This window comes from Paenibacillus sp. FSL A5-0031 (genome assembly GCF_001956295.1).
Classification (GTDB): Bacteria; Bacillota; Bacilli; order Paenibacillales; family Paenibacillaceae; genus Pristimantibacillus.
Genome location: NZ_MRTD01000015.1, coordinates 1 through 57,671 on the forward strand (window position 1 = coordinate 1; position 57,671 = coordinate 57,671).

At 45.0% G+C, this 57,671-nt stretch carries 47 protein-coding genes and 1 tRNA gene (1 of these 48 running past the window's edge); 14 read left to right on the forward strand and 34 right to left on the reverse strand.

What is annotated here, in order from left to right:
- Nucleotides 1–803: 803 nt before the first annotated feature.
- From BK120_RS23770 to BK120_RS23790, 5 genes are all read right to left on the reverse strand, one after another.
- Nucleotides 804–2,006 carry a trans-sulfuration enzyme family protein gene (locus BK120_RS23770; protein WP_256711003.1) on the reverse strand — a complete coding sequence of 401 codons (1,203 nt, stop codon included), beginning with the start codon at nucleotides 2,004–2,006 and terminating at the stop codon, nucleotides 804–806.
- Between the two features lie 7 nt (nucleotides 2,007–2,013).
- Nucleotides 2,014–2,841 (reverse strand): carbohydrate ABC transporter permease, encoded by an 828-nt coding sequence (locus BK120_RS23775; protein ID WP_076269999.1) that lies wholly within the window; start codon nucleotides 2,839–2,841, stop codon nucleotides 2,014–2,016.
- 1 nt (nucleotide 2,842) lies between these two features.
- Nucleotides 2,843–3,733 carry a carbohydrate ABC transporter permease gene (locus BK120_RS23780; RefSeq protein ID WP_372239023.1) on the reverse strand — a complete coding sequence of 297 codons (891 nt, stop codon included), beginning with the start codon at nucleotides 3,731–3,733 and terminating at the stop codon, nucleotides 2,843–2,845.
- 60 nt (nucleotides 3,734–3,793) lie between these two features.
- Nucleotides 3,794–5,122, reverse strand: coding sequence for an ABC transporter substrate-binding protein (locus BK120_RS23785; RefSeq protein WP_144376838.1), 1,329 nt, complete (start codon nucleotides 5,120–5,122; stop codon nucleotides 3,794–3,796).
- Nucleotides 5,123–5,217: 95 nt separating this feature from the next.
- Nucleotides 5,218–5,898, reverse strand: coding sequence for a FadR/GntR family transcriptional regulator (locus tag BK120_RS23790; RefSeq protein WP_076270001.1), 681 nt, complete (start codon nucleotides 5,896–5,898; stop codon nucleotides 5,218–5,220).
- 275 nt (nucleotides 5,899–6,173) lie between these two features.
- Here BK120_RS23790 and BK120_RS23795 point away from each other — a divergent pair, with 275 nt between their 5' ends.
- Both BK120_RS23795 and uppS read left to right on the forward strand, forming a co-directional pair.
- Nucleotides 6,174–6,968, forward strand: coding sequence for a lipid II flippase Amj family protein (locus BK120_RS23795; RefSeq protein WP_076270002.1), 795 nt, complete (start codon nucleotides 6,174–6,176; stop codon nucleotides 6,966–6,968).
- A gap of 33 nt (nucleotides 6,969–7,001) precedes the next feature.
- Entirely contained in the window at nucleotides 7,002–7,718 is a 717-nt protein-coding gene (uppS, locus tag BK120_RS23800) for a polyprenyl diphosphate synthase (protein ID WP_144376839.1), read from the forward strand.
- Between the two features lie 65 nt (nucleotides 7,719–7,783).
- On the opposite strand, the gene BK120_RS23805 is transcribed toward uppS, so the two are convergent.
- The gene (locus BK120_RS23805; protein WP_076270004.1) at nucleotides 7,784–8,728 is read right to left on the reverse strand and encodes a ketopantoate reductase family protein; all 945 of its coding nucleotides are present in this window, start codon (nucleotides 8,726–8,728) and stop codon (nucleotides 7,784–7,786) included.
- Nucleotides 8,729–8,931: 203 nt separating this feature from the next.
- On the opposite strand from BK120_RS23805, the gene BK120_RS23810 reads away from it, so the two are divergent.
- Entirely contained in the window at nucleotides 8,932–9,492 is a 561-nt protein-coding gene (locus BK120_RS23810) for a TetR/AcrR family transcriptional regulator (protein WP_076270005.1), read from the forward strand.
- Nucleotides 9,493–9,566: 74 nt separating this feature from the next.
- On the opposite strand, the gene BK120_RS23815 is transcribed toward BK120_RS23810, so the two are convergent.
- Complete coding sequence (locus BK120_RS23815; RefSeq protein WP_076270006.1) at nucleotides 9,567–12,113, reverse strand: adenosylcobalamin-dependent ribonucleoside-diphosphate reductase; 2,547 nt, start codon at nucleotides 12,111–12,113, stop codon at nucleotides 9,567–9,569.
- A 277-nt stretch (nucleotides 12,114–12,390) separates the two neighbouring features.
- On the opposite strand from BK120_RS23815, the gene BK120_RS23820 reads away from it, so the two are divergent.
- The 3 genes from BK120_RS23820 (at nucleotide 12,391) to BK120_RS23830 (ending at nucleotide 16,188) form a co-directional block, all read left to right on the forward strand.
- Nucleotides 12,391–14,214 carry a DEAD/DEAH box helicase gene (locus BK120_RS23820; RefSeq protein ID WP_076270007.1) on the forward strand — a complete coding sequence of 608 codons (1,824 nt, stop codon included), beginning with the start codon at nucleotides 12,391–12,393 and terminating at the stop codon, nucleotides 14,212–14,214.
- Nucleotides 14,211–15,170, forward strand: a complete 960-nt coding sequence (locus BK120_RS23825; RefSeq protein WP_076270008.1) for a YqhG family protein — start codon at nucleotides 14,211–14,213, stop codon at nucleotides 15,168–15,170. Before BK120_RS23820 ends, BK120_RS23825 begins: the two co-directional genes overlap by 4 nt.
- Nucleotides 15,171–15,294: 124 nt before the next feature.
- Nucleotides 15,295–16,188, forward strand: coding sequence for a hypothetical protein (locus BK120_RS23830; protein WP_076270009.1), 894 nt, complete (start codon nucleotides 15,295–15,297; stop codon nucleotides 16,186–16,188).
- Here the strand turns inward: BK120_RS23830 and BK120_RS23835 are convergent.
- Complete coding sequence (locus tag BK120_RS23835) at nucleotides 16,179–16,373, reverse strand: YqzE family protein (RefSeq protein ID WP_076270010.1); 195 nt, start codon at nucleotides 16,371–16,373, stop codon at nucleotides 16,179–16,181. The genes BK120_RS23830 and BK120_RS23835 overlap by 10 nt on opposite strands.
- A gap of 136 nt (nucleotides 16,374–16,509) precedes the next feature.
- Here BK120_RS23835 and BK120_RS23840 point away from each other — a divergent pair, with 136 nt between their 5' ends.
- On the forward strand, nucleotides 16,510–17,211 hold the full coding sequence (locus tag BK120_RS23840) for an N-acetylmuramoyl-L-alanine amidase family protein (RefSeq protein ID WP_076270011.1): 702 nt from the start codon (nucleotides 16,510–16,512) through the stop codon (nucleotides 17,209–17,211).
- Here the strand turns inward: BK120_RS23840 and BK120_RS23845 are convergent.
- Together BK120_RS23845 and BK120_RS23850 are read right to left on the reverse strand one after the other, a co-directional pair.
- On the reverse strand, nucleotides 17,176–18,084 hold the full coding sequence (locus tag BK120_RS23845) for a divergent polysaccharide deacetylase family protein (protein ID WP_256711004.1): 909 nt from the start codon (nucleotides 18,082–18,084) through the stop codon (nucleotides 17,176–17,178). The two genes, BK120_RS23840 and BK120_RS23845, sit on opposite strands and share 36 nt — an antisense overlap.
- A 208-nt stretch (nucleotides 18,085–18,292) precedes the next feature.
- Nucleotides 18,293–18,883: a xanthine phosphoribosyltransferase gene (locus tag BK120_RS23850; protein WP_076270012.1), complete on the reverse strand. Its 591-nt coding sequence runs from the start codon at nucleotides 18,881–18,883 to the stop codon at nucleotides 18,293–18,295.
- 82 nt (nucleotides 18,884–18,965) lie between these two features.
- Between BK120_RS23850 and BK120_RS23855 the strand changes: the two genes are divergently transcribed.
- Nucleotides 18,966–19,049 (forward strand) — tRNA-Leu (locus BK120_RS23855).
- Between the two features lie 198 nt (nucleotides 19,050–19,247).
- Here the strand turns inward: BK120_RS23855 and BK120_RS23860 are convergent.
- A complete protein-coding gene (locus BK120_RS23860) occupies nucleotides 19,248–19,742 on the reverse strand; it encodes a DUF2199 domain-containing protein (RefSeq protein WP_076270013.1) in 495 nt (164 codons plus the stop codon).
- Between the two features lie 263 nt (nucleotides 19,743–20,005).
- Here BK120_RS23860 and BK120_RS23865 point away from each other — a divergent pair, with 263 nt between their 5' ends.
- Nucleotides 20,006–20,614 (forward strand): transglutaminase-like domain-containing protein, encoded by a 609-nt coding sequence (locus tag BK120_RS23865; RefSeq protein ID WP_076270014.1) that lies wholly within the window; start codon nucleotides 20,006–20,008, stop codon nucleotides 20,612–20,614.
- A 39-nt stretch (nucleotides 20,615–20,653) separates the two neighbouring features.
- Here BK120_RS23865 and BK120_RS23870 read toward each other — a convergent pair whose 3' ends face one another.
- The 7 genes from BK120_RS23870 to BK120_RS23900 all read right to left on the reverse strand — a co-directional run bounded on the left by BK120_RS23870 (nucleotide 20,654) and on the right by BK120_RS23900 (nucleotide 27,557).
- Nucleotides 20,654–21,538 carry a GNAT family N-acetyltransferase gene (locus BK120_RS23870; protein ID WP_076270015.1) on the reverse strand — a complete coding sequence of 295 codons (885 nt, stop codon included), beginning with the start codon at nucleotides 21,536–21,538 and terminating at the stop codon, nucleotides 20,654–20,656.
- A gap of 121 nt (nucleotides 21,539–21,659) precedes the next feature.
- Nucleotides 21,660–21,866 carry a hypothetical protein gene (locus tag BK120_RS23875; protein ID WP_144376840.1) on the reverse strand — a complete coding sequence of 69 codons (207 nt, stop codon included), beginning with the start codon at nucleotides 21,864–21,866 and terminating at the stop codon, nucleotides 21,660–21,662.
- Between the two features lie 133 nt (nucleotides 21,867–21,999).
- The gene (locus tag BK120_RS23880) at nucleotides 22,000–23,379 is read right to left on the reverse strand and encodes an ADP-ribosylglycohydrolase family protein (RefSeq protein WP_076270017.1); all 1,380 of its coding nucleotides are present in this window, start codon (nucleotides 23,377–23,379) and stop codon (nucleotides 22,000–22,002) included.
- 30 nt (nucleotides 23,380–23,409) lie between these two features.
- On the reverse strand, nucleotides 23,410–24,222 hold the full coding sequence (locus BK120_RS23885; RefSeq protein ID WP_076270018.1) for an MBL fold metallo-hydrolase: 813 nt from the start codon (nucleotides 24,220–24,222) through the stop codon (nucleotides 23,410–23,412).
- Between the two features lie 82 nt (nucleotides 24,223–24,304).
- Nucleotides 24,305–25,147 carry a sugar phosphate isomerase/epimerase family protein gene (locus tag BK120_RS23890; protein WP_076270019.1) on the reverse strand — a complete coding sequence of 281 codons (843 nt, stop codon included), beginning with the start codon at nucleotides 25,145–25,147 and terminating at the stop codon, nucleotides 24,305–24,307.
- A gap of 37 nt (nucleotides 25,148–25,184) precedes the next feature.
- Nucleotides 25,185–26,144 carry a Gfo/Idh/MocA family protein gene (locus tag BK120_RS23895; protein WP_076270163.1) on the reverse strand — a complete coding sequence of 320 codons (960 nt, stop codon included), beginning with the start codon at nucleotides 26,142–26,144 and terminating at the stop codon, nucleotides 25,185–25,187.
- A 45-nt stretch (nucleotides 26,145–26,189) separates the two neighbouring features.
- A complete protein-coding gene (locus BK120_RS23900; protein ID WP_256711005.1) occupies nucleotides 26,190–27,557 on the reverse strand; it encodes an N-acyl-D-glucosamine 2-epimerase in 1,368 nt (455 codons plus the stop codon).
- Between the two features lie 312 nt (nucleotides 27,558–27,869).
- Between BK120_RS23900 and BK120_RS23905 the strand changes: the two genes are divergently transcribed.
- Nucleotides 27,870–29,408, forward strand: coding sequence for a DUF4127 family protein (locus tag BK120_RS23905; RefSeq protein WP_076270020.1), 1,539 nt, complete (start codon nucleotides 27,870–27,872; stop codon nucleotides 29,406–29,408).
- A gap of 90 nt (nucleotides 29,409–29,498) precedes the next feature.
- Here the strand turns inward: BK120_RS23905 and BK120_RS23910 are convergent, their stop codons facing one another.
- The 11 genes from BK120_RS23910 to BK120_RS23960 all read right to left on the reverse strand — a co-directional run bounded on the left by BK120_RS23910 (nucleotide 29,499) and on the right by BK120_RS23960 (nucleotide 45,207).
- Nucleotides 29,499–30,560, reverse strand: coding sequence for a Gfo/Idh/MocA family protein (locus tag BK120_RS23910; protein WP_076270021.1), 1,062 nt, complete (start codon nucleotides 30,558–30,560; stop codon nucleotides 29,499–29,501).
- Nucleotides 30,557–31,615: a DUF4855 domain-containing protein gene (locus BK120_RS23915; protein WP_076270022.1), complete on the reverse strand. Its 1,059-nt coding sequence runs from the start codon at nucleotides 31,613–31,615 to the stop codon at nucleotides 30,557–30,559. The genes BK120_RS23910 and BK120_RS23915 overlap by 4 nt, the downstream gene beginning before the upstream one ends.
- An 18-nt stretch (nucleotides 31,616–31,633) precedes the next feature.
- Nucleotides 31,634–32,317, reverse strand: coding sequence for an N-acetylmannosamine-6-phosphate 2-epimerase (locus tag BK120_RS23920; RefSeq protein ID WP_076270023.1), 684 nt, complete (start codon nucleotides 32,315–32,317; stop codon nucleotides 31,634–31,636).
- Nucleotides 32,318–32,415: 98 nt separating this feature from the next.
- Nucleotides 32,416–33,411, reverse strand: coding sequence for a carbohydrate ABC transporter permease (locus tag BK120_RS23925; RefSeq protein WP_083682375.1), 996 nt, complete (start codon nucleotides 33,409–33,411; stop codon nucleotides 32,416–32,418).
- A 15-nt stretch (nucleotides 33,412–33,426) separates the two neighbouring features.
- Nucleotides 33,427–34,329, reverse strand: coding sequence for a carbohydrate ABC transporter permease (locus BK120_RS23930; protein WP_076270024.1), 903 nt, complete (start codon nucleotides 34,327–34,329; stop codon nucleotides 33,427–33,429).
- Between the two features lie 2 nt (nucleotides 34,330–34,331).
- Nucleotides 34,332–36,887 carry a DUF5696 domain-containing protein gene (locus BK120_RS23935; RefSeq protein WP_076270025.1) on the reverse strand — a complete coding sequence of 852 codons (2,556 nt, stop codon included), beginning with the start codon at nucleotides 36,885–36,887 and terminating at the stop codon, nucleotides 34,332–34,334.
- Nucleotides 36,888–36,891: 4 nt separating this feature from the next.
- A complete protein-coding gene (locus BK120_RS23940; protein WP_256711006.1) occupies nucleotides 36,892–38,955 on the reverse strand; it encodes a YIP1 family protein in 2,064 nt (687 codons plus the stop codon).
- 20 nt (nucleotides 38,956–38,975) lie between these two features.
- Nucleotides 38,976–39,848 carry a carbohydrate ABC transporter permease gene (locus BK120_RS23945; RefSeq protein ID WP_076270027.1) on the reverse strand — a complete coding sequence of 291 codons (873 nt, stop codon included), beginning with the start codon at nucleotides 39,846–39,848 and terminating at the stop codon, nucleotides 38,976–38,978.
- A 2-nt stretch (nucleotides 39,849–39,850) separates the two neighbouring features.
- On the reverse strand, nucleotides 39,851–40,804 hold the full coding sequence (locus BK120_RS23950) for a carbohydrate ABC transporter permease (protein WP_144376841.1): 954 nt from the start codon (nucleotides 40,802–40,804) through the stop codon (nucleotides 39,851–39,853).
- 15 nt (nucleotides 40,805–40,819) lie between these two features.
- The gene (locus BK120_RS23955) at nucleotides 40,820–43,714 is read right to left on the reverse strand and encodes an extracellular solute-binding protein (RefSeq protein ID WP_076270028.1); all 2,895 of its coding nucleotides are present in this window, start codon (nucleotides 43,712–43,714) and stop codon (nucleotides 40,820–40,822) included.
- A gap of 101 nt (nucleotides 43,715–43,815) precedes the next feature.
- Nucleotides 43,816–45,207 (reverse strand): ABC transporter substrate-binding protein, encoded by a 1,392-nt coding sequence (locus tag BK120_RS23960; protein ID WP_076270029.1) that lies wholly within the window; start codon nucleotides 45,205–45,207, stop codon nucleotides 43,816–43,818.
- Nucleotides 45,208–45,759: 552 nt separating this feature from the next.
- On the opposite strand from BK120_RS23960, the gene tlp reads away from it, so the two are divergent.
- Nucleotides 45,760–45,975, forward strand: coding sequence for a small acid-soluble spore protein Tlp (tlp, locus tag BK120_RS23965; RefSeq protein ID WP_076270030.1), 216 nt, complete (start codon nucleotides 45,760–45,762; stop codon nucleotides 45,973–45,975).
- 99 nt (nucleotides 45,976–46,074) lie between these two features.
- On the opposite strand, the gene BK120_RS23970 is transcribed toward tlp, so the two are convergent.
- The 3 genes from BK120_RS23970 to BK120_RS23980 form a co-directional block, all read right to left on the reverse strand.
- Nucleotides 46,075–46,941: a MurR/RpiR family transcriptional regulator gene (locus BK120_RS23970; protein WP_076270167.1), complete on the reverse strand. Its 867-nt coding sequence runs from the start codon at nucleotides 46,939–46,941 to the stop codon at nucleotides 46,075–46,077.
- Nucleotides 46,942–47,043: 102 nt separating this feature from the next.
- Entirely contained in the window at nucleotides 47,044–47,784 is a 741-nt protein-coding gene (locus tag BK120_RS23975) for a glycerophosphodiester phosphodiesterase (protein ID WP_076270031.1), read from the reverse strand.
- Nucleotides 47,765–48,799 carry a phosphotransferase gene (locus BK120_RS23980; RefSeq protein ID WP_076270032.1) on the reverse strand — a complete coding sequence of 345 codons (1,035 nt, stop codon included), beginning with the start codon at nucleotides 48,797–48,799 and terminating at the stop codon, nucleotides 47,765–47,767. Before BK120_RS23980 ends, BK120_RS23975 begins: the two co-directional genes overlap by 20 nt.
- Before the next feature lie 187 nt (nucleotides 48,800–48,986).
- Here BK120_RS23980 and BK120_RS23985 point away from each other — a divergent pair, with 187 nt between their 5' ends.
- The 3 genes from BK120_RS23985 (at nucleotide 48,987) to BK120_RS23995 (ending at nucleotide 54,288) form a co-directional block, all read left to right on the forward strand.
- Nucleotides 48,987–50,567 (forward strand): FAD-dependent oxidoreductase, encoded by a 1,581-nt coding sequence (locus BK120_RS23985; protein ID WP_076270033.1) that lies wholly within the window; start codon nucleotides 48,987–48,989, stop codon nucleotides 50,565–50,567.
- Between the two features lie 179 nt (nucleotides 50,568–50,746).
- Nucleotides 50,747–53,449, forward strand: coding sequence for a glycoside hydrolase family 10-like protein (locus BK120_RS23990; RefSeq protein WP_179089884.1), 2,703 nt, complete (start codon nucleotides 50,747–50,749; stop codon nucleotides 53,447–53,449).
- Nucleotides 53,450–53,472: 23 nt separating this feature from the next.
- Nucleotides 53,473–54,288: a creatininase family protein gene (locus BK120_RS23995; RefSeq protein WP_076270035.1), complete on the forward strand. Its 816-nt coding sequence runs from the start codon at nucleotides 53,473–53,475 to the stop codon at nucleotides 54,286–54,288.
- A 63-nt stretch (nucleotides 54,289–54,351) separates the two neighbouring features.
- Here BK120_RS23995 and BK120_RS24000 read toward each other — a convergent pair whose 3' ends face one another.
- Both BK120_RS24000 and BK120_RS24005 read right to left on the reverse strand, forming a co-directional pair.
- Nucleotides 54,352–54,900 (reverse strand): SGNH/GDSL hydrolase family protein, encoded by a 549-nt coding sequence (locus tag BK120_RS24000; protein ID WP_076270168.1) that lies wholly within the window; start codon nucleotides 54,898–54,900, stop codon nucleotides 54,352–54,354.
- Nucleotides 54,901–55,050: 150 nt separating this feature from the next.
- Nucleotides 55,051–57,671, reverse strand: partial view of an alpha-mannosidase gene (locus BK120_RS24005; RefSeq protein WP_256711008.1) — the 3' portion only. 145 nt of this gene lie beyond the right edge of the window; only the last 2,621 of its 2,766 coding nucleotides appear in the window; the start codon falls outside the window, past its right edge; it ends in the stop codon at nucleotides 55,051–55,053.

The window sequence follows — 57,671 nt, forward strand, 5'->3', positions numbered from 1 at the left end:
GTAATAGATCCCGCTCTTTGAACACTTCAGCTCATATTGCTCAACTTTCGGATATGGATTCCGCTCTCTTAACACTTCAACTCATTTTACTCGTCTTTCGGATATAGATCCCGCTCTTTGAACACTTCAGCTCATATTGCTCAACTTTCGGATATAGATTCCGCTCTTTGAACACTTCAACTCATTTTACTCGTCTTTCGGATATAGATCCCGCTCTTTGAACACTTCAGCTCATTTGCTCAACTTTCGGATATAGATTCCGCTCTTTGAACACTTCAACTCATTTTACTCGTCTTTCGGATATAGATCCCACTCTTTGAACACTTCAACTACTTTGCTTGTTTTACAGACACAATTTCTACTCTTTGAACACTTTGCCTCATTTTGCTCGTCTAACAGACATAGGTTCCGCTATTTGTGAATATTAGCCCATTTTGAGAGTTTTACGGACATAGGTTCCGCTATTTGCTATAAATCTGTGTAATATCGGGGGTTTTATCGCAAATAACGGATCTCATGTCCGTTACATACTCACAAACCCCCTTTAACCGTATTTTAGCGGAACTGATGTCCGTTATCACTGCTCAAAACCTCAAAAACTCGAGACTGCTCCCCACTTGCTACGCTCTGCTAATTCAAAAAAGCCACTTCAGAAGAAGTGGCCTTGAAGATGTTCGCAAGATATTCGCATAATTTTCAAAGGATGTCCCCGCCAACCTTCGTTCCAATAAAATAATACTGCTGCTCGCTATAGCTAATACGGTGAAATAGCAGATATCACTCCCGCCGAGTCACTATTTGACCTAGTAAGCTTTTACTAGCTTCCACGCTCTCTCCATATCATCGATTAGCGTATACGGATCTTCCATTCCGATGTACAATCTGGCTACTGAAGGGTTTGTTCCGTCCGGGTTTCTACGCTCAGGCGTTGTATTGACCGTAACGAGACTCTCATAACCGCCCCAGCTGACTGCAATCCGGAAATATTGCAGCGCATCAGCCCACTGCTTCATGACAGTAACGGGAAGCTTGGATTCGAATGAAAACAAGCTGCTGTATCCGTCCAGTTGTTTTTGTGCCAACTCATGCTGAGGGTGTGAACGAAGACCTGGATGGTTTACGCGATTGACCATAGGGTGTTTCTCCAAATACTCCGCGATGATCATGCCGCTCTTCTGATGGCGCTCCATACGAAGCGGAAGCGTACGTAAACCACGAATCATTAACGACGCTGTATGAGCCGTCATGATTCCTCCTAGCAGCATATACCCTTTGTTCTCAATTTTACTAATTAGCGCAGCACTTCCAGTTACAACTCCGCCCAGACAATCACTATGTCCTGAAAAAAACTTAGTCATCGAATGCAGCACGAGATCGATGCCCATAGTCAAAGGCCTTTGGAAGCAAGGGGTTGCCCAGCTGCCATCTATCATTGTAATGATCCCTGTTTTTTTCGCCAGCTCAGCTATTCCTTCAAGATCCTGCAGCTGGAAAAGGCCTGAAGTAGGGCTTTCCACGTATATAATTTTTGTATTTGGCTGTACTGCATCCTCGAAATCGGAGAGCAAACTGCCATCTACATAAGTGACTTCAACCTGATACCTCTCTGACATTTCGTTTAGAAACTCTCTTGTTGGCCCGTAAGCCTGATCAACACAGATGACATGATCGCCTGAACGAAGCAGCGCATGCAGCGTTCCTGCAATTGCAGCCATACCCGATGCGAAGCAGCGCGACTGCTCACCGCCCTCCAATTCGGCGATTTTGCTTTCCAAATATTTTACCGTTGGATTGTTGCCTCGGGAATATACGTTGGCAGCTAATACATCCTGCATCGCATGATCGAAGGTTTCATGATTCTCGAAAGTAAATAAGCTATTTTGATAGATCGGTATGGTTACCGCACCGTAATGTTGTTTATCTACCTGATCGTGAGAGACTTTTGTATGCAGTTGATTATCCATTTCTTTTCTCTCCATCATGTCATTTCCCTCTATCCATTCCATGAATTTATTATCCTTTTTCTGCTCCCTGTGTTAATCCCTCTACGATGAAACGCTGGGCAAAAGCGAACAATACGACGGTAGGAATGACTGATAGTACCGTTCCAGCCGACATTGCACCCCAATCGACATCAAATTTCATAACGAAGGAGTTCATAGCTACCGGCAACGTCTTCAATGCCTCGTCATCGATAAACATGACAGCCATAAACAGCTCATTCCAGTTTTGTACAAATGCAAAGATGAAGGTTGAAGCAATGCCCGGCAACATGACCGGAATGATTACTCTTAACAACGCCGTCAGACGCGAACAACCATCAATCATGGCTGCCTCCTCTAAGCTGCTCGGAACGCGTTGGAAAAAGCCTCGAAGCATAATTGTTGAGAATGGAATGAGCATGACCGTGTAGCAGATAATTAATGACATCCTTGAATTAATCAAATCCAAGTCCGCCATCAATAAGTACAATGGAGCTAGTGCAATAAATCCCGGAAGCATTTGCGTAACGAAAAACGCCATCATAATCTGTTTATGCCCTCTAAACTGAAAGCGGGCCATGACATATGCGCTTAGAGTCGCTATAAAAATAACGATAGCAGCAGCAAGGACGGCCACTAATAAGCTGTTGAAAATGTAAATATGGAATTTCGATATTTTAAAAATCTGGATGTAGTTATCCAGCGTGAATTGCTTTGGCCAATATTGAAGCGGGAAAGAGAATATATCCTTTTGAGGCTTAAGTGAAGTAATGACGATCCAGTATAAAGGAAATACCATGATTACAAAATGCAACGCTAGATACAGCACCTTCAGACCTGTCAGTATGCGTGGCTTCATCTTAAAAATCACCCACCTTTTCCGACTTGGTCACAAACAAATAGAAAATCGTGTACAAGATTAGAATGCCGATCATCGTAACACCAATTGCCGATGCCATCCCGTAGTCCCCGCCGTAAATAATTTTATCCAGCATTAATGAGGATAAAATATGAGTTGTTCCCGCAGGACCGCCGTTAGTCAAACCGTAAATAATCGTTGGGTCATTGAATATCCATATCGCTCTGAGCAACGTCGTTGCGATAATCGTAGGAAGAATAAAAGGAAAGGTGACATTAACAAACTTGCGAATGCTCCCCGCTCCATCCATATCCGCTGCCTCATACAAATCAGCTGGCACCGATTGAAGTGCCGCAAGCAGCATGATTGCAAAAAACGCGATCCCGTACCATACATTAGCGATAATGACCGATGACATCGCCCAATCTGGATCAGAGAGAAAACCGATTCTAGTATCAATAAGACCGAGGCGCATTAAAAGATCATTAATAACGCCCATTTGGGAGTTGAACATCCATTTCCAAATCAAGCCGATTAAGAAACCAGATAAAGCCCAAGAGTAAAAGATAAATCCTTGATATACCCCTCTGCCTTTAAACGGTTTACGCAAAATCAGTGCAAGTGAGAGGCCAATCAAAAATTGAAACGTTAAGGAGAAAAACACCCAGTATGCGCTATTCGTCATTGCTTTCAGAAACTTAGCATCTTGGAATGCGGTTACAAAGTTCTGGAATCCGATGAATCGAACGTTCGTCAGATCGAACAGAACGTAGTTCTGAAACGCCATGACTACCCCTTGCAGGAATGGATAAAACGTAAATATGAGCAGCAACACCAAAGCTGGTAGCAAGCTGAGCAAAATATACGTTCGCTGCTTTCTCAATGCAATCACCGCCCTTGACTTAGAAAATGCGATGGGCGGCTGCTGAGCCACCCATCACTATTTTTCAGATTATTTGTTCATGTCCGCTTTCGCTTTCGCCCAATATTCATTCCACTTCGTTAACGTATCCTCAACTGAAGTTTGACCTAGCAGCATCGCCTGACCACTTTCCATAGCGACGGTACCCCATTGTCCATTAGCAGGATATTCGAACGGCGGTTTGAAATTGATGAACGTATCCGGTTTGTTCGTCATATCAAGCAAAGTTTTGTAAGGTCCTTTTTGGAAAAACTCATCCTCTGTAGCAGAAGAGTGGATCGGTACAGTACCATGGCTTTTGGATAGCTGTGTATTCTCCTCAGGCGAGGAAAGGAACGTAATTAATTTCCAAGCAGCTTCTTTGTTTGTCGAGTGGGAAGTGATACCCCAGCCTGCTCCACCTGCAGAAATCATCGCTTTGCCTGATGGGCCAGTAGGCATTGGAGCTGTTGCCCAAGTGCCTTCTTGCATGTTCTCGCTCAATACTTGAATAACGTCCGGATCTTGCAAAAGGAATGCTGTTACACCAGAAGTAAATGCCTGTACCTGCTCTTGGAAGCCCCAGTTAATGGAATCCGGAGGTGATCCTTCTTTGTACAGCTTCACATATAGATCTAATGCCGTTTTGGCTTCTGGAGAAGAGTAGATTGTTCCGCCATCTTTCAGGAACATCGCATCATCAACATTGATCTTGTCTGCGTCGTACGCTTGAATCAATGTATCTGGAACACCGTTGGCACCAGGACCGCCACGGAATGAGAAGCCATAACGGTTCTTCGCAGCGTCCGTCAGCTTAACCGATGCATTAACTAACTCTTCGTAGGTAACCGGAGCATTGATTCCCGCTTCCTTCAACCAATCTGCACGATAAAACAATTGGCGCTGATACAATCCGTTTGGTATGAAGTAGAGCTTATCCTTGACGGAAGCAACGGATTTAGCAACAGCCGTTACAGTGCCAAAGTCGCTCCATGAGCCTGTATAATCGTTCAATGGCTCTACGTAGTTGTTATTTACGAATTCCGCAACGTTAAGATCGCGTACTTCCAAAACGTCTAGCGGTTGTTTGGCGGCCAACATCGTTCTGATTTTGTTATCAGCCTGATCAAACGGTGGAGAAATCAATTCAACCTTGATGTTCGTGTTCTGTGCCATGAATTTGTCGATGCTTGCTTTAATCAATGCTGTACGACTCGGGCTGGTCAAGCTTTCAATCATGCGAAGCGTAATTACTTTCTCTTTACTTCCGCTGTCAGGCTTTTTCCCATCATTTGAAGAACTGCAAGCTGTAGTGAGAGTAAAAACCATTACAGCCGTCAAAGCGGATAACATCCATGTTTTCATTGGTTTACCAAACATATGAATCCCCCTAGAGACATAGTGTCATACTATCTACCTGTATGATAGGTTAAATATAATGTAAGCACTTTCAACTTGTCAATAACTAATTTTAATTAATAATGGCGTATCGTTTCCTCGATAATATCCATCATTTTATTAAATTCGGCTAATGCATGCTGTACATCATGTTTGGCAATACCATCAAACAACGTACGATGGAACGGATACGTGTTATCAAATAATTCCTTAACGCCGAACGGGCCAGCAAAGAAACGTTTAATTAATTCAGAGATAGATTCATAGACGCTGTGAAGCAGCGGATTAGCGGCAGCATCATAAATATGCTGGTGAAACTTATAGTCAATTGCCGATGTATCCAGACCTCTGTTTTTGCACACATCATACTCTTCTAAACACAGTCTCATCTTCTCGATTTTTTCGTTGCTAATCCGTATAGCAGCAAGCTCTACAGCCTTTCCTTCCAAAGCTCTGCGCACGTCAAGAATATGAAGAAGAAACTTCTTCTCATTCTCAATTTTCACCTTTCCGCTATAGCGATAGGACTCAGAATCATTAACAAATATACCTTTTCCATTCACCACTTTAACAATATCGATAGCTTCAAGATACCTCAGTGCTTCGCGCAAAGAGGAACGTCCTACACCTAATAATTTTGTCAGTTCTTCAGCTGATGGAAGCTTGTCTCCCTCCTGCAAGCCTTTAACCTCGATGTATTTTTGAATCTCTTCTGAGACCAACTCATGAACATTTTGCTTCTTAACCTTCTGAATCATTTCTATCATCCTTTTTACCTTTCAGATAGGTGAATCTTATTCGATTATATGTATTTTGTCAATAAAGCGCTCTCTTTTTTGCAAGCATTGCTTACAAGCCGATAGAGTCTGAGTTTACCATTTTCACAATTAATATTTTGCTAGATGAGAGATGAGAACGCTCCTTCGAACATAAAATAAGAAAAACTTGCTTATTTACTTTCTATTTTTTAATTTCGGTATTTCCTATTTAATGATAGTAGAATCTTACCTCCATAAGGGAAAGAGGTGCTGCCATGCTTGAGCAGATTATTCTAGTTAGCAGCTTTACATTTATTATTCATTTTGCAGAAACGATTACATACTCTCTTCGATTAGCTGGCGTACGTATGGGAAAAATAGCAGTCGCTATATCGTTAACCGGCATTATCCTGCTCGTATCGCGAACAGCCAACATGGTGCAAGCACCGCTTATGGGAAAGCTCATCGATTCTGCCAAAACTTCCATGGAGTATTCACTGATTGAGCAATTTCGAATCATAATTTTAAGCGCATCTCTAGGAACAATTGCTGCGATGCTAGCATTTCCAACCGCGGTGATGCTGGCTAGACGAGTCATTGCCCATTTGGAGGTAGCAGGCTCTATCCCAGGCTTGCTGAGAACAACGGTATCCATTGAGAAACTTAAAAACTCGCGTTCACACATCCGTCTGCCAAAGCTGGGAATGCTGGCGCGATTAAGAATTGGCGGAATTCCGAAACGATTGTTTTTACTCAACATTATCGTAACCGCGGTCTATACGATTGGCGTGCTGGCCGCTTTACTCGCTTCTTCTATGACGACCGAGCATGCGATTTCCGCTTCTCAATCATCAGGGCTAATTAATGGGGTAGCAACGATTTTGCTAGCACTTCTTATTGATCCTGAAATCGGCTTATTGACGGATAAAGTGCTAAAGGGAGAGAAAAAAAGCGCTGCGTTAACTAAAGTATTCGGTCTGCTTATGTTGTCCCGTGTGATGGGCACCGTGCTGGCACAATTACTGCTCGTACCGGCAGCAACTTTGATTTTGTGGGTCGTATCTAGATAAAAAAGAATGTTAACTTGCTTGAGGAGGAAAGTCATGCTGTGGTCACATTTATTTTTCAAGCAGGATCGTTACAAGTATTTTCCAAAACACATCGCGATCATTATGGACGGCAACGGGAGATGGGCAACTCGCAAAGGGCTGCCGCGAAACGTTGGCCACTTTTACGGGATGAAAACGATGCAGAAAATCATAAAAAGATCGATTTCGCTAAAGCTTAGCTGCTTGACCTTATATGCATTTTCAACGGAGAACTGGAGACGGCCCAAAGCCGAGGTTGATTATTTATTGGAGCTGCCTATCAAATATTTTCAGAATCAAACGATCGACGAACTAAACAAAAAAAATGTAAAAGTAACTTATATCGGCGATATTAGCTCGTTTCCTGCTCATACGGTGGATGTCATTCAGCGAACCTGTGAAATAACGAAAAACAACACTGGCATGCTTCTAAATATGGCTCTTAATTACGGGGGGAGAACTGAAATTCTGCAAGCTGCAAAAAAGCTCATCGCAAGCGGAGCAGACCCGCTCACTTTCGATGAACAATTTGAGAAAACGATCGCTACCTCCGATTATCCGCCAGTTGATTTAATCATTCGGACAAGCGGTGAAAAGAGGCTGAGCAACTTCCTACTATGGCAGGCAGCGTATGCTGAATTGTGGTTTACAGATAAAAGCTGGCCGGATTTTAACTATGCCCTATTGAACGATGCGATACAAAATTATTCAAAAAGAAAAGAACGGGAATAATGAACCTGCAAAGACCAACCCTTCACCTATACGAGGAGAATGGTCTTTTTTGCTTGAAAATCATGCTAGTTTTGTTTCGCTATTTCTACAAACTTGGCATTGAATTGCTGAGCAATCTCATCCAAATGTGGAGTTAAAACATTAGATTTTTGTTTTAAAATAGCAAACTTATTCATTAACGCTGCGATTTCATAGGGGGACCCATCGATCAGTTTGGTAATCGGCGACATATGGTATATTTTCAGAAAGCTGTATACCATCCCTCTATAATTGCGAATAAACTTAACTTGGTTTGCTGGTATGATTGTATAACCTAATGATTCCAACACTTTAAAGCCTTCATCTATTGCTGTAATCATTTGCATGAGCAGCTTTTTGTTCTTCGCTATTTTTTTGAATTGGTTATCGCTTGTTATGCTAATTGCGTTCATCGCCAGTATGGTGACGATATGACTTTTAAGCCAAGCATCCATATCTTCTTGATAATCTAATTTGTATTTTACTTTTTCAAAGGCTTTTTCTAGTAATGGTTTAAATGACAGCTCCCCTTCTAAACTGCCAAGCACCATATGTCCGCCTCCACGTATACAGATCATTCGATCAGCTTCTCGACGACCGCCGCTAAGCTGGAATCCGAATACTATATTTTTTTTCACGGCACTATTTTTCTGCAAGTCATTTTGCATTTCATGAGCGTCTGCATTATTGCCTACAAGCACAATATGACTGCTTTGATTTTGCGCCAGAATTGGTAGTACTGATGGAAAATCATTGTATTTCATAACCACAAAAATGAGATCATACATTTCTTCTGATGACAAATGATGAATAACTCTCACTTTGTCCACCGTCGTCTTACGCTGAAAATAATGACGAATAACGATGCCGTCTTTCGTCAGCTCTTCATATCTTTTTCCTCTGGCAAGTACGGTAACGTCATTGCCTCCACGCGCTAACACATGTGCAAGATAGCTGCCTAACACCCCTGCGCCATAAACTAATATTTTCACAAAGCATCTCCGCCCTATTATATATTTCAAGTGAAATGAACATCGCTCTATTTTTTTGAACATTCGTTGATTAAACAACATCTGTTCAATATAATGATCTTATCAGCGCAGATGCTGCTCTTCAATCGGTAAAATCGGCGAAAGTGTTGATTAATCAACAGATCGAGAGCAAATGTCTAAAACTGCTCAAAAGGAGTCACACTTTGGATAGACGAGTACTCAAAACAAAAGAAGCCATCATGAAGGCTTTTGTCGAGCTAATTGCAGAGAAAAATTTTGAGCAAGTAACCATTAACGAAATTGCAGAACGTGCCAACGTAAACCGAGGTACCGTTTATTTGCATTATGTAGACAAGCTTGATCTGCTGGATCAATGTATAGAGGCATATTTAACACAATTGTTTGAGAGCTGCATGCCTGCTGAAGACACAGCCCAGCCTTCTGCCAAAACATTGATTCTTCGAACATTCAAGTATTTGGAACAGCACGCCTTCATCTATACGACACTGTTAACGAGCAAAGGTGTTCCTACATTTCGAAACCGACTGATGGAAGGCATGCAGCAAGGTATTGAGGATCATCTTGATATGAGCGGCATCAATCAGGATATGAACAAGGAGATTATGGTGCAGTTTCTGACTTCAGCGGCAATTGGACTGCTGGAATGGTGGATCATTCGCTCCATGCCCTATCCTGCTGAAGATATCGTCGAACAATTGTGGACGCTGCTGGAGCGTCATCATATCTTTCCAGAGCCAGCCTAACTCTTTTGCATTATTGGAAAGACTACACAAAATAAAAAAGAGAACCATGAGGTTCTCTTTTTTTGCTTGCCCTATCAATTACACTTGCTAAAGCCGCACTGCGTACACTGCTTGCAGCCTTCTATATTAATAAGCGCTGCCGAACCGCAAGAGGGGCACAAATCTACGGAAGTAGTATCTGCAGCAGCTTTGGAAATCGTCGTATAATCCACAGACGCAGCTTCTTCTCTTTGAACTATTTTCGCTGTCGTCTCCTGCTCCGTCCCATTCTCCATATGAATCTCAAGCGATTTTGCAACGGCATCCGCAATGGACTCCACTCGGTTAACTCCGAATCCTATCGCTCCCGATCCGCCGATTCCTTTCAAATGTTTGACGAGCAGCTTCACCTTGTTTCCATGATCGCCATAACGCAGAAATAACGAACACACACGCCCTAATGCTTCAGCCATCGCAAACACATCCGAACCTGCCTTGCCTACGTTCAAGAAAATTTCTGCCGGTGTTCCATTGAGATCATTGATCGTAATATAAGCCATGCCAAATGGTGTGTTCACCTTATAGGTCGCACCCCGCAGTACCTGCGGTCTGCGTTTATACTGCTTATCCAGCTCCTGCTCGGGTTGCACCGCTGCTGGGACAACGGCTTCCACCAAATCCGCGTCAAATGGTGCTTCTGTTTTCTCTTCTTTAGACGACGTTGAGAGAACTTGAACATCACGACTGCCATCTCGGTAAATCGTCACACCCTTGCAGCCGAGCTCAAAAGCAAGCTCATACAATCTGCCCGTTTCTTCCACAGTGAAATCTGCCGGGCAATTCGCTGTTTTGGAAATCGAGCTGTCCACCCAGCGCTGTATAGCCGCCTGTACCCGAATATGATCCTCAGCCGACAAACTCATCGAGGTTACAAAATAATCTGGTAGCTCCTCCCCCGGATGAGACGCTTTCCAAGACGCTGCTATTGGAACATCTTGTTTGTCAAAACCAAGACGACTCTGACGATAGTATTCGAAGGCAAAATAAGGTTCGATTCCGGTAGACGTCCCGACCATTGTTCCCGTGCTTCCTGTTGGCGCTTGTGTAATGACCGTCACATTTCGCATGCCGTTCAAGGCCACACTGTCGCCAATCTCCGGAAATTCGGCTATCAATTGCTTCATAAATCCGCTCTGTACATATTTATCAGCTTCAAACGCTTGGAATGAACCTTTCTCAGCTGCGATTTCCGAAGACGCCAAATAAGACTCCCTAGCCATAAATCCATATAGCTTATCTAGAAAAACCAATGACTCTGCGCTGCCATATCGGATACGCAGCTTAATCATAAGCTCAGCTAGTCCCATCGTTCCGAGCCCGATACGCCGCTCAAGCTTCTGATTGCGCTCATTTTCTTCAAAATGATAAGGTGTTTTGTCGATGACATTATCAAGGAACCTTACAGACCAGCGCGTAACGTTGGCAAGTTCATCCCAAGCAACGTCATGCTTCTCTTCATCATAAAACTTCGATAGGTTTACAGCTGACAAGTTGCAGACGCCCCAGCCCGGCAAGCCTTGTTCACCGCAAGGGTTCGTACTAATAATGGGATTGAAATACCAGCTGTTCGACATTTGATTATAATACTCCATAAAGACAACGCCGGGCTCAGCTGACTTCCAAGCGGATTCAATAATCGCTTGCCATATTTCACGAGCGCGCACCGTTTTGTATGGGATAACCTTTTTGCCAAGCTTGCGCCATGCATCCAGATCGCCGGTCCATAGCTCGTTATACTCTATATCTTTGGTATCTGGAAATACGAGCTCCCATTCCAAATCTTCCTTTACAGCCCGCATAAAAGCGTTGCTAATACATACCGACAGATTGGCATTTGTCACTTGCCCCATCGTTTGTTTGACTGTTATAAACTCTAATACGTCCGGGTGCCAATCATTGATCATAAGCATCAAGGCGCCTCGGCGGCTGCCGCCCTGCTCAATGAGTCCCGTTGCATAGCTGAACAGCCCACCCCATGATACAGCACCGCTCGATGAACCGTTCACGCCTGCAACAATCGCTCTTCGAGGTCGCAGCGAAGATAAATTCATCCCAACGCCGCCGCCGCGCGCCATAATTTCAGTCATCTCCGTGAGCGTTGTCATGATGCCGCCGCGGCTATCCTTCGGTGAGGGGATGACATAACAATTAAATAGCGTCAGCTCTTCACTAGCTCCAGCCCCCGCTGCAATTCTCCCGCCCGGAACCAGCTTCCAATCATCTAATAAATATCTGAATTTGTCCCGCCAATCCTTTTGCTTCTCTGATCCATCTTCAACAGATGCCATCGCATCTGCAAGACGATCCCACATTTCCTCAGGCGTTTTTTCAATCGTAAGCGTAAGTTTCTCTATTGTAGACTCCACATGCTCGCCGTTTCTAAGCTTTACGGTGACCTTGCTGCCATCACGGGCGATAACTTCTCCGACTTCCTTGACAGGAAATTTCGGATCATCCTTCGTTAGAACAAGCACGATATCTCCGATCGCCGTTTTACTCGTATCTGCATTTTTCCAAGCATATCGATCCAAAAAGATTTTCTCACTAAGTCCCTCAAGTCGATTTCCACCAGACATCTCCATCGCAGCTGCTTCCTCCCTCATACTAACGTGCTGAAGGCATAGGTTAGATCAGATATGCTTTTAGCACAATATATTGTGTCATAAAACCATTATACTATACTACATATTGATTTTCATGCTCGTTTGTGGCGAAATTTAGCAAACCTGTCCGCTTACATGCCCACTCTCGTTATATTGCTAGTCCATCCTCTTTTTTAAGCAGCATCTTATTAATATTAGATGAAAAGGCAATACTAATAACAACTTATCCCTTTTACTGCGGAAGGAGCTGTACTAGATGACATTTCAGACGACGCCGCAGGCTGCCTCAGGTGAAGCAGGCACGGCCTTTACTTCTCGCAAGCTTCATCCTTTAGTTGAGCTGCAGCATGACCGCTCTTGGTTTGAAGAACTGCAAAACCGTTTAACAAAAGGCGGCCCATGGGATGATTGGACGTTATATCAGCTCGCTATGGAAGCCGAGCAAGCGAAACGAATTGAAAGCTTCGAAGAATTGTTATGCTTGCGATCGCTTCCAGCCTTCGAACCAATGGCACATCAAATCAGCACAGCGCGCAAAGTGGTGCATGAGATGGGCGGCCGTGCGATTTTGGCCGATGAGGTTGGCCTTGGCAAAACGATCGAAGCAGGACTCGTGCTCAAAGAATATATTGTGCGCGGTTTAGCTAAGCGTATTCTCATTCTTGTCCCCGCTTCCCTTGTGCTTCAATGGGTGCGCGAGCTTAATCAGAAATTCGGCATCTCTGCCGTAGCCCAGAAGAAGGAGCATACATGGGGATATGATGTAGTTGTCGCTTCTATCGATACCGCAAAGCGTGATCCGCATCGCGAGATTGTGCTTGGAACAGATTATGACATCATCATCATCGATGAAGCACATAAGCTGAAAAACAAGAAAACGACGAACTATCAGTTTGCTAATCTTTTACGCAAAAAATATTGCTTGCTCCTTACGGCTACCCCAATCCAAAACGATATGGACGAGCTGTTCAATCTCATTACGCTGCTCAAGCCTGGTCAGCTCGGCGGTCAAAGTGAATTTGCAGCAAACTTTGTTGTCGACAAGCGGCTTCCGAAAAATGAAGATCAGCTGCAGGAAGCACTCTCCGGTGTCATGATTCGGAATCGGCGCGGGGACGGCGGCATTCATTTCACGAAACGTTTTGTCAAAAATATACCGCTTACTCTCTCAGAAGAAGAGAAAGCGCTGTACGACGCGGTGACGGGCTTCGTCAAGGAACGGTATGAAGAAAGCGGCGGCGATTTATCAAGCATGCTCTCACTCGTTACCCTTCAGCGTGAAGTTTGCAGCAGCCGCGATGCGGTGTTTCTAACGCTTGTTAATCTATTTAAGAAAACGTCCGAGGACTCCCCTATGCGTCCAAAAATATGGGAGCTCGTAGAGAAAATTCGTAATATCAAAGCCAATACCAAAGCAGAAAAAGCGATGGAGCTTGTCAAAGAAATGGATGACAAGGTCATCATTTTCACTGAATACCGGGCTACTCAGGAATATTTGCTGCAGTTTTTCCGTGCTCAAAATATGATTGCCGTCCCTTATCGCGGCGGTATGAACCGCGGCAAAAAGGATTGGATGATGGATTTATTTCGCGGGCGCGCGCAAATCCTCATCGCAACGGAAGCTGGCGGCGAAGGGATAAACCTGCAATTTTGCCACCACATGATTAATTTCGACCTGCCTTGGAATCCAATGAGAGTCGAACAACGAATTGGGCGGGTGCATCGCCTTGGGCAAACGGAAGACGTAAAAATCTACAATCTGTGCACAATCGGCACCATTGAAGAGCATATCGTCAACCTATTGCATGAAAAAATTAACCTGTTCGAGCTTGTTATTGGCGAGCTGGATCATATTTTGGAGCGCTTTGAAAAAGGGGATGGCTCGCTGGAGCAGCGGCTTGCTCGAATGCTGCTAGAATCGGGCAACGATACGGATTTAAAACAAAAAATCAATCATTTGGGCTCCTCCCTCAGCCGCATTCGTGAAGAGGTGCTGACAGGCGAAAACCCGCTGCCGACAAGTCCTGACCTGCTAGTGAATTTGGATACGCTTGGACAAACCGTGGAGGTGCAGCCTTGAACGAAAAACAGGTGCACAAATTTGTAAACCGCTATTTAGAAGCTACCGAATGCTCAATTTTAGAAAAGTCACCAAGCCATTTCACGGTGAAGCTCTCTCCTCACGCCGACCGTGAGCTTACGAATCGTCCCTACTACTGGAGCTTCGTCGATCGCGTCGACGCAGAACCTGAGACGATGACATTCTTGTTTGTAACGGACAAGAACAAATATGACGCTGCCGAGGAGCTCAAAAAAATTGAAGTCGTGAACACCGAACAGGATGCTGCGCTAAACGCGCAAGATACTGCAGCGAATGCCGCTCTTGGGCGTTCGCTAGGCTTTATTCACGGCAGCTTGGCAGCACCCGTTCGCATTCCGCGCGAAGACTTGTTTTTTGGCGCACGCAAGCTTGAGCAAATATTTGATGCGGCAAAAGCTAAGGGCAGCTTCGTCCACTTGTTTCAGGAGCCAGACAAACGCTCGAACAATCCCTTTACCTCGACCCCTTACACGGCATGGCTGTCTGTCAATATGCGGGTAGAGTTCGCTTGTGATCGCAAGCGCGAAGAAATTCATAGCTACGGTGTCTCGCTCGCAACTGGACAATGTGTAGAGCATTTCTACGATCGCTTGCTTACGCATAAGCTTACGCCTCGCCTGCCGGCAAATATTCACATCACCAAAAATGGGCTCTCCTTTAATAAAGCGCTTAGCATTGTAGAGCAAACGTTGGAGCGCAAGCTTCGCAGCTATGATTACAGCTGGGCTGAGAGTGCATCAGCAAGGTTGAAGGAAGAGCTTGACCGAATTAACGGCTACTACGAGCCGCTTGTTAAGAATGCTATCGAAGAAAACAAACCAGCAATTGAGGAGCAATTCGCTCAGCGTCAATCCGAAATCAGATGGCAATATGAGCCTAGGGTGACTGCGTCCGCCATTAACTGCGGCATCTTTCATCTCGAGGGTATCGATTGACATGGATCTGACGTTATCCGCAGCAATACGTCAAAAAAAGGCGGTCACAAGGCCGCCCTTACGCGACAGGTTGCAACAGCCTTCTTAAAGCTTGTCCTATACAATGATATGGAGGTGATTAATTATGCCAAAAAAATTCATTAAGCTTACAGCGGCATGTGTTTTGACCGCTATTGTATTGTATGCAGGCGGATTGCAGCCACAAGCTGCTGCAGCCGTTTCTAATCCTACAACCGTTTATGAGCCTGTTCAACAGCAAGCGCAGCGCTGGGTCGAAGAACTGGCTGTACAGCCTTCTTTTGCCGCATGGAAGAAGTCGACGCTTATTGTTTCTCCTATTGGCCCTGGAACGCATAGCTGGCTTGTGCTTGTCATGCAAAATAAGAATACTGTCGGTTATCTTGTCGTTAATGCGGTGGAGTCAGGTGGATATCAGCTAGGTGAATACGGAACAAACAGTCATCCATTATTCGATGAAAACACACTTACACGAGCGATTAAGCAGCTCGAGCTTCTAAAGCCTGCAACCCAAATTGATCGAATATATGTTCATCCTCTCCTCGCCGCATGGAAAATAACGACAGAGAAAGAAACGTATTATGCAGATGCCGTCAGCGGTGAATCGCTCCCTGCCAAGAAGGAAGATTGGACAAATGCTGCCGCAGCTAAGCTTGATAAAGCGGCTCCATTACTTAACTCTCAGAAAGCAGTCCTTATTAAACAAGTCTCGCTGCCGTCATTTAATCCATTCGATAAGCTTGCCTGGCTAACGAATAAACCCATCACATTCAGCTCTAATTCCTACACAACTCTCTTTGCCAAAATAAACAACAAAGAACAGCTCCGCTTTACCGCTGAGCTGTTTGATGGCCAGATGTTATATGTCTGGTCTGTCGTCGGATATAACAAATGGGACAACGGGCAAATCTATGTCGCGCTTGAAGCAAGCGAGGACGGCTCTGATCGCCGCTATATTCCCCTTCAGCTTTTAATCGAGCTTGGGCACTTTTACCGATGACGCTCAGCGCGTCCACGCCACCATAACATTACACTCACTGGTCCCCATCCGAACCAACGCGTCAGCCAAGGCTCTCTCCGAGATTTGGCTAATACGTTGGTTTGTTTCCGTTCTTCCCTTGGTGTTTCTATATAATTTATAAATTTTTCGGTCATAAATTTTACGTATTCATCGCCTTTTGCCATGCTAATCAGTCCTTTCAATACCGTATGAATTAATAATTTAAGTTTGCCCCTTAACCATCCAATCTAAACATGCATGAGTTTCCCTCCAAACAGCCACGCTAACCGTATGTCAAAGAAATCTGGAGGAACAATCAGCATGTTTCGTAAAATGGCACTAACCTTTGTTGTAATATGGCTGGCTGCTTCCAGCAGCTCATCCAGCGCTTTTGCATGGCCTCTTTTGCCGGTAGGCAACAATCAGGATTGGGCGCTTCCGTCAACTGTCGTCATCATTGATGCTGGGCATGGCGGGATTGACGGGGGAGCCTCATCAGCTGATATTTTAGAAAAGGATATTAACTTAGCTGTTGCGCGTAAGCTGTATTTCATTTTGCGAAGCCAAAACATACCGGCTGTACTCAATCGAACCGGCGACTATGCACTCAGTGACGATAATCGTTGGCATAATACACGCTCGAGACATCGTAAAGATTTATCACAGCGCCGGCAATTAACCGATGAAATTGAAAGTGAACTGCTCATTAGCTTACATGTCAATTGGTCTAAGAAAAGTATGCAGAAAGGCCCTTTAGTGCTGCATCAGAGCAGCGGTGAAAGCTCATTGCTTGCATTTTGCATACAAGATGCGCTTAATCGACAACAAAATACGGCTTTCCTCCCAAGGGAAGGAAAACCGTTTTATCTACTCAGAAGGGTGCAAGACCCTGCTGTTATCGTAGAAATGGGCTTTATTAGCAGCGAGCATGATCGTACGATGCTGACAGATCCGCAGCGTCAGCAAGAAGTTGCTGAGGCCATTGCCTCAGGGATTAGGCAATACAAGTGGATCGTTCATTGATTCTCCGCCAATAAGTGCAGTCAACTTCACGAATCTTACGGTAGGCTGCATCGCAGGTATGGACTGATGAAGAACCGAGGAGGTATATTTCCCAGGTGCTCCAACATGTCCGATTGTGATGCAGCTGTCATGTGACTCCAAATGCTTGCGAAGCACGCCGATTTGCTTGGAAATATGCTGAACGGTATAAACGTCATCAAGAAAAACATCATTGGAGACTGTCGGTACGCCCAGCTCTTTGGCTAATTTGGGAACAACCGTTTTGAAGGTGGTCCGGCTATCTAGAAAAAAGAGCCCCCGTTCCTTGCACACGCTGAGCACAATTCGCATCATTCGCTCATCTGCTGTCACCTTTGAGCCCATATGATTATTCATCCCGATCGCATGAGGCACATCGTCAATGGCATCCTCTACCCGTTTACGCACCTCTGCATCGCTTAAATCAGTCGTAAGCGCTCCAGGGCCTAACCAGCTTTTTAGCCCTTTGTTCGGTTCCATCGGCATATGAACAATGACATCGTGGCCAAGCCTATACGCTTCCTCTGCATCCTTCTTAGTCGTTGGCATAAAAGGCATAATCGCCGCTGTGATTTTGACTGGAAGCTTCATCATTTCCTCTGTTCCGCTCATGTTATTGCCAAAATCGTCAATTACGATTGCCACTGGCTTCCGTTCATCTACTTGTGCAGCCGTACTTATCCCTATAGCAGAACTTTGAGCAGAAACATGACTATAGCTCAGCGGGCTCATAGCAGCTGAAAATGCACTCAGCAGCAAGACTGCCGCAGCAGCCGTCTTAGCAACCGATGACCTTCTCATTTTACGAAATTTCTGTATTTCTCTTTCCTCAATTACATTATGCTGTCTGCTCATTGCTGCACGCACCTTTCACCGTTTGCTGTTATTGTTTGTGAAAATGCTGGAAAATATGCGAATGCAGCATAATATCAGAAGCATAAACCTAACTTATAAATATAAAAAAAAAGAGACCTGATTTAGGCCTCTCTTGTCATTGATTCCTATTTATAATTTGTTCGTACTTAAATTACTGTGAGCAATTTAGTTACATACAACTTGTTGTTTAAGCGTGAGCGACTGGATGAGGAGCGAATGTTACTTTTCCGCCTGCTAATGATGCCACTCTTGCCAATGAATGTACAAGATAACCATGCTCGATCAGCTTTTCACGTCCTGGCTGGAACGCCTTCTCGATCACGATGCCAATACCAGCTACCGATGCACCCGCTTGCTCAACGATTCGAGCCAAACCAAGCGCTGCATCGCCGTTCGCTAGGAAGTCATCTATAATGAGGACACGATCTTCGGCTGACAAAAACTTGCGAGAAACAGTAACTTCACTTTCCTCTTGCTTCGTAAAGGAATAGATTTTCTCGGTATAGAGATCATCTTTAAGTGTCAGCGACTTGCGTTTACGCGCAAATATTAACGGCACGTTCATTTGCAGAGCGGCCATAACCGCAGGTGCAATGCCTGAAGACTCCAGTGTGAGCACCTTCGTAATTCCTTGCGCTTCGAATAGGGAAGTGAACGTTTTACCTATGGCAAGCATAAGCTGCGGATCTACTTGATGGTTTAAGAATGAATCCACCTTCAATACATTGTCATTAAGGACGATTCCTTCTTGCATGATTTTTTGCTCTAATTGCTCCACAGCATTTTCCCCCATTTTTATAAAATATTGTTGACTATTCCAGCTTACTCATGATACGATATTTTTTGTTAAAACATGTTTTGCGGTCGTGGCGGAATTGGCAGACGCGCTAGATTCAGGTTCTAGTGGTGTAACAGCCGTGGAGGTTCGAGTCCTCTCGACCGCATCCTTATTGGTTTTATAGACTATTTTAGACGATGTTTAATCTAGTGGTCAATATCAGACCCCGTTTTGTAAATTTAAACCACTTCCTTATCATGAGACTTAATTCATGACAGGGAGTGGTTATTTTGTTGCATAAATTTGCAATTCACTCATTCTTATTGAAAATAGAAGTTCATAAAAGTCAGTTTTCATTGGCTATTCAATCGTTCATGTGGTGATTGGTTAAATGAGCAATCTCTATTACTCTCTCCATTGTAATTCCTTCTCTTTGTTCAACTGCAAGGGGATGATCCGTCTGTTCTAGTTCTATTAACGGCACGGCGCCTACTTCTTGTGTATGTACCATTGTTTTCAACGACAGTGTAGATATTGGATATATTGAAAGTTCCGTCGACAACCATCCAAAATATGGTTGTTCATTTTCTCTTCCTTGTACATTCAATAATTCATTGGATTTCAAAAAATTTTCACCGCTAAGTGAAACCCAAACACTCCATATAAATTTTTCATTACTATTAATAATTGGTATTTCTATGTGTCCCCTAATATAAAAAAACTGTTCATCAATTACGCAAAAATCTCTAATTAACTCAGTTCTTTGCTCTTCTGGCACCTTGTAAAAATAGTCTGGCGCTTCAATTCCGTAACATAAAGGGACTTCTATTAATTCGTTGTTGCAATGAGGGCATTTCATCGTTTTTACTCCTGCCTGTTTTCTAATATTTTTAAAACCACTAAATTATGTTAATTTCTAAAGTGCTTTACCTCTAAATTTTACCGTATATAATTGCATTTTCTCAATAATAATCCGTTCTATTGTACCATATTACATTTCATTATTCAGTCGTAAAAAACTACTAGGTTAACAATGGTTGAACGAAATTACATGTTGTATATTAATTCATTTAACTGCATAATAATTCCTAAGGGTAAACTAATAACTGGAGGCATTATGCTATGAACATATCGTGTGAATCGGATAACATAGAAGATTATTTGGAGGAGACAGAAGTCATCGATTTCAGTCACCCGACAATCACCAATTTATCAGATGTATTATTTTCTAGATCATCTAACGAAGTCGATTTTATAAAAAATACTTACGAATTTGTTCGAGATCAAATAGCGCACTCTTGGGACATTCAAAGCAAACGGATAACATGCAGCGCTTCAGAAGTCCTATTTTATAAAGAAGGTATTTGCTACGCCAAATCAAATTTATTATCTGCACTGTTAAGAAGCAAAGGGATTCCAACAGGATTTTGTTATCAACGACTCACAATCGGGGATACACCCGACACAGGATACTGCATTCATGCTCTTAATGCCGCTTATATCAACAGCATTGGAAGATGGGTACGCTTTGATGCTCGAGGAAATAAAGCCGGCATTGCTGCAGAGTTTTCTTTAACTGAAGAAAAATTAGCTTTTCCTATAAGGCAACAATATAACGAGATAGACTATTTAGAAATATATAAACAGCCTAACTCTAAAACGATTCAAGTACTTAAACAAAATACAAACGCTATTCATATGTATTTGAATGGATTGCCTTCTGAGCTTTAGATTCATTTCGAGGCACTTTTCAGCATCCATAAGTATTGTTTAATAATCGTCGGGTGGAGCACTTAGTCTTGTATCCGATCTAAAATATTTAATATAGTGGTCGTAAAGCGCCGTTTCTTCAAACCCAAGGCTTTCATATAATGTTTTCGCAAAATTACCTTTTGCAACGTCAAGGATTACCTTTTCTTCACCTCTGCTGATGATTTCATTAACCAGGTATTTCACAAAAACTCTTCCATAACCGCGTGATTGATGTTCTATAGAAATAGCAACGGTACATATTTTATTCCCTTCAATTTTTCCTATTGCTACTATAGTATTATCAAATATCATTACAAACATATTATTTTTATTTTGGGCAAACTGTTCGCGTTCCCATTCCACAGGTTTATAAAAAAACGAAGGATACAATCCTATACGCTGTCGCATATGATAGAAAGCTAATTCGCAAATTCTATCCCATTCAAAATAATCATTCTCTTCATAATTTCTAACTATGATGTTATCTGAAGGGAATGATTCACCCGTTCGCTCCATAATGTAAGAGGATAAATATAATCTGTATCCATTATTGTCCAAAAGACTTATTAAATCAGTGTCACGATGAGAACACGTAAATATGGTATGCTCTACTTTTTCATTTGGAATAAGCATTTTTTCATATTCTTGTATTAGCATTGAGCCGACATCCGCTGCTTCATACTCTTTGTTCACATATAATATGGCCTGAGGTTTTCTGCCGAAACCATTAAATGAAAGAAACCCAATGGTAGTAGTATTATTGAGTGCAACCAAAATATTATCTTTGTTTCCTTTTTCATCATTATAAAATATATTCAATAGATGATTGTAGTTAAGCAGCATGCGTTCGATTTGAGCTTTATCTCTTTGAGGATCATATTTTTGTATAATAATTTGGTTCAACTCTTACACCTCGATTCTGTTTTAGTTCAATCCATACACTTGTCAAAAACTCTTTTGAATTCCTCATTCTTAATTAAATATCCAATTAACTCTTCAATACTTCAACAAACGCTATTAACTCTTAAAAAAATAATTTATTTATACTGTCATTGATTTTCTTGTCTACATTCTCTCTATCAGCACTGCCTTGGTCGTAGGCTTTATTTAATTCTTCAGCAATTTTCTCAGCAAAAATTTTATCCGTCATTCCTTTTATGATCTCTTTTCGGCCAGCTACAATGTCCCATTTCTGTTCTATCGCATTCAGTCTAACTTCATAACGCATCAAATGATCTCCTCCAAATAAAGCTCTTATTATAAGATGAAATGATTACCCTTTTCTCCCAGTATACAATAAACCCAACACCTTGGCGGTATTGGGTTTATTGTATTTGTATCGCTTTCAAATTGTAGCAACTCCATTACTTCAAATAAGGATTATTTGCAATCAATTTCACCGTTCGCTCTGCCAAATGAGAAAGAGGCACGATGCCGAAGCCATCTACGCCTGAACGAATTTTATCGTTTAACGGCTTCACCCATTTCTCGGGTAGTTGGCTCGCTCCTTTTTGCATACCTACAATAGAACCTGCGGTAGCCGCATTGCAATCTGTGTCAAAGCCCGAAATGATTGCTAAACCTATTGTTGCTTCCAGATCACCTTCACCATACAGCAGAGACGCGGCCACAATCATCGCATTTGAGATCGTATGGCACCAATGATGTGCGTTGCTTTCATCATATTTATGGTGGATACGCTCTACTACTGAATCAAAGGTCACCTGCTCCTCGTACCAGCGTAACACCGTCCGAATATCGTCAGCAAGCCGGCAATTGGCAGGAATTTGACCGAGACCTGCTCTGATCACATCCTGCCTGTTGTCCGTCACGGCAGCCATGGCCAGCATAGCTGCAGTCCACATAGCACCGTAGATGCCATTTTTCACATGCGAGATCGAAGCGTCTCTCCAAGCCATTTCAGCTGCTTTCGCTGGATTTCCAGGATTAATGTAGCCATACAAATCAACTCGAATTTGAGCGCCAATCCACTCTCTATAGACATTGCGATATGTAGCTGAGAGTGGTGGATCTAAGCGATTAACGAGATTCCGGTAAGCAATGCGTTCTGCAGTACAGGTGCGCAGCAAAGGCAATAGGTTAAGCCATGTTTCTGCTACATCGTCAGGAGAGAAGTCATAGCCGAATTTTTCTAATACAGCAAGGCTGATGATCGTATAGTTCATATCGTCGTCCTCGACCATATGCTTCACATTATTAATCCAGCTTACGAGCTCGTTTCCGTACGACCCGCCCTCGTTGATGACGCCGTACTTTTCCGCAATTTCAGGATCCATTTCGGATGAAATATAATAATGAACTGGAAAATTGTTTGTTTCCTTCAACAAGCCTGTAATTCGTTCCTTTCTCCACCCTTCGATCGGCTGCCCCAATAAGCAGCCTGCGGATCGACCGAGCCATGCACCATACATTTTATCCGCTAAATCTTCAAATAGAGCAGGTTGATTCACCGGGAATTCGGCAACTGGTCTTTCCGCTACTATTTCCGGCAGGTTAGAAGGCTCAACAAACGGGAAGTCAGCTCTTAAAGGCAGCTTCCCTATTTCGTCGATATAAGCCGCAGCCATTTGTTCACGTTGCGGGTCATTCCACGGCATGGAAGCCAGCTTCTCATACGTAGCAGCCAATTCTGCGCTGATCTGTTTCCCCTCGTCCATTGCCTGCTGCCTTTCAATTTCAACATGATGGCTGTATTGCAAGTAATACTGCTCGGAGGCTTTCATGAACGGCATTCACTCCTTTCAGGAACCGTATTAAAGCTGCAAAATCATACCGTCAAAAGCTACTATGATATCCTCTTGATCAAAAAACTGCGTAAGATCATCGTGCAGCAATCCTATATTGTGAGAGAAATGTGTGACCACAACCTTGTTTTCTCGGCTGAATATTCCCTTGCTGCGTAACCGATTCCTAATATCAAGAACGGCTTCGATGTTGAGATGTCCTCCTGTAAACGGCAGATGGCCATTCGTACAATCCAATATAGCGAGGTCCAATTTCGTCTGTTCCAGCCATCGCCATGTTTCTTCAGGAAGAAGCCCGGTATCGTGTCCATAAAAGATGCGCTTTCCATCCTTTTCGATTAGAAAGAGCAAACAGGTTTCATCGGGATCATGATTTGCCGGCAGCGCCGTCACCTTGGCATTTCCGGTATCGACGGTTTCGAACAGATCTATTTTTCGCAGCACCAACCGCTCCGCATCTGGTCTGCCAACAGCATCGCGGCATTTGCGAATGACTGCATCGTGGCCGTAAACATGCAACGGCGCATCCAATCCATGGGCATAAACAGGCATCCGCATCTCCAAATCCTCTGCACGAAGATGATCCAGATGCGTGTGCGTGATGAACAAATCCTTCACAAGACCGAGATCGATGCCGCCCGTCAAAACATGATGAAGCGTATCTGGCGGAAAATCAACCTTTAACACGCCATCAATAAGGACAGAGCTCCGTGTTCTCACATTTTTCCCGCCAAGCTCTCTTGCCTTCAAGCAGTGCACACAACGACAAAACATCGCAGGAAAACCTTCCGCAGCAGCAGTGCCAAGAAAATGCACCTTCACGATATATCTCCTTCCAAATCGTTCTTAAGTTTTGGTCGTAGACACAGAATCAACTAACTATCCTTTATCATTTAATGCTTTCTTAAAGGCCTGCCACTATTCGTGTTACATGATTAACTGCTTCAGTAGAGCCAAGCTTAGGCTCTTCTTCGCCTTCGAACTCTACGGTAAACCATCCGTCAAAACCTGATTTTTTCAGCTCGCCGAAAATATACTTCAAATCGACAGCGCCTTCTCCAGCAATTTTCCCTAGAAACAGCTCCCCCGTTAAAGACCGAGTGACGCCGCCAGCCGTACCTTCCGGCACTGGTAAAAAGTCCTTAACATGCACATGACCAACATATCCATTCAGCTCATCAATCGCATCGCTAGAGCTTTGGCCAACGAGCAGAAAATTTCCGGTATCAAATGTGCTTCGCAGCGCATGAGAATTAACTTGTTGGATAATAGCCATAACCTGGTCGCTGCGTCCTGCAAATAACCCGTGATTTTCTAGGCAAAGTGTTACACCTTTCTGTTCGGCATAATCAGCCGCTGCACGAAGTCCATCAATTACGAATTGCATTCCCTGCTCAAACGATATGGAGTCATTGGGTAAATCCCCTGAAAATACACGAACGACCTTGGCTCCAAAATGAACAGCCGCGTCGACAGCATCCGTTACTTCCTTTAATTGTGCTTGCCTTTGTGAATCATCTGCTACCACAAAGTTGTTGCACGCGCTGAAGCACGCAACCTGCAAACCATATTTACGAAGCGCTTCATCGATTAGTGGGATATCCTTCTCCTTTTCCTTCCAAAAACAACTGAGCAGCTCCACTCCCTTAACCCCTGTCTCGGAGGCAAATGCTAGAAAATCAACGGTATCCCATTTTCCCTCATACCAATATTTATGCACGCTCCACATACTCAAGCTAACGTTCAAACCAATCACGCTCCTCATAGATAATAGAAGTGCCAAATCAAACTTGATAGTCTGCTGAACGATATATTGCTTCAGTCAATTGGATAACCTTCCTAGCATATTCTCCCGACACCAATATTTCATGTTCTCCTCTGATCGCATCAATGAAGCTTTTATCCTGATTGGTGCTTTGAGCTGGCAGCTGAACTGGCAGAACGCCATCCTTATAGGTTGAAATTTCAATTCTGCCATTCTCGAGATAGATCACACCTAAATCGCCGCAGAAGGAATAGAATTCCTTATAGCCCGGTACATAACCAATAATGTTCAGCGCAGCAATCGCACCCTCTTCAAAGGTGATGCTCGTAAAAGAATCGATTTCCACCGGTGCACCGTGGCTGCTTAGCGTCGACTTCACCTCAAGCGGCGTAAGGCCTGTTGTCCATAACAGAACGTCAATAATATGGCTGCCTGAATCCATTAGCATACCGCCACCAGAAAGCGCAGCATTTTGTCGCCATGTGCCTGTTTGGCTGCGTTTCCAATCCTGATAGAGCGTTGCGTTAATCGAGCTTAGCTTGCCAATTACGCCATCAGCTATCGCTTGGCGAATAAAGATAAACTCCGGTTGGAAATGTCTTTGGTAGGAAACCTGAAGCAGCCTCGAATTTGCCTCTGCAGCATTTATTAATTGTTCAGCTTCTTGGGAGGTGCAGGTCATCGGCTTCTCAATCAAGACATGGCAGCCTGCGTTCAATACATCAAGCGCTTGGGCATAATGCAAAGTATGCGGTGAGCATATAATAACGGCATCCAAGCCGCCTTCTTCGAGCATTTCTTTATGGCCTGCGTATCGACGGGTATTGGACAAATGGAATGTGGATAGAAACTGCAGAGCAGACTGTTCATTTGGGTCTGCCACTGCAACGATTTCCACGCCTTCCAGCGCTTGCATCTGACCAGCATGAAGCTGCGCGATACCGCCAGTACCTATAAAACCAATATGAATATTTTGCATATAATCATCTTCACTCCCCATGAGTAATGATTGCTGCGTTCTTGCTCAATAAACTCCTAGAATGGACAATCTCGTACCATTTGGAATCACATTTGCAGGCCTATCCTTAAACAACCATCTCTCCGGCGTATCACGAATATCACTTAGCTCTAGCACAAATGAAGCTGCCGGCAGCTGTTCCGAACGAAGAATAACTCTATTTCCATCAACCGCTATACTATCCCATACCAGAGAAATAGAAGCGCCGTTATCCCAAAGCTTGTAGCAGGAATCATTCATAGCCGAGTGTTCGTCAATCCGTTTATTGAAAGAAATCACAATTTCGTTTCTGCTTCTCCGTTCAGTAAGCATGGGAAACGGCTTTTGATCATACATATATCCGCCTGTATGATACTCATAAGCTGTCCAAGATGCATATCCGAGCGCAAAAGCCGTCTGACTGAATGTCTCCAGCCATTCCCCGCTTTTAATCATTGGTTGTGCAGAACCGATATCCGCCTGAACGGCTAATGGCAGCTCGGGAAATCGCTCCTTGATCTGATCGACAAAAGGCTGGTAGCCTTTAACGTAATCAGCTGGCAGATCTCCACGCAGCCAATCGGGCCAATGCGTTTGCAAGAAATGGATATCCGGCTTAACCTTTTCAATCATCGATGGAGCATCAAGGCCTTGGTCTTCACGGAGTCGTTCAACGCTATCCTGTCCTGCATTTATCGCAAGCGACCAAGTGGCAACAACGATATCTGGCCTAACCTCGCGAACGCCTCCTTCTCCATTTACCATTTCATTTATAAAGCCATTAACTGCTTCTACACGGAACTCGATCCACTTGTTGTAGGTTTGAACATCCCGAAGGTAATAGTTAGGAGCAGCAGCATTTGTAAAATCGGGCATATCCACGCCGTAGTGTGCTCGGAACGCCGACTGAGCAAGCGGCCCAACATCACCGTATACCCCTCTCTCAATCCCGCCCCACTCTGGGAAATACGGTTCGGCAATTTCTATCCCGTCGAAAGGATACTCCGTCACAAGCTTAGCCATCGCTGATTTTTTCCACTGCACGTAGCCTTCACTAAAGGGCGACAATCGCCAGAAGCCGTCATTCGGCTCCTTAAGCAGCTTCATCTGCCAAGAAGGCCATTCTTCTGGGAACCTATCGGTAGAGAAGGTACCGTTTCCAATCACCATCGCCCACACCGGAATTCCATTTTGACGGAAAGCGTGCAGCAAGTCCTTCTGAATGACATGTTCATTTACAACAAAATAATGGACGCTTTGATACCCTGCAAGCATAATTTCTTCAACAATACTCTCTGGCGACCTTTGCTGATAATAAGGAAATGAGGGATCAATCTGGATGCTAGGACCAGAAACGGCTTGGTTGCGAAATGAGTCCTTAAACAACGTAGACAACCATTTATACCTCCTTTTTCCAATTTCACTTGTAGTTTACCACCTATTTATTAATAACGGGATATTTTTTTATTTACTCTTATTTTTTAGAATAAATCCTCCAATCATCACAATTAAGACTTTCTAGTAAAACGAGAACACGCCTCAAAATTGATCATTCAACACCTGATATGAGATCTCATAATCCAATTTTTATGACCCATTTAGAGAAAAAATCCTTTTTAAATTATTTTTATAAAAAAATATTCCATTTACTCAGCTTGATGTATAATAGGTGTAATTCATCATTTATCCATAAATGGAGGTCATTGTATGAGTAAAGTCGTTTACCTTCCGCTAGACGAACGTCCTTGCAATGCAAAATTCCCACAAATGATAGCTGCAATCAGCGATCTCTCGCTCGTCGCTCCGCCACTAGAATTGCTCGGAAGTAAGAAACAGCCTGCCCGCTATGAAGGGGTACATGACTGGCTGTTGCAGCAAGCTGCTAATGCAGACTATTTGATACTTTCCGTTGATATGCTCGTTTACGGCGGCATTGTTCCTTCCCGTCTGCATCAATTATCGCTTCAAGCATGCATGGAACGTCTTCAACTGCTTGAGCAGCTGAAGCAGCGCAATCCCGCACTTCACATTTATGCGTTCAATTTAATTATGAGAGCTCCAGCTTACAACAGCAGTGACGAGGAGCCTGATTATTACGCGCATTATGGACACTCGATTTATCGCTATGGCTGGTTAAAAGACAAGCAGACTTCCGAGCTGCTGAACGATGATGAACAAAACGAATGGCTTCAGCTTCATAGCACTATACCAAGCGCCATTCTAAATGACTTTCTAAAGCGCAGAGAAACGAACTCACAAGTAAATGAGCATATTATTACACTCGTACAATCCGGCATCATTGATCATCTTGTTATTCCTCTGGACGATAATTCGAAATACGGCTTCAGTCCGATGGAGCAGCGTAAACTTCTTATCTCGGTAGAGGAGTACAATCTCATGGATAATGCGCTAATCTACCCTGGTGCTGACGAAATAGGAAGCATCTTATTTGCCAAGGTGTTTTGCACGATCAAAAAATACCAACCTGAAGTTTTTGTTCGTTACTCCTCGACACTTGGGCCAACGATCATTCCGAAATACGAGGATCGCAGTCTGAATGAAAGCATAAAATCTCACTTAACTTCAGGAGGCGCCTTCATGGGTGATTCCTCGATGACAGCCGATTTTGTACTCATGGTACATTCTCCTCCAGTGTCTTCGCATGATGTAGCTGAATCACCAAATTTATACCGGGATCGTCACCGTTCCTACTTCTCTGAGGTACATATAGCTGAATTCGTTATGGCGATTGAAGCGATAGCTAATAAAGGCTGCATGGTCGCACTGGCGGATGTCGCTTCATGCAATGGCGCCGATAATAGCCTCTTAAAGCTGTTATCCAAGAAAAACCTAATTTCCCGCCTCTCCGCTTACGCCGGCTGGAATACGTCCGGCAATACACTCGGAACAGTGATAGCGCATGCCATCGTAGCTTCCTACTATCGCCAACAAAGCAATAACCAAGAATCAAGTACACAGATGAGCGAACATTTCATGCTTTATCGTTTGATTGAAGATTGGGGCTATCAAACGATCATAAGACAGGAAGTCGCTCATCACTTGCCAGAGCTCGGAGCCAACTACTTCGATGTGAGCCAAGTTAAAGAGCATGTATCTCAGCTCATCACCCAAAAGCTGCAGCGCTTCTGCAATGATTATTTAGCTGAACTCGCTGAGGGCAGGATCGACGAATTAAAAGCCGATCTCCCTTGGAATCGCATGTTTGAAGTCGATTTATCCTTATAACACAGCGCTCGTAAGCCATCAACATCAGATATGAAAATGCTGTTCCTAGGCTTGCCCGATGGAACAGCATTTTTAATAATCCTTTAAAGCTCAGCTGAACTGAATTTCTTCACCCTTCTCTGCTGATTCGTATATGCCGCACAGCATTTTCATCACCTCAAGACCATCTTGTACTGGACTTAATGTCTCTTTTCGTCCGAGACAGCTGTCGATGAAATGGTTGATTTCGTTTTGGAATCCGCTGGCGAAATCAAAGCCTAGCTGGTCAACCTGCGGCGTAATGTTCAGAATCGTATCATGTTTCTCCGCAACGATGAACAACTCCGGCTCGATTTCGGCGCCTCCCTTGTCACCAAAAATTTTGACGGTAATCTCATCTTTTTTGGCATGCAGCGTAAAGCTTACATCAACCAAAAGTGATGCCCCGTTGTCGAAACGGATAAGCGCGTTTGCCAGATCCTCAACGGTGTTTTTGCTGGAATCATAGTCGGATGCTTTGTAAAACGATAGATTTTGGACATTTGCCCGATTCCCAAGCTGACGATAGGTATTGCCGCTGATCGACTTTACTTTCGGCTTGCCCATTAAGTACCAGCATAAATCAATGATGTGTACGCCAAGATCGATTAAAGGCCCCCCGCCCGAACGCTCCTTGTCAGAGAACCAACCACCTGGATTCCCTAACCTTCGCAAACAAGTCGCCTTTGCATAATAAATGCTGCCGAGCTCACCTGCACTGATGAAACGCTGCAAAACGTCCGTATTCGACCCGTAGCGCCTCACAAAACCAACCTGCAAAACCTTGCCGCTATTTTTCACCGCTTGCTCTACCCGCTCCGCTTCTGCAACGGTTTTGCAAAGCGGCTTCTCCACGAGCACATGCTTGCCGGCTTCTACGGCAGCAATGCTAATTTCAGCATGCGTGTTGTTCCATGTGCAAATGCTTACTGCATCGATTGCTGGATCAGCAAGCAGCTCGCGGTAGTCCGTGAACACCTTCTGCGCGCCAAATCTAGTCGCTTTGTTTTGGGCACGTTCTTCATTTAAATCACATATGGCATAGAGGTTAACTTCTGGATTGCCTGCATACGCATTCAGATGAACCTCCGAAATAGAGCCTGCCCCGATCACGCCAATATTCACTTTTGTCATCGTTTATAACGCCCCTTTATAAATTGATAGGTCAAATCATAAATGTCCCTTTTCTCCGGTTCAGCCGCATATGCTGCATCAAAGAGCAGCTTAACGTCTTGATAATAACCTTTAAATACATCCCCGCTATAACCATATCTCGCGCCGCCTGCCAAATAATTTTCATATTTTTCGCGGAAATCGCCATTGCTTTCAAAAACCCGAGAATCGACCTCGATCTCTACGCCCATGCCGGCTTGTTTGGCCATGTTGGCTGCGATCCCGACTCTCGATTCGCCTGTCTTAGTAAAAAAGTGATTAGGCTGCATAGCTGCTGCGTCAAAGCCTAGCTCCTTCCATTTCCAATACAAGCTGGCCCTGTAATAGGGAATCCAGAAAAATTTCAGCCCTTTCGCGCGAACCATATCTCCCGTCCAGCCAATCAGCCCTTCCTCGTAGGGAACGCTCGTATTCACTGCTTCATTCATCCAATAGAGCGCCTTCAGCTCGAGAAAGGGCAAGTCAGCACTCTCCCAGCGCTCTAGCAGTTGACCAATATACCACTCAAGCGCTTTTTGTTTATTTCGAGTCGCTTCCACTGCAGAAACAATCGTATGATCGAAGCAAAGCGAGTTGCTATCATCGCTTATTGCTCCAAAGTTTTGCTGATTCGGTGCTGGATAGGGAATCATGAGCACAACCTTCATTTTATGCTCTGAGTCTGCTAGAAGCAGCGCTACCTCCTCCATCGCTTCATTTAAAGCCGAAAGTTCACCTGATTCCGCAAAGGTTTTATCCAAGTACCATTGCCAGTCTTTTTGATCGTTTGGATGCTCCTCTGATTCTTCAAATCCATTTGATGAATGAGACCACTTGGCTAGAAATAAAGCTCCGTCAAACAGCCATTCGAGCGGCTTGCCTTCAGCATCGATGTAGCTGATATAGGGTATAAATTGCTCTTTCCTCCATACGCCCGCATCGTTTTTATAATGACCGTTATAAAACAACATCAGATTGTTTATTCCTGCCGTTTGTTCCCCTGAACGAAGAAAAGCGCCACTATCCGATCGCACCATATCGCTGCCTCCTACTCATTACTTGATGCTCGTTACAAAACGTCTCACAACCTCTTGCGGCCTTGTAATAGCAGTTCCGATTACAACAGCGTGCGCGCCAGCGTCAAAGCAGCGCAAGCAATCCTCGATCGACCATATTCTTCCTTCCGCAAAAATCGGTGTCTGACCAAGCGCAGCTAATTTCCCGATTAACTCAAAATCAGGGGTTTGCTGCTTCGGACTTTGTGGCGTATAACCCGACATCGTCGTAGAGACGACATCTACGCCAAGCTTCATAGCAGAAACGCCTTCCTCAAAAGTAGAAATATCCGCCATGATCAGCGTATTTGGGAAATTTTTGCGAATAGCAGCAATGACATGATCCAGCTTCTCGTTTCTTGGCCTCGGCATGGAAGTGCAGTCTATAGCCACGATATCAGCACCCGCTCGGATCACTTCCCCTACCTCTAGCAAGGTTGGAGTAATGTAGACATCGCTATCGGGATAATGTTTTTTATATAGTCCGATAACCGGAATCTTGCATTTGCGTTTGATAGCGGCAATATCCTGCGGCGTATTGGCACGAATAGCTGATGCCCCTCCGGATTCCGCTGCCGCTGCCATCGCAGCCATAATATCGGAGCCGTACAATGGCTCATGCTCAAGCGCCTGACAGGATACGATAAATCCTTTTTTTAGTCCGGCAATTAATGGTGGGATCATAGGGTCACCTGCTTATCCAAGAGCCCCTCGCTATCTACTCCTATGGCATCGTTCATTGCAGAACCCTCCAATCGTAAGTACGGTTGCCCGAATAAGCGCTAGCCTACCAATCCTGTGCGCTCTACGCTTTCTACAAAGTATCTTTGCGCGAATAAATAAAGAATGAAGATCGGCAAAATGCCGAGCAGTGTACCAGTGTTCAAATATAAAGATGTATGAGAAATACCTCCAACATATTCGGGTCGAACAGCGCCAGGCAGTAAATCGAGCATTCTTGCTAGAAGGGTATAATTTGGCGCAAAGAGATTTACAAAGTAGCTGTCATTCCATTGCCAGATGAACGAGAACAGCATGACCGTAGCTATCGCAGGTACAGCATTAGGCAGCATGACTCTTGCAAAGGTACCCGGAATGCCCGCTCCGTCCACATAGGCGGCCTCCTCCAAATCCTTCGGCAGCGAGCGGAAAAATTGACGGAAAATATAAATATACAGACCGTTTTTCAAGCCCATCGCAAGCCCCGAAGAAATAAAGAAAGGCCAGAAGCTCTCCAGCAGATTCACGCCATCTTTTCCTGTGAACAGATGATAGAGCCCAAACACATCAAAAAAGCGATAATGCAAATACGTAGGAACCATAATCGTTTGCGGCGGCACAACGATGGTGAAGATGACGACTCCGAACAAAATGGCGCTGCCCCGGAACTTGAGCCTTGCAAAGCCATAACCAGCCAGTGCGCAGGAAGCGAGTTGAAGCAGCGACGTCCCAAGGCTAAGCAGCAGCGTGTTAGTGACGGATTCCGAATATTTTAAATAACCCATGACGATTTTGATATTATCCAGTGTAAAATGCCGCGGCAGCCATACGACGGTTGCATCGAACATATCCTGCTTGTCGCGCAACGCGATGGACAGCTTCGTAATGATCGGATACAAAATGATAAAACAAATCCCGACGATGAGTACGGAACGGATGAATATCCAAAGCCAATGCTTCGCTTTTTCAACTGGGCTATGGCGATCGTACCAGCTCGTTGCGGCCCGCACTAAGGCAGAGTCCGAGATGCGGCTCTTCACCTTCGTCTCAGCTTCCATATCTCTTCCTCCTTGTTAGTCATAATAGAATACACGCTTCGAAATCAGATACGTCGATACGACTAGAATGATCGAGATGACTAGAAAGTAAATCCACGACATCGCCGAGCTAACGCCAAAGTCCAATCGACCAAAAGCGGCGTCCTGAATCATTTGCGTCATTTTATTGTCATAGAAGGAATCGATGATGGTATACACCACATTCGTCAGAATGAGCGGCGAAATCATGGGAAAAGTTATTTTCCAGAAGGCTTCATAACCTGTGGCCCCTTCCATCTTCGCCGCTTCATAAAGAGAAGGCGAGATCGACTGCAGCCCCGCTAAAAAAATGAGTATCTGGACGCCAGACGAGCTGATGATCTGGTAGATTCGATCAACCGCACTCGTCAAATACTCCACAATGTCCCGGCTAAGACCGGCTTGGAATAACAGCGGCCTAAGCTCAATGCTTCGCAGTCCAGAATAGTTGCCCTCCATGTCGGTTGAAGCGGAGCCGATCATTTGAGCAAGAAAATTGCCGTTATCAAGCTTAGCTATAACCCCTGAGGCTAACACGACTGGCAGGAATATGATCGCTCTCGCAAGCATTCTCCCTCTGAATTTCTGCACCAATAATGTGGCTGTAAATAAGCTGAAAAAAATAATGAGCGGTACGTTTAATGCCATCACCGTAACGGCTTCCGTTAAGGAACGAACGTACCACGCATCAACGAAAAAGATGTTGCGATAATTTTCAAGGCCGACGTATTGAAGCGAGTAGCCTTCCGAATTAAGCGTCAGCTTATGGAAGCTGAATTGAAGCGACTGGACGAATGGGATAACCATCAATAGTACGAATCCAAGCAGCCAAGGGGTTACGAACAACACGCCGTAAATTTCCTTTTTGCGCTCCAAGCTCAGTGTTCGTCTCTTCGACATCCTTATCCCCCCTTAACGATGTAATCATGGGCTTCAATGGTCACACCATCCGTATGCACAACGGCATCGCTGTAATTTACGTATACCGTCAAGCCACTCTCATATACGGTTTTGTAAGTGCGTTCCGCCAGCTTTTCGTGCTTGATCATGCTCTGACCGCGGACCTGCCGCAGCACTGCATTCACTTCGCCATAAGCGTCGACAGCCTCATCAAACCATTGCTCATAATCATTCGAATAAAGATAACTGAATCGAGTGTCCTTAAGGACGGACGGCTCCGCATAGAACCAGCTAAAGTAGACATTTGAACCCGTTTCAAGCGAGCGCAGTACACTTTCCCTAATGTCTTGCTCATCAGCCATGTTGTATGCTTTTCCCGCATATTCGATATAACCATGCAGCACCATTTGGTTAAACGGTATCGACTCACCGGCTAGCTGGTATTCATTGCTTTTTTGCGGCATGTTTAGAATATGCGATACATACGGAAGCACATAAGCATTGCCGCCATTGACCATTATGCTTGGAGACATCTCCGAAATGGCTTCGAGCTGATCTGTAACGATTCGTTTTGCGTCCTCTCTTGTCACCTCTGCATTTCTTCGGAAATCCGAATAAAGCTCAGAGCCCAGATCCCTTAAGGAAATAGCTCCAGGATTCAGCTTCTTGAAATCAGACAGGAAGCCGCTGACCGTTGAATTTAGTTTTCTTGGAGTCAACAAATAGTGTGACAACAGCTCGTTATGCCGAAAATACGCTGCGCGATCGAACTCATAAATTTTCGCGTAGCGCCGAGAAATGTACTGGGCAGAGTCTTTGCTCGGGCTAAATTTCCCGGAATTCTCATAGATATGCTGGAAGGCTGCATCCGGATAAAACCCGCCTCCGGTCTTCTGGAGCTTTTCTACTAATCGCTTCCAATCACCTTTGCTACCTATCACGTTATCCATGTCGATATTCGAAGCTATCGTATGATTTAGGCCTTCATTAAACCAGCCCTTGTAACTCAGCCGTATATTTTGTATTTGCTTGCCGTGAAGCTGATCAACGAGCTGCTCAGCTTCCTTCAAATTCGTTAAAGGCACAAGAGCCTCATAGGGAAAACCTAACAGGTTTTTCTTTTTCGGGATGCTGCCAACAAGCTCCATATAAAATGGCGCATCTCCTTCTGCTTTCAGCTTTGTTAGCCCATCCGCCTTCTCCAGATAAGTGCGATAGCTTGCTGCCATGCCCGAGTAATCAGCCTCATCGCCGCTTAATAAGGAATAACGAATTTTTAAATTCCCCTTATACGTCTCCTTTGGCGTTTTGTGCATGATCTCATTATTGCTTAAACGCACCTCGTCCTTCGGCAAAATAATGAACTGGGCAGCAATCGTATTAAACTCATGCAATCGCCCGCTTATATCCGCTGAAAGCTTGGCGAGTGCTTCCCCCTGCTCAATAATGGCAAGAAAAGCAGCATCGTTCTTTTTCATTCCGAATACCGGCAACCGGTTTGGCTCAAGCGTATTAAACTTTTCATTAACATAGATCGAGCTGTCTTCACCGTATATCGGGATCAGGATAGGCTGCGCTTGAATATTTCCAGTGTTGAACCTAATAAGCGTTCCCGACCCGTCAGGAAGAAAGAGGTAGCCGTCATCCTTCTGGCCCGCAGCTCCGAAATTTTCTAGAAGACTGATCGAATGAATCCGATAAGGCGGAGTATCTTCAGTGATGGTCGATGTATCCACTGAAGCGATTAGATCTCTGCCATCCAACGTGTATTCAATCGCTGCTGAAAATTTCGGTTTAACCGATTCTTCAGCTGCTCCACCGCCATCTCCCTCACCATTATCGATAGCAAAATCCTCTTCCGTATATTCCGCCTTCTCAAAGATTGCCAATAGCTTTTTCACGACAGCTTTTGGTATTTCTCGGCGTTCGTAAATACCCTGCTCCTCATTTAGCTTGTATCTAACCTTCAGCTGTTCTTGATCCGCTGGATCTTCCAATCGCTTCAGCAATCTTTCTTCGAACCGCTCCTTGCTTATCTTCTGCGGTATGGACTCGAGCCCTTTCTGCGGATCACCGAACTGATAGGTGACCGTCACCCCATTATCCGCTTGCTTGATTTCAAACTGATTAAATTTCACGCTGTTGTTATAGCTGTCATAATCCTTGTTCTGACCGCTCTTCGTGAGGTAAACGAAAGAGATTTGGGAGGATAATTTCCCCTTTAAATAAGGTGAAGCAAGCTTATCCTCCGTGCTGTCAGGATTCGAGCGCCAAGTATTCCCGCTTTTTTTATCCACGACCGCGATTTCAGCAGTAGCTTTGCTAATATAAAGTCGAAGCGCATCGTTCTCCAGCACCGGATCAAGACCTTCTATTCGAGGTTCCACTTGAGCGGATGCGTCCAGTGCACGAAGCGAAGCATCCGTTGCCGCGGCATCTTTACTCGGCGTCCCGGAAGTGAGGGTGCTGTTAACCGTTCCCGATGTGCAAGCGGGCAGCGACAGCATCGCGAGAAGCAGGGACAATGCCACCCATTTCCGTGTATTGTGCTTTGACATGGCATTATCCCTCCCCTAGTCTAAACATCGCTTCTTTGTACACCGTAGCTGCGAAGGAAAGCATCTGCTGCGCTAAGCTGAAGAAAAGCAAGCCTAAGAAGATGATGATGCCCATCACAAGCATCGTTAGCAGCATCGTAATGACCGTTTTCCCCACCGTATACTGATGAACGGTAAGCATACCGACAAATAACAATCCAAAAAACCACAAGAAGCCGATTGACTCCAGCAATCGATAGAACGAGCCTTCCTGAATCGTAATGACATTGGATAATAAAATGAGCGGAATTTGCATCAGTACAACTGGAATAAGCGCATAGGCGGTAGCCATTACAATTTCTTTGAATTTCCCCTCGCCATCCATCAGCGTCGTCATCGACCAGTTGGCGATGCACCATAGAAAAAATGGGAGCACAATAAATTTAATCTCATCAAGCACGTTTACATTCTCTGCATTGACCGTTGGATTAAAGATAAAGCCAGTAAACTGCCTTTTGAGTACGTAGAGAAGTGAGAGAATAAGCAGCAGCAGCAAAGCAAACCAGATCTTACCTTTTCGCTCGAACTTCAGCTCCCAGAATCCATTAAACGGATGGAAGATCGTATACCAGCCCATTCCCACTACGCCAGGCTCAGCTGTTCTACGCTTGATAAGCACTCTCGCAGCGATGAGCAGAACGACTGCTATTATCGCTACTGCCGCAATTTTCCCGAAATGCTCCCACATGAAATCCTTGCGGTAACGTTCAAAAGCCCGTGAATAATATTGCGTGTGCATGCCCAGCTCAAAATGCTTCATCGCTTCGTAATTATGTCCTTGTCTGAGCTCCGCTTTCCCGATTCCCAAATAAGCGATTTCGAGATTGTTGTTTAATCGCAAAGCCTCGCGCCATTTCTCGACCGACTTTTCTTCCTCGCCAATATCATTATTAATAACGGCTTCTCGAATCACCTTTCCATAGCGCGTTGGCTCAAACATGACCAGCTGATTCAAGCCTTTATCTAGCACAATCATCTTATCGCCTAACATGTCAATGTCGGTTGGCGTCTTAAACGTCCCTACCTGCTCACCAAGCAGTCCGTAAATATACATCAGCTTGCCTTCTCTGTCGTACGTAAAGATTCTCCCGCGCGTGCTGTCCAAAATGCTGTAAATCCCATTTCGATCAAGCGCGACGCTTTGAATAGCTGATGTTCCGGGCCGTGTGCCTCCTGTTCGGAATCGAATATCACCTTTTGGGGGCTGGTAGCCCGTTCTCTTCAGCACGTCCGTTCCAGATGGATTCAGACGCTTAACCGGTGTGTCCGAGAATGCCTCGCTTGTCGTAGCATAAACAAAGCCCTCACTGTCAATATCGACGTTGTTGAATTCGACAGGGATAAAGAGCACCATTTTGGAACGCTGCTCCTTCGTCATGACGCGCTTCCAGAACAAATCCGCGGCACTGTAGCGTACTTTATTGACCCCCATAAACCCTGAGAACTTGCCGCCGGAATCAAACTGCATAATGCCATTGAACACGCCTTTTCCGACAACATATAAACGACCCGCTGAATCTCCGACCAGCTTGATCGGCTCATAGACAAAGTTCCCGCCCAGCACATCGCTCTCCGGAGCGCCAATGACGCGTACCAGCTCGCCTTCCTTCGTTAGTTCAACAATGCGTTTATTTCCTGTATCGGCAATGAACAAATGTCCATTTGAATGTACGAAGATCCCTTGCGGAGCTGAGAAGCTATCCTCTTTATTGCCATTCACAAAAGCATCAATCGTCTGAATTACGCTTGCTTGCTCATCAAGCACTACGATGCGGTTATTCCCTGTATCCGCGACATAGATCTCATTGTCAGCGGTGATGAACAAATCCTCTGGCGATTTGAATGGTCCGGAGCTTAACTGCTCCCCGCCGATTTGCTTCACTGGCAAGTACGGCACAGGCGCTGGCTCAGGATCTCCCCACCACGAATAATTGTAGCCATCGTATGGCGCAGCATAGACCGGAACCGAAATGCCAACCAGGATCAGCATTAGTGGGAAGAGCAGCAGCAATTTACATAATCGATTCAACGTAAGCCTCCCCTTTCCCATCATTCTTTCATGCCAGAGGTTGACATCGTTTGAATAACGCTGCTCTGCGATAGCACAAAGATGAGAATCGGAACGGTGAGCAGCAGCAATGTTGCTGCCATCGAAGGACCCGTTCGTGCGATGCCTCCCGCCAGAATCTGACTTAATGCGTAATCAATGGTTTTGAGCTGCTCACTGTAAATGTACATTGAGCCCGCTGCTCCGCCTGCCCCCCATAAACCTTGGAAAGAGAAAATAACTAGCGTAAGCCATGCAGGTTTGACAACAGGCATAACGACACTCCAGAAAATGCGAACTTCACTGCAACCATCAATCTGTGCAGCTTCGAGCAGCGCATCCGGTATTTGCTCCATAAACTGTTTCATAAGATACAGCCCAAGCGAGGAGCCAATTGCCGGAATAATAACCGCCCAGTGGGTATCCAGAAAACCGAGCCATGACATCGTCATGTAATTCGTAATCTGAGTAACCGTAGCTGAGAACATTAGCGATAGGACTACAATGGTAAAAAGGAATCCCTTTCCTGGAAATTTCCGCTTCGCCAGTGGATAAGCTGCGAGGGAAGCAATGAGCACATGACCGACCGTACCAACAATTGCAATAAAAAAAGTGTTATAAATGTAACGAGTAAAAGGCACCCATGAGCCGGAAAGCAGATGATATAAGTCCGTAAAGTTAGTGAATGTTGGATTTTTGACCAAAAAATCAGGCGGAAACTTCAAAATTTCGTTAATCGGCTTGAATGCATTGCTGATCACAAATACAAGCGGCATTGCCATAAAATAACCTACTGCTGCAAGCAGCAAGAACAGAAAGACATCGCCCATCCATGAGCGGCTTATTCTTTTTTTTCTTAGACGAATTGTGATCATCGCTACTCACCGACCTTCGCCAGCAGCCTACGCACAATGAGATTCGAGCCGAGCATCATTGCGAACAGCACGGTCGCAATAGCTGAGGCGTATCCCATCTCAAAGCGAATGGAGCCGTAATCCATTAAATGCGTAACGATCGTATGACCCGCATACTTCACGCTTGGGAACCCAGCGAGCGCAGTCGCAACCTCCGCAACGCCGAAGGAAGCTGTAATTTGGATGACCGCGCCAAACATCAGCATCGGCCTCATTGAAGGCAGCGTAATGAACCAAAGCTCCTGCCAGCGGTTGCGTATGCCATCGATCGCACCTGCCTCGAATAATGTTTTATCAAGTCCTTGGAGTCCTGCGATAAAGGCAAGAAAACTCGTTCCAAGGCTGAGCCAAAGCTGTACGATAATGATGATCGGAAGAATATATTTTGGTGTCTTGAGCCAAAGGATGGGCTCCAATATCAAATGCCACTTGAGCAGGAAAGCATTGATATATCCATAGGAATCGCTGCTGAACAAGAGCGTCCACACGATAAAGGCGCTCCCTGACAAGGCAGGCGCATAAAAAACCAGCGTCGCAAAAGCTCTAATCTTTGGCGGAAACTCATTAATAATCCACGCGAGCACAAAACAAGCGATATAACTGACAGGTCCTGTGATTGCGGCGAAGATCAGCGTGTTTTTGAGAGCGATTAGAAACACATCGTCCCTAACGAACAATTGAGCGTAATTGCGCCAGCCTACCCACTTCGGAAACTCCAGCATATTAAAGTTAGTGAAGCTGACCAGCAGCGATAAGCAGACGGGAAGGACGGTAAAGGTGAAGAAGATCAGAAAGAACGGTGCAATCATGGCATATAAAACCTTGTTCTTCGAAACTTCCTTCCACTTCAGATTCAACCGCGGCCGCAGCGTTTTGCTGTCCAATTTTAACTTGCTTTTTTTAACAAGCTGAATCATATGGACCCCTCCCTTCTACTTTGTCGGCAAATCAAATTCTTCGCGCTTGATCGTAATTTCCTGATTGATCGTTCGGACATAGTTTTCCAGCGTTTCCCGCGGTTCGCTGCCGTCGGTGTACACCTCGTAAAAGGCATTATAGATGTGCCGATCGAGCGAATAGCCGCCTGGGACAGCAGGTCTGCCGACGACCCAGTTCAGCTCTTCAACCAGCTGATTCATTTCCTTTGCTGACCATGGAAGACGCTGCAAAGCTTCTAAATTCGCAGCTGCATATCGCGCCGATTCCCCTAATATCGCTTCCATCTCACGCCCAAACGTGACCTGTGCCTCGGTGTCCGTCCACCATTTCATAAACGCCCAGCCTGCCTCTTTATTTTTGGCGTCTTTGAACATCACTGTGCCTGTAGCTGAGCTAAGTGTGTCGTGGCGAACGGTCCCCGCCTCGCTCTTCGTGCCCGGAACCGCGACAAAACTCCACTGGCCTCTAATTTCCGGGGCAAAAATCGTCAAGAAATTGAACGTGGTATAATCCGCAATACCAATTGGCATCTCACCTGTGCGGAAACGATTAATGAAATCAAATTCAATTGGCAGCTTATAGTTGGTATACAGCTCCGTCCACTTTTGGAACGATTCTATGCCAATGGCTGAATCAAGATCCGTTGCAATACCGTCTTTCTGGTAATATTGGCCGCCATTTTGATAAAGCATTGATTCAAACACGATATTTTGCGGCAGCGCCAAATCCATGTTGTGCTTCTGGAGCTCGGGGATGATACGGTACATATCCTCCCATGTTTGCGGCACGTCCAAATGCAGCTCTTCCAAAATATCTTTGCGATAGAAAAGCATTGGGAACGATTGTGTTTCTGGTAAAGCAAACACGCCGTTCTGATACTTAAAGCTTGCGAAAGCGCTATCCATAAACCGGTCCTTAACCTGTTCAAACTCCGGGAAGCTGGATAAATCCTGAAGTGCGTTCCGCATCGCAAAGTTGATTACATCGCCTTGGGTCAGCGCGATATCGGGGCCTTTCCCCGCTAGCGTTGCCGGCAGAACGACTGCTGGATTCACGAGCTGTAAATTAACTGAAATGCCGGTTTGCGGCGTAAAGGTGTTGTCAATCATAGACCGAAGCAGCTGAGCCTGATCTCTTCCTGCTGCAATCCACACGGTTACTTCCTTGTCTCCTTGCTTGACGTTGCTGATGTGGCTATAGTCTTCGGAAAAGGATCTGGCAAAGGACATCACTTCATGTACAGACTTCCCGATAATTCCAGTACTGACCTTCGGCACAGGTACGTCCTGCGATTTGAAAAACAAATAATCGATTTCAAGCGGCTGTTGATTTACGGTAAGCAGCCAAGTGCCGAGGGCAGTCACATTATCCTTGAAGCCTTTGAGCCGTGAGGTCAACGTCTCGGTACGGCTTCCAATATCCTTCAATTGATAGGAGGTTGTTCTTAAGATTGTCGTGCTGGCGCTCGTGCCGCCAACCAGCTCATCCATCCGATCTGCTGCAGCGGTAAGAAACTCGCTCTGCTCCTTAAACACCTTTTGCAGCTCAGGAATTTTTTTCTCCAGCTCATAATCGCGAAGAGGGTCTGGTGAAGCCGAAGTGATCATGATGATTTTGAGATACAATGCGTTAAGCTGCTGGATGCTGGAACGCACCATTCGAATAATTTCAGCGAGGTCGCCCATCGTCAGCTCCAGCTTGATTTCATGCTTCCCCTTGGTCAAATAAAATAAATACGGCTTGCCATCCTCGCCAGGCATTCCAATCTGCCATGAGCCGTCATAACGGAAAGGGATAGCTTCCGCCTCCTTGAACGGAATTTTCCCGTCGATGGAAAGCTCTCTAACCACGTTGACGCCTCTGACCGTATTTTGCTTGTATCTTAGGCCAAATTCATAAAGCCCGTCTTCTGGAATATCAAGGTTCCACGAAATCCACTGTCCGGGAATTTTCCAGTTGACGCCTCCGATTGTATTCATTCTAATTTTTGATACATGATAGGGTTCCGTGCCAGGACTGGAGCGATCATTCAGCGGATACAATGAGGGATTTGATTTGAACGCGGCGTCCTCGCCTTGAAGCTTAATAAACAAGCCGTTCGTCGCACTATAGCCTTGCTCTTGATACCCTTGCGCTACTTTCTCATAAGAAGGAATTTCTTCTTGCTGGTAAAGCTTCAAATAGTCTATAATCATCGGTTCTCTTAGAGAAACGAGTGAAATTCGATGTTGGCCTTTGGATAGATAAAAGGAGAACGGCTCACGATAATAACCTTCCGCATCACGCAATACTCTCTCCTGCCACTGCGGGCTTTCAACTTGTCTCGGCCGTAAATCATTTTGCTTGGCATCCTGCTCCAGCTCGGCCAGCTCATTGCGCCATACCCGTGAGAAAACAAGTCTGGATGCTTCTTCAAAAGGAACTTCACCGTCGATACGCAGCTCTCTCTCAATGGGTGAGGTGTTGCCTTCCACCGGAAAATACCGCAAAGACATATGATATAACCCGTCTTCTGGCACATCAACATCCCAATGAATCACACCTGAATCTTCCGTTTCAACGACTGGCGTCTCGGCACCGTCGTAAACTTCCAATTTTTCAGCATTCATACCCTCAATCGCAGCAAAGGATTCGGCTTCAATTGTTTGAGTGATCGATGGATGCGGCTCATTTGCATACTCAGCTGCATACTCTTCATAGCGATTTCCTGCTGAAGGGAGGTTTGCTAATTTCTTCTCCAATAAGGCTGATGCCGCATGAGTAGACTCAAGTATATGATCGCTGCCTGAGGAGCGGCTCGCAGGATAAATGGAGACGATTGTCAGGCATAGGACCAGAGCCAGCAGTGCGCCAACCACTCTTTTTGTTTTCCTGGTTACCTTCAGCATGCGAACCCCTCATTCCTCTTTAAATGGTCGTCCATATAAAAGGATGGGAATCCCTTATGGGGATTCCCTGCGATGCTGTTTCATCAATCTAGTCTCATCCTTTATTGTGCTGTCTTTGTTGTTGTTTGTGTATTCAAATCCTTATCAATCGCATCCTGCGCAATTTGTTTATTTCGCTCAAGCACCGTCTCTGGCGACTCGCCGCGATTGGCAATCGAATAGGAAATATCGCTTAAAGCTCCGCCTAGCGGTAGAAAAATAGGCTGTGCATATTTGAGAGAATCGAGCATCACTTCAATATCGCTTTCATCAGCAAGCAGCTGCTTCTCCGCTTCCTCGCGGTTAATCGGCTCTACGCGATCCCACATTTGAATTTGTTCCCAAATATAAGCTTTCTCTTTTGCTCTCTTAACGATGGCAGGGATATAGAACTGCACGTAGTTTTCAATGCTGCCTTGCCATGTTGTTGCTTTTGGACCTTTAGGGAAATAAACAAAACCTTGCTCATCGGTCATTGTTGTTCTTGTTGCGCCTTCCCACACTTCACCAGTCACCATCGCGGCTTTACCGGAGTTGAATAACGTTTGCGACTCATTGTAATCCTCGAAATTCTCGTTTTTGTTAGGAGCGACGACTTTATGCACATTAAACAGATCACTAAAAAATCGAAGTGCTTCTAATAGGTTTGGATCGTCATAGTTGAAGACGTTTTTGCCGTTTTTGAGTGTAATAAAGGAGGAGTTGTTGGAGTGAATCAAGATGCGTGATAGATTTCCGACGATATTGGTGACGCCCCATTGGTCGATTACACCGTCGCCGTTCGTATCTTTTGTCGCTTTTTTGGCGATGTCTAGGAAAGCGTCCCATGTCCATTTGTCTTGAGCGATCAAATCATGCGGATCTGGAAGACCTTCGCGCTCAAATAATGTTTTATTGTAGTAGAGACCAGAGGCGTTGTTGATATTGGAGGTAAAGCCGTACATTTTGCCATTGACCGCACCGTGCTGCTTCAAGCCTGCAGGCCATTTGGGATCATCAAAATTGAAGAAATCATCCACCGGCATAAACAATCCTTGATTGATGGCCGGCACTGCAAAATAGTAATCCAAAGGTACGATATCGGCTGCCGACTCACCAGAGAGCGCGGCGTTTGTAACCATTTTTATGTTCTCGCCCCAAGGTACCTTCTCCCATACGATCTTCACATTATATTTCTTCTCGGCAGCCCGCCACTTCTCGAGTGTCGCTGCACCTTCCGGCGTATCCTCTGACGGTCCGTCGACCCAGTGAATAATTTTTAACGTCTCGCCGTTCATGTCGATAACCGGCTCTACAGGCGGAGCTTCTGTCGGAGCTGCCGTTTCGACAGTCGTATCATTCGTAGGCTTGTTCGTCGCTTTCTCACTTCCGTTATTGGTGCCCTTGCTGCATGCCGATACAAAAACGAGCGTAACCGTCAATAAAACCATTGCAAACCATTTTATTTTCCGCATAGCTTTACCCCTCCAATGGATGAAATGCAAGAGCTCATGCTTACTCTACATTTGCTGCGATCAACTGCTGTTTGGTCATCCCTCCCTGTTATCAGTTCAAGTTCCAACCCCGCATCGATGCCTTCATGCCCCACTTACTTGGAAGGTTTCGGCTTACTTTTTATGTGATTGTCATGGTAGTCCACCAATAATGAGATGCTATAAATCCTTCCAGAAAGTGATGATCTTTCCTGTTTACAACATATCATCACTGGAGGAATTTTTCAATAATTTTATTTTTTCTGAAAGAAAATTCTTTTATTTAAAATTCTTCTAAAAATCTGTTTGGAAAAGTCGTATTTTAAAAGGTTCGTCCTTTATCGGGTGAATCCTTTTTTAAGCTATCACACAACGGATTTTTTCTCCACTATTAATTTATATATTAAAAAAATATGCCTTTATTCTATATTGTCAGAAAATTTAAACATTAGCTGTCAACGCTCTCTATTGGCATAATTTCGGTGCTTGTCGGACATCTTAATCAGGACTATTGTACAGAGAGTAGGTTTACAAATGGCTAAACCAGACAACAGAGAAGATAATGCCGCTCATTTGCAGCAGCATATTAACAACACAAAAGAAAATTTGCAAGAAGCTGAACAGTACTTAAATGAATTTGCAGATGAATTATCTTCGGATCAGCAGCAATCGATCGAAGCCAAAAACGAGCGCCGCAAAGAAAGCATCCAATCTTTCGCAGCGGAGAAGCAGGACGAAGCAGGGCAATAAACGCTCTTTATCTTTATAAAGCCCATCAAAAAAGGAGACCCAAATGAGGGTCTCCTTTTTTGATGGGCTTTGCGATATGATCGAAAGATTGCCTATCGATTAATACAGCTTGTCTACGACGGAGCGAGCCGTCTTCTCCAAAGCTTCTGTGGCATTATTTTTCTTATGAGACAACAAATTGCACAAAATATCCAATAAATGTACCTGAGTAATTTTTGTTGACCAAGATCCGCCTTCGGTAGGCATCTCACGTGAGGGCACCAATAAAATGGTGTCGGCATGTGCTGTAATCGGAGAACGCATATGGCTTGTCAAACAAATGACCTCAGCTCCATTAGCTCTCGCTTGGCGCAGCGGATCTACCAGATCCCTCGTGCTTCCCGAGGTTGATATGCCAAACACCACTTCCCCTTTCTTCACGAGCGATGCAGACATCGCGATAATATGGGAATCTCTATGCGCCTCCACATTCATTCCAATTCGCATCAGCCTATAATGAAGATCAAGCGCTGTAATACCGGATGATCCTACTCCAAAAATATAAATTTTGTCCGCTGCGAGCATCCGATGGACTGCTTTGTCCAAATCCGCCGGATTGATTAGATCAAGCGTATTTTTTAGCATCATCTCGTTGCGAAGCGTAATCTTTCTTGCCTTCGTCAGCGTGCTGTCTTCTTCTTCTATTTCAACGGTCGAGTACGACGGACGGTTGACCAAATCCTGCGCAATAGACAGCTTAAACTCTTGGTAGCCGCGGAAGCCTAACTTGCGGCAAAACCGAATAACGGACGTTTCGCCTACCCCCGCCTGCTCAGATAAATCGGTTACCGTCGCCATAACCGCTTCCTCGGGATTTGATTTTACATAGTCGGCTACTTTTTTCTCCGCTTTGGTCAAGGAAGTATATATACTCGAAATCAACAAAAGCGTATTGGATTGGTTAATTTTTTGACCTGCCATCTTCATCGTATCAGCTCGCTTCATAGTGTACTTATCTAAATAGTTTAGATGATCTACTCATGGCTTACAATAAATGTAATACCCTCAAAACATCCTGATCAATCCCTATCACTTCACATAATCAGGATAATCGGTAATAATGCCATCAACGTTAAGATCGAGCAATGGCGGCACTTCCGCTGCCGAGCGAACCGTCCAAGGCGTCGTTTTTTTGCCTAAAGCATGAATGGTGTCTATGAAACTTTTCGTAACGAGATTCAAGCTCGGGTTCACATAATCTGCATACACGACTGTTTCTTGAAGCTTCTCTGCCGTTACATCTTCAGACTGATAAACAAGCAAACCAACTAGAACCTGGGGCATAATAGCACTAAATCGCTTCACAGAGCTCTGATCAAAAGATTGAACAATAATAGAAGCAGGATCTTCATCCAGCATGCCGTGAGCACGCAGCTCTTCGGCTAACTTCTGCTCTATCCCCGGATACAGCCAAGGCGCCTTAATCTCGATTAAGATACCGATTTTCCCTTTGCATAAGTCGAATACCTCTGATAGTGTTGGCATTCGTTCACCTTCAAATTTCGCATTAAACCAGCTTCCTGCGTCCAGTTCACTCAGCTGAGCCATCGTAAAGTCCAGCACTTTGCCTCTGCCATTACTCGTACGATCAACCTCTGTATCATGAATAACAACAAGCTGCCCATCCTTCGTAAGCTGAATATCCAGTTCCAAGAAATCAGCCTTCATCTCGATCGCAAGCTGAAACGACGCCATCGTATTCTCGGGTGCATACCCGGCCGCACCTCGGTGGGCAATGACGATAATTTTTTTATTTATTGCTGGTTTCATTCTGATCCCTCTCCTCTATCCATGCCATCCACTCATCAATATTTGCTGACATTTCCTTTAAGGACGAGAAGGTCAACAGCACCTGCTCATTGCCAAGCTGCTGCTCCGACTCACCGAAAATATCTGTGTGCAGCGAACGTCTCATATTGTACTCCAGCCATTCGAGCATACTGCCCATTCTGCCGTAGAAAGCTTCCTTCACATGCGTTAGCTCTGTCCCGCCGGCCTTTTGATATGAGCCTAGCATCGTCATAAAAGTCTCTTTATTGACGTGTCCCGTATCAATCCCGCTCCAGCTTAAGGCAGCATCAAGCAGCTCCATTGTTGGATTTGTTGAACCAGCTGCTTCCCAGTCAATAATATGCGGATGAAGACCGTCCCTCCAAACGACGTTTTTCGGATTCAAATCGCGATGGCTGAAGCACTGGCTATCGTTCAACATCTGGCTGGCTTGCTGATACTGATGATTCCATTCTAACAAGTCATTGAATCCAGCATCCATCTGCTGCGCCCATGGCGTCGCTGACCTGAGTCCATCATCTATCAAATTCCTGAAGTAGTCCTGCCCGAAGGAGGTCCATAGTGGACTATGCTGCTCCTCGAATTTCAAATTGTGAATCTTATGAAGCAAAGCTCCAATTATACTTGCGTGTTCCCTGCGGCAATCAGCAGGAGTAATGACAGCTCCATCAATCCAATCAAATAGCATAACATCCACACCAGAAACCTGAGTAATGATGTCATTATTAACCGTCTTTGCTAAGACGACAGGTATACCTGCACTTGCTGCGGCTGCTGCAATACGCTCCGAGAGCAAATAGTTGGACAATACACCTGCTCTTGACATAATTTCAGGGTTTAATATTTTCAAGGCGAATTGCCCTTCTGTTGTGCTGAGCTTCCACATGTGATGAAGCAAACCGCCAGTGACCGGACTTGGCTGAATGAGCGGCTCTCCAATCTCGTAATGAATACAAAGACTCGTAACCCATTGCATATTGATCTCTTGAGGCAATAGAATCCCTCCTCTTTCCTTCAATTGACTTTCACAAATTAAAATAATGTTCGGATATAGGCTCCATGGCCTGCCAGAATTTTGAAAAAGATATTTTTTTTAATAATATCATAATTGGTGGATATAATCTCTATCTCGTGTTACGATATAGCAAATTTTCATTCAATTCTAGAAGGGCGGGACTCGAATGGAACAACAATCGATTACGGCTGACATTATTATACTTGGCGGAGGGCTTGGCGGATGCATGGCTGCACTATCCTCAGCCAAGTTAGGCATGAAGGTGATTGTTACAGAAGAAACGGATTGGATTGGCGGGCAATTGACTAGTCAAGCCGTTCCTCCCGACGAGCATCCTTGGATTGAAAGCTTCGGCTGCACCCGCACATATCGTGAGTTTCGGGGCCGTATTCGCCGCTATTACAAGGATAATTATCCCTTAGTAGAAGACGCCAAAAACAATGATCGCCTAAACCCAGGAAACGGCTGGGTCAGCCGACTTTGCCATGAGCCAAAAGCCGCGCTTCATGTGCTTGAGACCATGCTTGCCCCTCATATCAGCAGTGGAAAAATAACTATTCTACTCGGCTGTCAATTAGAGTCGGTTGAAGCAAACGAAGACCTGATTGAATCTGTCCTTATCAAACATATCACCTCAGGTGAAATGAAGAAGCTGCATGGCTCCTACTATTTGGACGCGACCGAATGCGGCGACCTTCTTCCTCTTGCCGGTGCAGAGTATGTATCAGGAGCTGAAGCAAAAGCTGAAACGGGAGAACCGCATGCGCTTGAGCAGGCCGATTCCCTTGATATGCAATCCTTTACGTATGTATTTGCTTTGGATCACATGGAGAACGCGGATTATACGATTGAGAAACCAGAGCAGTATGACTTTTGGCGAAGCTTCATTCCTGCGCATTCACGTTTCCCGCTGTTCGGCTGGAAAATGGGAGACATTCATGATCCGTGCCAGGACAAAGAAATTATCTTCATGCCCGATGGGAAAGAACCCATGCCCTTCTGGACTTACAGGCGCATAATTGACCGTTCTTTGTTTAAAGAAGGCTCGTTTGAAAGCGATATCACTTTAATTAACTGGGCACAAAACGATTATTATTTAGGACCTATTTATGAGGTAACTGAAGAAGAAAAACAAAAACATTTGAAGAGTGCGCGTCAGCAAAGTCTATCGCTCGTTTATTGGCTGCAAACGGAAGCACCGCGTCCAGATGGAGGCATTGGTTATCCCGGCCTTCGACTTCGCGGTGACATTGTTGGAACAGAAGATGGTATTGCCAAACATCCTTATATACGGGAATCTCGCAGAATAAAGGCGCAGTATACGATTACGGAGCATGATGTCAGCCTCGAAATCAGGGGGGATCAAGGGATCAAACGATATGAGGACAGTGTAGGCGTCGGAAGTTATCATCTAGATCTCCACACAACAACAAAATCCAATCGCGGCTTCTACATTCCCAGCTTGCCTTACGAAATTCCGCTCGGAGCCCTCCTCCCCGTTCGGATGAAAAATTTGCTCCCTGCGTGTAAAAATATTGGCACCACTCAAATTACAAACGGCTGCTACCGGCTGCATCCAACCGAATGGAACATCGGTGAATCTGCAGGTTATTTAGCCGCTTACTCCATTATAAATCAAGTCACCCCGCATGAAGTACGAGAAAATAAGCAGCATCTGGAAGCTTTCTTAACGCTTATTCAAAATCAAGGCATTGAGACGCATTGGCCAGAAAATTTAAAGCAATAGATAGAAAATAAAAATATTATCCTCTTTTTATAAAATTTATGGAAAAACGATCCGCTTGCTGGTACACTACTGCTAGATAAACAATCCATCATGAACATGAACAGCTACTTTATCCGAAAGGCGGTGAAGTGTAAGGTTCTGTTTTATGCGTACAAATGAGAAGATTCGAGGTGTATGCCATGATGACCAAACGATTGTTTAATCTCGTCCTTTGTGTTGCCCTTCTTCTGATCAGCATTTCTTCAACCGCCTTCTCAGAGCCCGCTTCTCCTGACCAGCCATCCATTACACTTGAGGACGGCACAAACCACATCGTTGACCTCATTAATCAAGAGAGTCAAGACAACAAACTCATGATATTTACCCGCAGCTACGGAACCACAACAAAACCTCCGCTCGTTCCGACAACAGAAGCCATTATTACAAACGATATCGTTACAGCCATATACACAAACAGCACTAACGGCACTTATATTCCTGCTAACGGATACGTCATATCTGGAACGGGAAACAAAGCTCCATTGATCAGCGGCTTCAAGATTGGAGATTCCATTACTACGAGCTTTCCTATATCGGTTTATCCAGCCCAATATTTCACCGTTAATGAAGAGATCGTTCCAATTACTCAGGTTAATGCAGGGCGCGGAGCCGCGGATATCGTTCTGTATTTGCCAGAATACGGCCCTGCAACAAAAACAAATCCATGGGGCATGGAGATCACGGTTGACGGAGGTTCCGTTACGCGAATAGCAACGATGACGCAGGATACTAGCGGCAATTGGCTCGATAACAACTCATCCATTCCTGCGAGTGGATACGTTCTCTCTATTCAAGCTGAAAGTCCGTTTTTTGCCAAATTAAATGGAACTGTGCGGATTGGAGATGCCGTTGAATTGAATATGAACAATGAAGTGTTAGTTGAAGCCTCCAAAGTAGGATACGACGCCTTAAATCCGCGAACGAGAGAAGATAATCCCGGAGGCTGGGATGACGGCAGCAATGAACCATACCCCGGACACCGCGGAACGGATCAGCTCATTATTTACGACAACAGCTATGGCGCAGCAACGGGAACAAATCCTTGGGGATACGAGGTTGTCGTAAACTCGGAAGGCAAGGTCACGCAGGTGAGCGGCAATAATTCTACCATTCCAGCTGGCGGATATGTCATATCCGGGCATGGCGTCAAAGCAAGCTGGCTAAGCGAGCATGTATCCATAGGCAGCAGCTTCAAGCTGCTCACGGATAAGAAACAAACGTTATTTCTGTTCACGCCAGAATCCTATCTGGATAAAGCGCAAATAGGAATAGATGCTGCAAAGCAAAAGCTTATTCTCTCCAAGCAGCAGTTTCTAGACATTAACTACAACGGTATGGAACAGCAAATTACATCTGCACAAGCAGCATTGGTCGATTTGAAAAGCCAGATTGCACAAGGTGATTTCGCTTCCTTCACCGTCCAGTTCGCAGAGCTGAACGCACGGGTGGAGAAAGCCAGCTTCATGGGCTATGAATCCCGCACTGTAGACCATCGATCCATTTGGATTCGTCCGAAGGAAACGAATCTGGGGCAGGTTCAGCAGCATATTGCGAAGCTTCACGCTTTAAATATCAACTCCATTTACTTAGAGACGTGGTGGAATGGCTTTACGATTTACCCAACGAGCCATCCGCTAGCTGCTCAAAATCCGATTTATGGCGGTTTTGACGTATTGAACGCCTATATAACTGAAGCCAAAAAAGCAGGCATCGAGGTTCATGCATGGGTCGAAAACTTTTTGGTAGGCGTCGGCAGTATGGCAGGTCCCGTCAGAAGCCTTAAGCCGGAATGGTCCATGATCAGTAGACAAGGCCACGATTATCAAGACGTTCCGCTTTACAACACCCAGTACTACTTCCTAAACCCTGTAAGGCCTGAAGTACGGGACTTTGTTTCTGAAATTTATAAGGAGCTGCTTCAGAAATATAAAGTAGACGGCTTGCATTTGGACTATATTCGTTATCCCGATGCAGGTGATTACACGAACGATTTTGGTTATGACTCTTATACGCGCAATCTGTTCAAGCAGAAGCATGGCGCAGATCCGATCGACCTCCATCCCGGCGACAACCTTTGGCAAGCGTGGGTTGATTTTAGAAAAAATACGATTAATGAGTTCGTATATCGGATCTCCAGTGAAGCCAAAAAATTGAAGCCGGATATCCGAGTCTCAGCCGCCGTATGGCCAAACTATGTGAATGGGCCAGAGTTCATGCACCAGGAGCCAAAGGATTGGATTGCCAAAAACTATATCGACCAGCTCTTTCCGATGTCCTATCATCCAGACGCTTCATCTGTTGCCACAGATTCCTTAAACTCCGTTGCACTCGCAAACAACAAAGCGCTGATCGTCATTGGTGTCGGAACGAATCTCGGCTTAACGAAGGAGATGCTGCTTAAACAAATAAACGAATCCGTCGCAGTAGGCGTCTCCGGCTCAGCTTTGTTCGAATTTGAATCGTTGTTTGGAAATGAATATGACAAAGCGCTTTTAGCAGGGCTCTACAGCAAACCCGCTATCGTGCCAGACAAAGATGTTTTAACATCCTTCAAAACGATCATTTCCGAAATGCAGCGCAAAATCAAACAGATTTATGTCCCGCTTAATGGGATGGATAACGATAAGAAATATGTAAAAGAGCTGGAGCAGCTTGAAAAAAGCTGGAAGGATAAAAAATCAGCCGGCAAGGACGCCAAAGAAGCACTTAAGAAAATAGAGAAGCTTCTGGAGCGTATCGAATCGGATCGTGCTTTGAACATAGAGGTTAAAAAACGAATGGCTGCGGATCTTAATTATTTGGAAACCATTATTCTCGTTTACGTATCCAAGGCAGCCCACTAAACAACACAGAGAGGACCAACTGTATGTTATGGGAAAACTTAACCGTCAAGGAATTTGAGGCGGCCGTGAAGTCAACGAACCGAGTCTGTGTCCTGCCGATCGGCTGTCTTGAAAAGCATGGCGACCATCTTCCCCTCGGAACGGATATGATGATCGCTAGAGAAATCGTAGAGAATTCAGCTCAATTAGAGTCATGTGTTATCTTTCCTTATTATATTTTCGGCCAAGTATCCGAGGTGAAGCATTACGCAGGCACAGTTGCTCTTGGCAGCGAGCTGCAGCTGCGCCTCTTGCAGGAAGTGTGCAAGGAAATTAGGCGCAACGGCTTCAACAAAATTATTTTGGCCAATGGGCACGGCGGCAATAACAATCTGCTGAGCTATTTCGTCCAAACGATGCTCGATGAACGCAAGGATTATGTTGTGTACGCCTATAATCTATGGGAATTAAATGCCGAGCAGCTTGCTCATCTTGATCAATCCTATGAAACGCCAGATGACTATGGGCATGCCGATCATATGGAAACATCGCAAATTCTTCATATTAATCCGTCTCTTGTCCATATGGACCGTTTGAATCCAGGCGAGTGGGAGTCCAAAGGTCTTGGACGAACGCTAACGGAGCATAGGCTGTCCGCTGGCATCCATTGGTATATGGAATTTCCAAATCAGATTGCGGGCGATCCTTCATTGTCGACGGCAGCGTATGGTAAGGAGTATATTTCAATGTGCGCAAGCAACTTCGCCAAAGCGATACACGCTGTCAAAAATGATGAAACCTCTTTGCAGCAGCAAACCTCTTTTTTTGATCGATGCGACGATGTGAACCTTATCCGTTAAAACAAGAAATGGCAGTCCGGCCTAGCTACAGGCTTTGGACTGCCATTTCTCTTACTCCTTAGATTACAAAAATTTATGTATGTGCTCGATGACTTTCTCCGCGCATCTACGATTTCCTCGTTCAGATAAGTGCAAACGGTCCTCGCAAATATGTAATGCTAGATCTTCTTTTATGGCAGCATTCAGATCATTTATTTGTATGCCTAGGCTTTCCAGCAGCTTTACAGCTGCCGCATTGTATAAATCGATCTCTGCATTGCTGCGCCCAATCGCATCGGCTGGAACAGGCGTCGTTGTTGCAAATATGATGTTTGCACCCGTTCTTTGCAGCTCATTCGCCGTTCGTTTAAGCGTTTCCAAATATTCTTCTAATGAAGTAAGTGCCTCGACCATTGGCGCTTCATGATGCAAATCCCATAATCCGTTGTTCCAATGAACGATATCTGGTTTGCCCAGATCTCTAATCCACAAATTAACTCCCCATAACGTATGTTTCGCAAATCTGCCGTTCTCCTCAGGTGCGACAACCTCTGCCGTTTCATTCAAAGCCTCGCGCACAAGCGGTTCATAGCCCATTCGGATCGAATCTCCGAGCAGCAGTACTCTTTTCACCTGTAACACCTTCCCCTTGTTTTCATAATATTTGCCCATGCCGCAAACTTGATGCTTACGTCCATGTCAACCTCATCCCTCTTGAAATATAGCACACCCCCAACCGTTTCTCAAAGACAGTTAGGGGTGTGTTATACTCCGTATGCTAATTTACAAAGAAACATCTAAACTAAGCGTAATGATTTCAGCGGGACGAACCACCATTCGGCCAAGCTCTGACTCCTCCAGCCTCTGCTCCATAACGCTGCTGCGATGTGCTGCGTTCACGCCTAGCGTAGGGTATACGCTTAACGTTTGCTCATCTCGTGATAGATTATACCAGCGCGCGATCAAATCCCCCGTGTTCTCCGATACCTTAAGAGCAGACAAACATAGTTTGTCACCCTCCCATTGCATAAAGGAAAAACTACTTGGAAGCTCACCCTCTTGTGTACCCGTCTGCTTTACTATCCATGGAACTTGATATTGATAAGCTTCCTTCATCGATGCCATAGCTCCATGCCCAATGAACTCCGACTTTGCATGCTGATTCTCTACCGGAAACGGTATAATTTCAAGCTTAACCGTATGCTCGCCGAGACACTGCGCCTCAGGGGTCGGGAAGTATCCCCAATCACCTAGCTCCCCCACCGCACGCAGCAAAGTAACCGCAATGGTATTGTTTTCATCTTCTTCTCGCAAAACTTCATATTCATTTAAACCAAGGTTGGCGATCGTAACTCCCTGCTTCTCGCCTATCAACGTCACAAAAGCTTGCTGATGCTGACAATTGCTTGGGTTTCTCCATTCCTCCGATGGGGTATTATCCCGCTCCACCACTTCAAAGATTGAATCTGCCAAATGTGTCTTCGATTGAAAGTCTACCGGGAACAACATACGCAAACGATGGTCAAGAGCCTCGTTGTTAAAGGTGGTTTCTATTTGCAGTGCTTGCCCATTTTTGTTAAGTGATACCTTCGTCTTAATCGTAAAAGGAATGTGCTTATCCGACCTGCCTGATTTTCGTCCAGTAAACCAAATCAGCTCTTCTCTCTCCTGCTGCAACAGCTCTTCTGCCGACTTTGGGATTAACATCTGGTGCGTAATTTCAAAGCTGGCTTGAAAAGGTGTATCTTCCGTTATGCGTATTTCGGCTCGAAGGCCTCTCGTTGTCAGCGGGACGTCACCGTTTGGCTGGCGGTACATATACTCATTACCAATGTCTCCTGTATCTTCATATATGCACTGATTGCGCAGCACTTCATTCGAACGATGATCATCAATAGTCAAGGAACCGTCATCAGCGATCGTTACAGTCAAATAATCATTGCCCATCTCTCGTTCATTTCTAATTAGAGAGCCTTCTTCAGCTTGAAGCTGTTTAGAAAGATCATTTCTAATCAGCGCATAGGTTTTGTAGCCAAGTGCTGGTACACCGTGCGACTCAAATTGAATACGTACTTTTCTAGCAAAATAAGGCTGACGGAATTGATCCTCGGGCAAATCGTATCCGAATTGTACGCCTAGATCTTCTATGCCGCTGGATACCTTACTGCCCTCTGACTCTACGAGGTATAGACCTGCTAAATCAATTTCCTTCAGTCGCTGCTTCATCGTGTAAAAATCTATTCCACTATTGAAATAGATGCGCTCGATTTCAACATCAGTGGAAACAACACCAGAACGCAGCCAGCCCGTTGTATTAACAACAACGAGTGTAGAAGCAACCTCTCCAAAGGTAGCAAATTCGCTCGTATCTACCTTCGAAGCGACCGCGGATAAACTGTCTTCGATAATACTTTCGGCGACATGCTTACTTTTGGCAAAACGGGTCACCATCTCTGCATGGACCTCATCGACACTGCATCCGCAAATGCTGTCATGCGGATGGTTTTGCATCAATGTTTTCCAAGCATATGTGAATAGATGATGAGGATAAGCATGGCCTGTCAAATAAGCAAAGGCTGCTATCGGTTCGGCCACTTTCTCCAGCAGCGTCTGACCTGTTTGGTTCATTTGCTTAAGATAGATTCGCGAAGATGCAGTATTAACAAGTGTCGACCAGCCATCGGTATGCTGGCTTCTCAGTTCACCTTTGACGATGGACAATTTCTCAGGGAGCGATGCGGTTACCGCCTCAATATAATCTTCAAAATTCGAATGGACAAATTGATATTCCGGAAATAGCTGCTGCGCAGTCGCAATAGCTTGTGCTACATCCGTCTGCACCGGCTGATGATCGCAGCCATTCATCATGAGCCAGTGAGGCGTTGAAGCATACTCGGCGACGTCCTTTAATTTACGCTGCCAATAAGCACCGGCCGCTTCTGGCTCAGTTGGAATTTCATTGCCGTTGCTGTACCAATTGGCGAACAGAATGCCGGTCACTCTTGAGCCGTCAGGAGCCTCCCATATCATCTCGGAGAACGGTGATTCGTAGGCTTTCGTTTGAGAAACCTCATTATTAAAGCCAGTTGGCTTCACACCGCGTCCGAACACAGCATTCTCGATCCCTGCTTGCAGCATCAGCTGCGGTGCTTGCCCAATGTTTCCGAACGAATCCGGGAAATAACCCACCTTTGCAGCTTTGCCGAACTGCATAGCATCTCGGTGTCCATAAGCGAGATTGCGTACATTTGCTTCACCGCTCGTCAAAAATTCATCTTGCAAAATATACCACGGTCCAATATGAATGCGTCCTTCGCGAACATACTGCTCAAGCAGCGCTCTTTTTTCCGGACGAATTTGCAAATAGTCTTCTAATATAATCGTCTGGCCATCAAGATGAAAGC

Excerpts from the sequence above, each read along its gene's own strand:
- BK120_RS23770 (WP_256711003.1), bottom strand. The coding sequence starts at position 2,006 with ATGGAATGGATAGAGGGAAATGACATGATGGAGAGAAAAGAAATGGAT.
- BK120_RS23775 (WP_076269999.1), bottom strand. The coding sequence starts at position 2,841 with ATGAAGCCACGCATACTGACAGGTCTGAAGGTGCTGTATCTAGCGTTG.
- BK120_RS23785 (WP_144376838.1), bottom strand. The coding sequence starts at position 5,122 with ATGTTTGGTAAACCAATGAAAACATGGATGTTATCCGCTTTGACGGCT.
- BK120_RS23790 (WP_076270001.1), bottom strand. The coding sequence starts at position 5,898 with ATGATTCAGAAGGTTAAGAAGCAAAATGTTCATGAGTTGGTCTCAGAA.
- BK120_RS23795 (WP_076270002.1), top strand. The coding sequence starts at position 6,174 with ATGCTTGAGCAGATTATTCTAGTTAGCAGCTTTACATTTATTATTCAT.
- uppS (WP_144376839.1), top strand. The coding sequence starts at position 7,002 with ATGCTGTGGTCACATTTATTTTTCAAGCAGGATCGTTACAAGTATTTT.
- BK120_RS23815 (WP_076270006.1), bottom strand. The coding sequence starts at position 12,113 with ATGGAGATGTCTGGTGGAAATCGACTTGAGGGACTTAGTGAGAAAATC.
- BK120_RS23820 (WP_076270007.1), top strand. The coding sequence starts at position 12,391 with ATGACATTTCAGACGACGCCGCAGGCTGCCTCAGGTGAAGCAGGCACG.
- BK120_RS23830 (WP_076270009.1), top strand. The coding sequence starts at position 15,295 with ATGCCAAAAAAATTCATTAAGCTTACAGCGGCATGTGTTTTGACCGCT.
- BK120_RS23835 (WP_076270010.1), bottom strand. The coding sequence starts at position 16,373 with ATGGCAAAAGGCGATGAATACGTAAAATTTATGACCGAAAAATTTATA.
- BK120_RS23840 (WP_076270011.1), top strand. The coding sequence starts at position 16,510 with ATGTTTCGTAAAATGGCACTAACCTTTGTTGTAATATGGCTGGCTGCT.
- BK120_RS23845 (WP_256711004.1), bottom strand. The coding sequence starts at position 18,084 with ATGAGCAGACAGCATAATGTAATTGAGGAAAGAGAAATACAGAAATTT.
- BK120_RS23860 (WP_076270013.1), bottom strand. The coding sequence starts at position 19,742 with ATGAAATGCCCTCATTGCAACAACGAATTAATAGAAGTCCCTTTATGT.
- BK120_RS23865 (WP_076270014.1), top strand. The coding sequence starts at position 20,006 with ATGAACATATCGTGTGAATCGGATAACATAGAAGATTATTTGGAGGAG.
- BK120_RS23880 (WP_076270017.1), bottom strand. The coding sequence starts at position 23,379 with ATGAAAGCCTCCGAGCAGTATTACTTGCAATACAGCCATCATGTTGAA.
- BK120_RS23895 (WP_076270163.1), bottom strand. The coding sequence starts at position 26,144 with ATGCAAAATATTCATATTGGTTTTATAGGTACTGGCGGTATCGCGCAG.
- BK120_RS23905 (WP_076270020.1), top strand. The coding sequence starts at position 27,870 with ATGAGTAAAGTCGTTTACCTTCCGCTAGACGAACGTCCTTGCAATGCA.
- BK120_RS23910 (WP_076270021.1), bottom strand. The coding sequence starts at position 30,560 with ATGACAAAAGTGAATATTGGCGTGATCGGGGCAGGCTCTATTTCGGAG.
- BK120_RS23915 (WP_076270022.1), bottom strand. The coding sequence starts at position 31,615 with ATGGTGCGATCGGATAGTGGCGCTTTTCTTCGTTCAGGGGAACAAACG.
- BK120_RS23920 (WP_076270023.1), bottom strand. The coding sequence starts at position 32,317 with ATGATCCCACCATTAATTGCCGGACTAAAAAAAGGATTTATCGTATCC.
- BK120_RS23925 (WP_083682375.1), bottom strand. The coding sequence starts at position 33,411 with ATGGAAGCTGAGACGAAGGTGAAGAGCCGCATCTCGGACTCTGCCTTA.
- BK120_RS23930 (WP_076270024.1), bottom strand. The coding sequence starts at position 34,329 with ATGTCGAAGAGACGAACACTGAGCTTGGAGCGCAAAAAGGAAATTTAC.
- BK120_RS23935 (WP_076270025.1), bottom strand. The coding sequence starts at position 36,887 with ATGTCAAAGCACAATACACGGAAATGGGTGGCATTGTCCCTGCTTCTC.
- BK120_RS23945 (WP_076270027.1), bottom strand. The coding sequence starts at position 39,848 with ATGATCACAATTCGTCTAAGAAAAAAAAGAATAAGCCGCTCATGGATG.
- BK120_RS23950 (WP_144376841.1), bottom strand. The coding sequence starts at position 40,804 with ATGATTCAGCTTGTTAAAAAAAGCAAGTTAAAATTGGACAGCAAAACG.
- BK120_RS23955 (WP_076270028.1), bottom strand. The coding sequence starts at position 43,714 with ATGCTGAAGGTAACCAGGAAAACAAAAAGAGTGGTTGGCGCACTGCTG.
- BK120_RS23960 (WP_076270029.1), bottom strand. The coding sequence starts at position 45,207 with ATGCGGAAAATAAAATGGTTTGCAATGGTTTTATTGACGGTTACGCTC.
- tlp (WP_076270030.1), top strand. The coding sequence starts at position 45,760 with ATGGCTAAACCAGACAACAGAGAAGATAATGCCGCTCATTTGCAGCAG.
- BK120_RS23970 (WP_076270167.1), bottom strand. The coding sequence starts at position 46,941 with ATGAAGATGGCAGGTCAAAAAATTAACCAATCCAATACGCTTTTGTTG.
- BK120_RS23975 (WP_076270031.1), bottom strand. The coding sequence starts at position 47,784 with ATGAAACCAGCAATAAATAAAAAAATTATCGTCATTGCCCACCGAGGT.
- BK120_RS23985 (WP_076270033.1), top strand. The coding sequence starts at position 48,987 with ATGGAACAACAATCGATTACGGCTGACATTATTATACTTGGCGGAGGG.
- BK120_RS23990 (WP_179089884.1), top strand. The coding sequence starts at position 50,747 with ATGATGACCAAACGATTGTTTAATCTCGTCCTTTGTGTTGCCCTTCTT.
- BK120_RS23995 (WP_076270035.1), top strand. The coding sequence starts at position 53,473 with ATGTTATGGGAAAACTTAACCGTCAAGGAATTTGAGGCGGCCGTGAAG.